This window comes from Agromyces sp. G08B096 (genome assembly GCF_040267705.1).
Classification (GTDB): Bacteria; Actinomycetota; Actinomycetes; order Actinomycetales; family Microbacteriaceae; genus Agromyces.
Window position 1 is genome coordinate 223,920 of sequence record NZ_CP158374.1, and the last position, 53,673, is coordinate 277,592.

General features: G+C 72.9%; 58 protein-coding genes (2 of these 58 running past the window's edge). 14 read left to right on the forward strand and 44 right to left on the reverse strand.

The features are described 5' to 3' along the window. From ABIQ69_RS01085 to ABIQ69_RS01155, 15 genes are all read right to left on the reverse strand, one after another. Positions 1-1,102 carry the 5' portion of a hypothetical protein gene (locus tag ABIQ69_RS01085; protein WP_350348551.1) on the reverse strand. Its footprint begins 350 nt before the window's first position, so the window shows 1,102 of its 1,452 coding nt (coding positions 1-1,102); it begins with the start codon at positions 1,100-1,102; the stop codon falls past the left edge of the window. Further along, the gene (locus tag ABIQ69_RS01090; protein ID WP_350348552.1) at positions 1,099-1,782 is read right to left on the reverse strand and encodes a C40 family peptidase; all 684 of its coding nucleotides are present in this window, start codon (positions 1,780-1,782) and stop codon (positions 1,099-1,101) included. The genes ABIQ69_RS01085 and ABIQ69_RS01090 overlap by 4 nt, the downstream gene beginning before the upstream one ends. A gap of 1 nt (position 1,783) precedes the next feature. After that, positions 1,784-2,209 (reverse strand): flagellar export protein FliJ, encoded by a 426-nt coding sequence (locus tag ABIQ69_RS01095; RefSeq protein ID WP_350348553.1) that lies wholly within the window; start codon positions 2,207-2,209, stop codon positions 1,784-1,786. Next, positions 2,206-3,585, reverse strand: a complete 1,380-nt coding sequence (locus ABIQ69_RS01100; RefSeq protein ID WP_350348554.1) for a FliI/YscN family ATPase — start codon at positions 3,583-3,585, stop codon at positions 2,206-2,208. Before ABIQ69_RS01100 ends, ABIQ69_RS01095 begins: the two co-directional genes overlap by 4 nt. Further along, complete coding sequence (locus tag ABIQ69_RS01105) at positions 3,582-4,235, reverse strand: FliH/SctL family protein (protein ID WP_350348555.1); 654 nt, start codon at positions 4,233-4,235, stop codon at positions 3,582-3,584. Before ABIQ69_RS01105 ends, ABIQ69_RS01100 begins: the two co-directional genes overlap by 4 nt. Next, complete coding sequence (gene fliG / locus ABIQ69_RS01110; RefSeq protein ID WP_350348556.1) at positions 4,219-5,232, reverse strand: flagellar motor switch protein FliG; 1,014 nt, start codon at positions 5,230-5,232, stop codon at positions 4,219-4,221. The genes ABIQ69_RS01105 and fliG overlap by 17 nt, the downstream gene beginning before the upstream one ends. Next, positions 5,229-6,788 carry a flagellar basal-body MS-ring/collar protein FliF gene (gene fliF / locus ABIQ69_RS01115; RefSeq protein ID WP_350348557.1) on the reverse strand — a complete coding sequence of 520 codons (1,560 nt, stop codon included), beginning with the start codon at positions 6,786-6,788 and terminating at the stop codon, positions 5,229-5,231. The genes fliG and fliF overlap by 4 nt, the downstream gene beginning before the upstream one ends. Further along, complete coding sequence (gene fliE / locus ABIQ69_RS01120; protein WP_350348558.1) at positions 6,788-7,138, reverse strand: flagellar hook-basal body complex protein FliE; 351 nt, start codon at positions 7,136-7,138, stop codon at positions 6,788-6,790. The genes fliF and fliE overlap by 1 nt, the downstream gene beginning before the upstream one ends. Then, a complete protein-coding gene (locus ABIQ69_RS01125) occupies positions 7,138-7,530 on the reverse strand; it encodes a flagellar basal body rod C-terminal domain-containing protein (protein ID WP_350348559.1) in 393 nt (130 codons plus the stop codon). Before ABIQ69_RS01125 ends, fliE begins: the two co-directional genes overlap by 1 nt. Before the next feature lie 13 nt (positions 7,531-7,543). After that, complete coding sequence (flgB, locus tag ABIQ69_RS01130) at positions 7,544-7,888, reverse strand: flagellar basal body rod protein FlgB (protein WP_350348560.1); 345 nt, start codon at positions 7,886-7,888, stop codon at positions 7,544-7,546. Between the two features lie 121 nt (positions 7,889-8,009). After that, entirely contained in the window at positions 8,010-8,336 is a 327-nt protein-coding gene (locus ABIQ69_RS01135; protein WP_350348561.1) for a hypothetical protein, read from the reverse strand. Beyond that, entirely contained in the window at positions 8,326-8,727 is a 402-nt protein-coding gene (fliS, locus tag ABIQ69_RS01140; protein WP_350348562.1) for a flagellar export chaperone FliS, read from the reverse strand. The genes ABIQ69_RS01135 and fliS overlap by 11 nt, the downstream gene beginning before the upstream one ends. A gap of 20 nt (positions 8,728-8,747) precedes the next feature. After that, positions 8,748-10,142: a flagellar filament capping protein FliD gene (gene fliD / locus ABIQ69_RS01145; protein WP_350348563.1), complete on the reverse strand. Its 1,395-nt coding sequence runs from the start codon at positions 10,140-10,142 to the stop codon at positions 8,748-8,750. Between the two features lie 168 nt (positions 10,143-10,310). Then, on the reverse strand, positions 10,311-11,156 hold the full coding sequence (locus ABIQ69_RS01150; RefSeq protein WP_350348564.1) for a flagellin: 846 nt from the start codon (positions 11,154-11,156) through the stop codon (positions 10,311-10,313). A gap of 146 nt (positions 11,157-11,302) precedes the next feature. Next, positions 11,303-12,091 (reverse strand): sigma-70 family RNA polymerase sigma factor, encoded by a 789-nt coding sequence (locus ABIQ69_RS01155; protein ID WP_350348565.1) that lies wholly within the window; start codon positions 12,089-12,091, stop codon positions 11,303-11,305. 466 nt (positions 12,092-12,557) lie between these two features. Between ABIQ69_RS01155 and ABIQ69_RS01160 the strand changes: the two genes are divergently transcribed. Together ABIQ69_RS01160 and ABIQ69_RS01165 are read left to right on the forward strand one after the other, a co-directional pair. Beyond that, on the forward strand, positions 12,558-13,622 hold the full coding sequence (locus tag ABIQ69_RS01160; protein WP_350348566.1) for a hypothetical protein: 1,065 nt from the start codon (positions 12,558-12,560) through the stop codon (positions 13,620-13,622). Between the two features lie 24 nt (positions 13,623-13,646). After that, positions 13,647-14,102, forward strand: a complete 456-nt coding sequence (locus ABIQ69_RS01165) for a hypothetical protein (RefSeq protein WP_350348567.1) — start codon at positions 13,647-13,649, stop codon at positions 14,100-14,102. On the opposite strand, the gene ABIQ69_RS01170 is transcribed toward ABIQ69_RS01165, so the two are convergent. The 3 genes from ABIQ69_RS01170 to ABIQ69_RS01180 form a co-directional block, all read right to left on the reverse strand. Then, on the reverse strand, positions 14,099-15,175 hold the full coding sequence (locus ABIQ69_RS01170) for a low specificity L-threonine aldolase (RefSeq protein WP_350348568.1): 1,077 nt from the start codon (positions 15,173-15,175) through the stop codon (positions 14,099-14,101). The two genes, ABIQ69_RS01165 and ABIQ69_RS01170, sit on opposite strands and share 4 nt — an antisense overlap. Before the next feature lie 72 nt (positions 15,176-15,247). Continuing rightward, the gene (locus ABIQ69_RS01175) at positions 15,248-16,348 is read right to left on the reverse strand and encodes an ABC transporter permease (RefSeq protein ID WP_350348569.1); all 1,101 of its coding nucleotides are present in this window, start codon (positions 16,346-16,348) and stop codon (positions 15,248-15,250) included. Further along, positions 16,345-17,229, reverse strand: a complete 885-nt coding sequence (locus ABIQ69_RS01180) for an ATP-binding cassette domain-containing protein (RefSeq protein WP_350348570.1) — start codon at positions 17,227-17,229, stop codon at positions 16,345-16,347. The genes ABIQ69_RS01175 and ABIQ69_RS01180 overlap by 4 nt, the downstream gene beginning before the upstream one ends. Positions 17,230-17,444: 215 nt before the next feature. On the opposite strand from ABIQ69_RS01180, the gene ABIQ69_RS01185 reads away from it, so the two are divergent. Next, complete coding sequence (locus ABIQ69_RS01185) at positions 17,445-18,854, forward strand: MFS transporter (protein WP_350350054.1); 1,410 nt, start codon at positions 17,445-17,447, stop codon at positions 18,852-18,854. A gap of 10 nt (positions 18,855-18,864) precedes the next feature. On the opposite strand, the gene ABIQ69_RS01190 is transcribed toward ABIQ69_RS01185, so the two are convergent. The 5 genes from ABIQ69_RS01190 to ABIQ69_RS01210 all read right to left on the reverse strand — a co-directional run bounded on the left by ABIQ69_RS01190 (position 18,865) and on the right by ABIQ69_RS01210 (position 22,400). Continuing rightward, positions 18,865-19,650: a response regulator transcription factor gene (locus ABIQ69_RS01190; protein ID WP_350348571.1), complete on the reverse strand. Its 786-nt coding sequence runs from the start codon at positions 19,648-19,650 to the stop codon at positions 18,865-18,867. After that, positions 19,647-20,975 (reverse strand): histidine kinase, encoded by a 1,329-nt coding sequence (locus ABIQ69_RS01195; protein ID WP_350348572.1) that lies wholly within the window; start codon positions 20,973-20,975, stop codon positions 19,647-19,649. The genes ABIQ69_RS01190 and ABIQ69_RS01195 overlap by 4 nt, the downstream gene beginning before the upstream one ends. A 62-nt stretch (positions 20,976-21,037) precedes the next feature. Next, on the reverse strand, positions 21,038-21,604 hold the full coding sequence (locus tag ABIQ69_RS01200) for a dihydrofolate reductase family protein (RefSeq protein ID WP_350348573.1): 567 nt from the start codon (positions 21,602-21,604) through the stop codon (positions 21,038-21,040). Beyond that, positions 21,604-22,065, reverse strand: coding sequence for an SRPBCC domain-containing protein (locus tag ABIQ69_RS01205; protein WP_012832221.1), 462 nt, complete (start codon positions 22,063-22,065; stop codon positions 21,604-21,606). Before ABIQ69_RS01205 ends, ABIQ69_RS01200 begins: the two co-directional genes overlap by 1 nt. Beyond that, positions 22,062-22,400 (reverse strand): metalloregulator ArsR/SmtB family transcription factor, encoded by a 339-nt coding sequence (locus ABIQ69_RS01210; protein WP_350348574.1) that lies wholly within the window; start codon positions 22,398-22,400, stop codon positions 22,062-22,064. The genes ABIQ69_RS01205 and ABIQ69_RS01210 overlap by 4 nt, the downstream gene beginning before the upstream one ends. Before the next feature lie 109 nt (positions 22,401-22,509). On the opposite strand from ABIQ69_RS01210, the gene ABIQ69_RS01215 reads away from it, so the two are divergent. Beyond that, positions 22,510-23,052 (forward strand): emopamil-binding family protein, encoded by a 543-nt coding sequence (locus tag ABIQ69_RS01215; protein WP_350348575.1) that lies wholly within the window; start codon positions 22,510-22,512, stop codon positions 23,050-23,052. A 123-nt stretch (positions 23,053-23,175) separates the two neighbouring features. On the opposite strand, the gene ABIQ69_RS01220 is transcribed toward ABIQ69_RS01215, so the two are convergent. From ABIQ69_RS01220 to ABIQ69_RS01235, 4 genes are all read right to left on the reverse strand, one after another. Further along, a complete protein-coding gene (locus ABIQ69_RS01220; RefSeq protein ID WP_350348576.1) occupies positions 23,176-24,801 on the reverse strand; it encodes a M20/M25/M40 family metallo-hydrolase in 1,626 nt (541 codons plus the stop codon). Positions 24,802-24,955: 154 nt separating this feature from the next. Further along, complete coding sequence (locus ABIQ69_RS01225; RefSeq protein ID WP_350348577.1) at positions 24,956-25,654, reverse strand: hypothetical protein; 699 nt, start codon at positions 25,652-25,654, stop codon at positions 24,956-24,958. Positions 25,655-25,730: 76 nt separating this feature from the next. Further along, positions 25,731-26,576: a PIG-L family deacetylase gene (locus ABIQ69_RS01230; protein WP_350348578.1), complete on the reverse strand. Its 846-nt coding sequence runs from the start codon at positions 26,574-26,576 to the stop codon at positions 25,731-25,733. Positions 26,577-26,628: 52 nt separating this feature from the next. Then, complete coding sequence (locus ABIQ69_RS01235) at positions 26,629-27,012, reverse strand: hypothetical protein (RefSeq protein ID WP_350348579.1); 384 nt, start codon at positions 27,010-27,012, stop codon at positions 26,629-26,631. A gap of 88 nt (positions 27,013-27,100) precedes the next feature. On the opposite strand from ABIQ69_RS01235, the gene ABIQ69_RS01240 reads away from it, so the two are divergent. From ABIQ69_RS01240 to ABIQ69_RS01255, 4 genes are all read left to right on the forward strand, one after another. After that, on the forward strand, positions 27,101-28,408 hold the full coding sequence (locus tag ABIQ69_RS01240) for an MFS transporter (RefSeq protein WP_350348580.1): 1,308 nt from the start codon (positions 27,101-27,103) through the stop codon (positions 28,406-28,408). A 71-nt stretch (positions 28,409-28,479) separates the two neighbouring features. After that, the gene (locus ABIQ69_RS01245; protein WP_350348581.1) at positions 28,480-29,508 is read left to right on the forward strand and encodes a hypothetical protein; all 1,029 of its coding nucleotides are present in this window, start codon (positions 28,480-28,482) and stop codon (positions 29,506-29,508) included. 63 nt (positions 29,509-29,571) lie between these two features. Continuing rightward, complete coding sequence (locus tag ABIQ69_RS01250) at positions 29,572-30,210, forward strand: hypothetical protein (RefSeq protein ID WP_350348582.1); 639 nt, start codon at positions 29,572-29,574, stop codon at positions 30,208-30,210. Between the two features lie 109 nt (positions 30,211-30,319). Then, a complete protein-coding gene (locus ABIQ69_RS01255) occupies positions 30,320-30,907 on the forward strand; it encodes a hypothetical protein (RefSeq protein ID WP_350348583.1) in 588 nt (195 codons plus the stop codon). A 30-nt stretch (positions 30,908-30,937) separates the two neighbouring features. Here ABIQ69_RS01255 and ABIQ69_RS01260 read toward each other — a convergent pair whose 3' ends face one another. Further along, positions 30,938-31,597, reverse strand: coding sequence for an SDR family NAD(P)-dependent oxidoreductase (locus tag ABIQ69_RS01260; RefSeq protein ID WP_350348584.1), 660 nt, complete (start codon positions 31,595-31,597; stop codon positions 30,938-30,940). Beyond that, positions 31,590-33,041 (reverse strand): DUF6421 family protein, encoded by a 1,452-nt coding sequence (locus ABIQ69_RS01265; RefSeq protein ID WP_350348585.1) that lies wholly within the window; start codon positions 33,039-33,041, stop codon positions 31,590-31,592. The genes ABIQ69_RS01260 and ABIQ69_RS01265 overlap by 8 nt, the downstream gene beginning before the upstream one ends. 261 nt (positions 33,042-33,302) lie before the next feature. Here ABIQ69_RS01265 and ABIQ69_RS01270 point away from each other — a divergent pair, with 261 nt between their 5' ends. Beyond that, positions 33,303-33,764, forward strand: coding sequence for a hypothetical protein (locus ABIQ69_RS01270; RefSeq protein WP_350348586.1), 462 nt, complete (start codon positions 33,303-33,305; stop codon positions 33,762-33,764). A 108-nt stretch (positions 33,765-33,872) separates the two neighbouring features. Here ABIQ69_RS01270 and ABIQ69_RS01275 read toward each other — a convergent pair whose 3' ends face one another. The 8 genes from ABIQ69_RS01275 to ABIQ69_RS01310 form a co-directional block, all read right to left on the reverse strand. After that, positions 33,873-34,637: an ABC transporter permease gene (locus ABIQ69_RS01275; RefSeq protein ID WP_350348587.1), complete on the reverse strand. Its 765-nt coding sequence runs from the start codon at positions 34,635-34,637 to the stop codon at positions 33,873-33,875. Then, the gene (locus ABIQ69_RS01280) at positions 34,637-35,461 is read right to left on the reverse strand and encodes an ATP-binding cassette domain-containing protein (protein WP_350348588.1); all 825 of its coding nucleotides are present in this window, start codon (positions 35,459-35,461) and stop codon (positions 34,637-34,639) included. Before ABIQ69_RS01280 ends, ABIQ69_RS01275 begins: the two co-directional genes overlap by 1 nt. Next, positions 35,458-35,832 (reverse strand): DUF1048 domain-containing protein, encoded by a 375-nt coding sequence (locus ABIQ69_RS01285; RefSeq protein ID WP_350348589.1) that lies wholly within the window; start codon positions 35,830-35,832, stop codon positions 35,458-35,460. The genes ABIQ69_RS01280 and ABIQ69_RS01285 overlap by 4 nt, the downstream gene beginning before the upstream one ends. A 2-nt stretch (positions 35,833-35,834) precedes the next feature. Then, positions 35,835-36,185 (reverse strand): PadR family transcriptional regulator, encoded by a 351-nt coding sequence (locus ABIQ69_RS01290; protein WP_350348590.1) that lies wholly within the window; start codon positions 36,183-36,185, stop codon positions 35,835-35,837. Positions 36,186-36,436: 251 nt separating this feature from the next. Further along, entirely contained in the window at positions 36,437-37,360 is a 924-nt protein-coding gene (locus tag ABIQ69_RS01295; protein ID WP_350348591.1) for an ABC transporter permease, read from the reverse strand. A gap of 5 nt (positions 37,361-37,365) precedes the next feature. Continuing rightward, positions 37,366-38,406 carry an aliphatic sulfonate ABC transporter substrate-binding protein gene (locus ABIQ69_RS01300; RefSeq protein WP_350348592.1) on the reverse strand — a complete coding sequence of 347 codons (1,041 nt, stop codon included), beginning with the start codon at positions 38,404-38,406 and terminating at the stop codon, positions 37,366-37,368. 40 nt (positions 38,407-38,446) lie between these two features. Continuing rightward, positions 38,447-39,346, reverse strand: a complete 900-nt coding sequence (locus ABIQ69_RS01305; protein ID WP_350348593.1) for an ABC transporter ATP-binding protein — start codon at positions 39,344-39,346, stop codon at positions 38,447-38,449. 104 nt (positions 39,347-39,450) lie between these two features. Continuing rightward, complete coding sequence (locus ABIQ69_RS01310) at positions 39,451-39,918, reverse strand: GNAT family N-acetyltransferase (protein WP_350348594.1); 468 nt, start codon at positions 39,916-39,918, stop codon at positions 39,451-39,453. A gap of 35 nt (positions 39,919-39,953) precedes the next feature. Between ABIQ69_RS01310 and ABIQ69_RS01315 the strand changes: the two genes are divergently transcribed. Next, positions 39,954-40,796, forward strand: a complete 843-nt coding sequence (locus ABIQ69_RS01315; RefSeq protein WP_350348595.1) for an SDR family NAD(P)-dependent oxidoreductase — start codon at positions 39,954-39,956, stop codon at positions 40,794-40,796. 9 nt (positions 40,797-40,805) lie between these two features. Here ABIQ69_RS01315 and ABIQ69_RS01320 read toward each other — a convergent pair whose 3' ends face one another. The 5 genes from ABIQ69_RS01320 to ABIQ69_RS01340 form a co-directional block, all read right to left on the reverse strand. Beyond that, positions 40,806-41,624 carry an alpha/beta fold hydrolase gene (locus ABIQ69_RS01320; RefSeq protein WP_350348596.1) on the reverse strand — a complete coding sequence of 273 codons (819 nt, stop codon included), beginning with the start codon at positions 41,622-41,624 and terminating at the stop codon, positions 40,806-40,808. Between the two features lie 30 nt (positions 41,625-41,654). Further along, entirely contained in the window at positions 41,655-42,128 is a 474-nt protein-coding gene (locus tag ABIQ69_RS01325; RefSeq protein ID WP_350348597.1) for a hypothetical protein, read from the reverse strand. Beyond that, positions 42,125-43,414 carry a protein kinase gene (locus ABIQ69_RS01330; protein WP_350348598.1) on the reverse strand — a complete coding sequence of 430 codons (1,290 nt, stop codon included), beginning with the start codon at positions 43,412-43,414 and terminating at the stop codon, positions 42,125-42,127. The genes ABIQ69_RS01325 and ABIQ69_RS01330 overlap by 4 nt, the downstream gene beginning before the upstream one ends. A gap of 112 nt (positions 43,415-43,526) precedes the next feature. Continuing rightward, positions 43,527-44,375 (reverse strand): exodeoxyribonuclease III, encoded by an 849-nt coding sequence (locus ABIQ69_RS01335; protein WP_350348599.1) that lies wholly within the window; start codon positions 44,373-44,375, stop codon positions 43,527-43,529. Between the two features lie 40 nt (positions 44,376-44,415). Continuing rightward, entirely contained in the window at positions 44,416-44,913 is a 498-nt protein-coding gene (locus ABIQ69_RS01340; RefSeq protein ID WP_350348600.1) for a DUF6328 family protein, read from the reverse strand. Between the two features lie 22 nt (positions 44,914-44,935). On the opposite strand from ABIQ69_RS01340, the gene cofE reads away from it, so the two are divergent. The 4 genes from cofE (at position 44,936) to fgd (ending at position 48,548) form a co-directional block, all read left to right on the forward strand. Beyond that, a complete protein-coding gene (gene cofE / locus ABIQ69_RS01345) occupies positions 44,936-45,739 on the forward strand; it encodes a coenzyme F420-0:L-glutamate ligase (protein WP_350348601.1) in 804 nt (267 codons plus the stop codon). Between the two features lie 61 nt (positions 45,740-45,800). Beyond that, on the forward strand, positions 45,801-46,799 hold the full coding sequence (locus ABIQ69_RS01350) for a TIGR03557 family F420-dependent LLM class oxidoreductase (protein WP_350348602.1): 999 nt from the start codon (positions 45,801-45,803) through the stop codon (positions 46,797-46,799). After that, positions 46,796-47,476, forward strand: coding sequence for a 2-phospho-L-lactate guanylyltransferase (cofC, locus tag ABIQ69_RS01355; protein ID WP_350348603.1), 681 nt, complete (start codon positions 46,796-46,798; stop codon positions 47,474-47,476). The genes ABIQ69_RS01350 and cofC overlap by 4 nt, the downstream gene beginning before the upstream one ends. Before the next feature lie 49 nt (positions 47,477-47,525). Then, entirely contained in the window at positions 47,526-48,548 is a 1,023-nt protein-coding gene (fgd, locus tag ABIQ69_RS01360; protein WP_350348604.1) for a glucose-6-phosphate dehydrogenase (coenzyme-F420), read from the forward strand. Between the two features lie 78 nt (positions 48,549-48,626). Here the strand turns inward: fgd and ABIQ69_RS01365 are convergent, their stop codons facing one another. Both ABIQ69_RS01365 and ggt read right to left on the reverse strand, forming a co-directional pair. Continuing rightward, complete coding sequence (locus ABIQ69_RS01365) at positions 48,627-52,088, reverse strand: SdrD B-like domain-containing protein (RefSeq protein ID WP_350348605.1); 3,462 nt, start codon at positions 52,086-52,088, stop codon at positions 48,627-48,629. 87 nt (positions 52,089-52,175) lie between these two features. Then, positions 52,176-53,673, reverse strand: the 3' portion of a protein-coding gene (gene ggt, locus ABIQ69_RS01370) for a gamma-glutamyltransferase (protein ID WP_350348606.1). 374 nt of this gene lie beyond the right edge of the window; only the last 1,498 of its 1,872 coding nucleotides appear in the window; the start codon falls outside the window, past its right edge — the gene reads right to left on this strand; the stop codon is at positions 52,176-52,178.

Below are 53,673 nucleotides of genomic sequence, written 5' to 3' on the forward strand. Positions count from 1 at the left end.
CGGCCCGGAGCGTGACAGGCCCCAGCTCCTCGGGGGCGATGCGCACGAGCACCGATCCGTCGGTGCCGCTGCGGGCGAGCGAGACGAGGGGGCCGCTGAGCTGCTGGGCGAGGCGTTCCGATCCGGGCGCCGCCGCGGACGTCGGCGCCGGTGCGGTCGGTGCGGCCGCCGGTGCGGGCGCCGTCTGCGGCGTGACCAGTGACGCGGCGGATGCCCCGGCCTGCGCCTGGGTGGCCTCGGCCGCCACCCGGACGGGCGCGTCGGGGGCGGGTGCCGGGCCGCTCGTGCGGCGGGCCTCTGCGGCGGCGCCCGGGATGGCCGCGCCGGCGGTCGTGCTCGGGGCGCCTGCCGCGCCCGCGGCGGGGTCTGCCGCCGTGCCCGCGGGGTGACCGGCGGCAGCGGCCGAAGCGGTCGCCGAGGCGCCGGGCGCGGCCGGGGCGGCCCACGTGCCGGCTGCTGCACGGTCTCCCAGTGCGGGCGGGAGACCCGACGCCGTAGCAGGGGAGGGGGAAGGTGCCCCGGCGGGCGGAGCCGCGAGGGAGTCGCCGGCGCCGCGGGGTGGTGCGGTGCCGGACGGCGGGGATCCCGCCGGGGCGGTCGATGGGGCCGGAACGGCCGGTGCGCCGACGGATGCCGCACGCGGGGCCGCGCTCGGCGCGGTCGGTGCCGCGCCGGCGGCGACGGTGGTGGCTGCCGACGGGCCGGTGCCGTCGGCCTCGCCGAGCGCCGGCGACGCCGGAACGTCGGTGTCGCCGGGTGCGCCGCCCGGGATGGCGGCGGGGGACGAGGCATCCGGATGCGCGTGCACCTGACCGGCCGGCGCGTTGACGGCGTCGGGCCGGCCGACCGGCGAGGCCTCGGATGCGGCGGACGTGTCAGACCCGGCCGCGGCGGGGCCCTCGCCCGCCGGGCCGGGCTCGTGCGCGAGAGCGTCATCGCGGTTCGGGCGCTGGGCGGCCGGCGCGTCGGGCCGCGCGGGGGAGTCGGCCGCGGCATCCGCGGCGTGCAGGGCGGCGGCGAAGCGCTCGCCGGAGTCCCGCGGGCCGCTCGGCACCGGCCGGGCCGCCGGCGGCGGCCCGGTGACGATCGCGCCCGCGTTCACGAGGCGCTCCGCAGCAGGGCCTGGAGCTGCGCGGCGAGAAGGAGGTCGGTGAGGGCCTGGCGGTCGATGCCGGCGCCCGCGAGCGAGGTGGCGGCCGGCATCGCAGACGCCGCGATCGGCGCCGCCGAGGCCGCGGCCGGAGCCGGCTCGGCCGGGGCGACCCGCCGGATCGTCTGGATGTCGGCATCGGTGAGGTAGTTCGGCTGGTACGACACCGTGCGGCCTTCGTACGGGGCGTGCACGATCATGCCGTCGCCCGCGTAGATGACGACGTGGTCGGCGTTGTGGGTCACGATCAGATCGCCCGGCTGCGCCTCGGCGAGCGAGCCCACCTCGGTGCCGATGTGCTGCTGCTGCGAGACGCGGCGCGGTGCCTCGATGCCGAGCGTGCCGAGCACCTGCTGCACGAGCCCGGAGCAGTCGATGCCCGAGCGGTCGTTGCCCCCGAGCACGTAGGGCACGCCGAGGTAGGTCTTCGCCTCGTCGACGATCGCCCGGCCGGTTGCGGCGCCCGCACCGGGGGCGGCGCCCACGGTCGAGGGCTGCTGCGCGGCGAGCACGGGGGCGAACGCCGCGGCCGAGTCCGACCGGCCGGTCGGCGCGGTGACCTCGCGTCCCTCGAGCGCCGCGACGGTGCGGGTGATCTCGTCGATGCGTCCGAGCGCCTCGATGATCGGCATGTCAGGCTCCTTCCCGTCGGGCCGCGCGCGCGGACCCCAGTTCGTCGAGGCGGAGCTGCTCCGCCCGCAGGTCTTCGGCGGCGGCCGCGGTCAGGTGCGCGGTCTCGAGCCGCTCCAGAGCCCGCACCCGGCGGTCCGCGGCCTCGTGCGCGGCGCGTGCCTCCTCGGCCTCGGCAGCCTGAGCGGCGCGGAGCATCCGCAGCTCGCCGAGCCGCGCCTCGATCGAGGCGCGGCCCGCCGCCACGGCCCGGAGCGTGTCGAGGTCGGTGCCGGGCTCGCCGAACGCGGCGAGCTCGTGCAGCGCCCGGGTTCGCAGCGCGTCGCTGTCGCGGAGCCGGGCGTTCCGGCCCGCGAGGACGCTGCGGGCCTGCTCCTCCTGCACGCGCCGCACGCGGAGCAGGGCGTCGAGCCGGAATCCGCGGGTCATGCCGCCGCCCCCAGCGCCTGCGCCAGCGCGCGAAGCCCGGCCGCGGTCTCCGCGAGCGGCGCGGCCTCGCCGATCGGCTGGCGGAGGAACCGCTCGATCGCGGCATCCTGGGCGATCGCGGCGTCGACGAGCGGGTTCGCGCCGGGCTGGTAGGCGCCCACGTCGATGAGGTCCTGCGCCTGCGCGCGCGCCGCGAGCGCACGCCGCAGGATCGTGGCCTCGGCCTGCTGATCGGCCGGCTGCACGGCGCGCGCGACCCGCGACACCGAGCCGAGCGCGTCGACCGAGGGGAACCGGCCGGCGACCGCGAGCTTCCGGTCGAGCACGACGTGGCCGTCGAGGATCGAGCGCGCCGCGTCGGCGATGGGCTCGTTGTGGTCGTCGCCGTCGACGAGCACGGTGTACACGCCCGTGATCGAGCCGCGCTCGGCGGTGCCGGCCCGCTCGAGGAGCCGGCCGAGCAGGGCGAACGTCGAGGGCGGGTAGCCGCGGGTCGCCGGCGGCTCGCCCGCCGAGAGGCCGACCTCGCGCTGGGCCATCGCGACCCGGGTGAGGGAGTCCATCATGAGCACGACGTCGAGCCCCTGCTCGCGCTCGTGCTCGGCGATGCGCGTGGCGAGCTGCGCGGCGCGGAGTCGCATGGGCGCGGGCTCGTCGGCGGTGGCCACGACCACGATCGACCTGGCGAGCCCTTCGGCGCCGAGGTCGTCCTCGAGGAACTCGCGCACCTCGCGGCCGCGCTCGCCGATGAGGGCGATGACCGATCGTTCGGCGTCCGTGCCGCGCGCGATCATCGACAGCAGCGACGACTTGCCGACACCCGACCCGGCGAAGAGGCCGAGTCGCTGCCCGCGGCCGAGCGGCACGAGGGCGTCGAGCACGCGGACCCCCGTGCCGAGCTGGCGGTCGATGCGGGCGCGGGACATGGGCGTCGGGGCGGCCGAGGCGAGGTCGACGGTGCGCACGCCCGTGAGCGGGCCGCCGCCGTCGATGGGTCGCCCGAGTCCGTCGATCACCCGCCCGAGCAGGCCGGCTCCGACCGGGGCGCCCGCGGTGCGCAGGCGCCGGCGCACCTCGAGGCCGGTCTCGACGCGGAGCGCCGGGGTGAGCGGCAGGCACGACGCGATGCCGGGGCGCACGGCCACGACCTCCGCGACCGCGGCGGGGTCGCCGCCGAGCTCGACGAGATCTCCTGCGGCGAGCGTGAGCCCTTCGACCTCGATCGCGAGGCCGACCGCGCTGCGCACGCGGCCGACGCGCTCGGGGGCGGCGGCGCGCAGGGCATCGGCGAGGCCGCGGGGCACGGCAGGGTTCGCCGCCCGCGTCGTCGCCGGCCGCGTCGTCGCCGGCCGGGTGATCGTCGTCGTGGGGGTCATCCGGCCGCCTCCTCGAACGCGCGCCGAGCGCGGTCGAGCGCGGAGGCGATGCGGGCGTCGAGCAGGCCGTCGGGCAGCGCCGCGACGGCGTCGCCCTGGGCGAGCGCCGCGTCCGCCTCGAAGGCGACGCCATCGCGATCGGGCAGGGCGCCGGCGGCCGTCAGCAGCTCGAGGTCGGCGGGATGCAGCCGGATGACGAGCGGGGCCTCGGTCTCCTCGTGCGCCAGCACGCGGGCGACGGCGGCGGCCGCGGCACGCGTCGGGTCGGCGGCCGCGTCCGCGCCGAGCACGGCAGCGGTGAGGCTCAGCACGCCGTCGGCGAGTGCTCGGTCGGCGTCGGCGAGCACGGGCGCCGCGGTCGCGCGCACCGCCGCGCACGCGGCATCCAACCGGGCGACGGCCTCGGCGACCCGGCGTTCCCGCTCAGCCTCGGCGGAGGCGTTCCGGTGTGCGAGCTCGGTCAGCAGGCGCGCCCGCTCCCGCTCGGTGCGGCGCCGCCCGCGGGCGAGCCCCATGGCGTAGCCGCGCTGCACGGCGGCGGGCACGCCGGCGGCGGGCGAACCGCCCGCGGTCACCCCGAGGTCGGGGAAGGGCAGCACCTCGAACGCGTCCGCCGGAGCGGCCGCGCCGGCCTCACGCGACGTACTCATCGGCATCCCCCCGGTGCACGGTGATCTCGCCCTCCTCGGCGAGCTCGCGGATGGCGCGGACCAGGTCGGCTCGCGCCTCCTCGACCTGCGACAGACGGACCTGGCCGAGCAGCGCGGCCTCGCTGTCCAGCAGCTCGCGGTTGCGCTCGGAGAGGTTCTGCCGGATCTTCTGGTCGACGGCGGCCGGTGCGCCGCGGAGCGCGACGGCGAGCGCGGCCATGTCGGTGCCGCGCACGACGCGCTGCACGTCGCGGTCGTCGAGGCGGACGACGTCGGTGAACGTGAGCAGGCGGCTGCGCACCTCCTCGGCGAGGTCGGGATTGCGGGCCTCGAGGGCGTCGAGCACGGCGCGCTCGGTGGCGACGGGGGCGCGGTTGATGATGTCGACGAGGGGCTGCACGCCGCCGACCACCTCGGTCGCGGCGCGGGGCGAGATCATGGATGCCGCGCGCGCCTTCAGCGTCGACGAGACGATGGCGATCGCCGCAGGCGTGGCGCTGGTCATCTGCGCGATGCACTCCGCGACGTCGGCGCGACGGTCGTCGGGCAGGCCGGCGAGGATGCTCGACGCCTGCGCCGGGCGCAGGTGCGTGAGCACCACGGCGACCGTCTGCGGCAGTTCGGCGTCGAGGAGGGAGACGACCTGCGCGGGCTCGGCGCTGTCGAGGAACTCGAACGACTTGCCGGCGAGCGAGGAGGCGACGCGGTTCATGACGCCCGCGGCCCGGTCGGCCCCGAACGAGGAGGCGAGCAGGTCCTCGGCGAGCTCACGGCCGCCCCGGGCGCCGATCCGCCCGGCGACCGCAAGGTCGTGGAACTCGGAGATCGCGAGGTCGGTGGTGGTGGCGTCGACGCGCTGCAGGCGGATGATCTCCGCGGTGATCTCCGCGGCCTCCGACTCGGTGAACCCCTTCAGCAGCGCGGCCGCCTGCTCGCGCTCGAGGTTCATCAGCACGACGGCGACCTTCTGCGCGCCGGTCAGCGCGGCGGTGCTCATGCGGGCGTCCGATCATCGAGCATGGCACGCAACAGCTGCGCGGTGCGATCGGGGTCCTGCTCGGCCATGCGGGCGATCTCGGCGCGCTTCGCATCGGCCGGGTCGGGCTCGCGGGGGCCGGACGGCAGGGCGACGGGGTCGGGCTCGGGCTCGAACACCTGCTCGTAGTGCGGCACGGCCTCCTCGAGCTCGAGCGGCTCGCGCTTGGCGCGGAACCGGCGGCCCATGACGATGGCGCCGATGATGCCGATGACGAGCACGACGGCGGCGAGGATGCCCCAGCGCACGAGCTCGGCGAGCCGCTCGGCCTCGGCGTCGGCCTCGGCGGCACGGAGCGCCTCGGTGGCCTGCTGGGCGTCCGTGGTGCTGAAGTCGACGAGCTGCACGCTGATCTCGTCGCCGCGTTCGGGGTCGATGCCGGCGGCGGCCGCGACGAGGTCCTGCACCTCGGCGACGCGGAGCCCCTCGGCCGCGGCGCGGTCGATCGCGACCGACACCGACTGTCGCGCGACGGCGCCGGCGGGGATGCTGCGGGTCTCGGTGACCTTGTCGACGGCGTTGTTCCGCACGGTCTCCTCGGAGGTGTACGTGCCGTCGCCGCCGTCGCCGCCCGGCACGGCGATGTTGTCGGGGCCGAGCACGCCCGCCTGCGCGCCGCCCGTGCCGGTGTACTCCTCGGTGTTGACCGATTCGTTCAGGGCGGGGGTGTCGGCGGCGGCCTCGAAGCGCTCGCTCGTCACCTCGGCGGACTCGTCGCTGATGGTCGCGGCGACGGCCACGGTGGCGTTGCCGCCGCCGACGATGCGGTCGAGCATCTGCTGCACCGATGCCGCGACGCGGGTCTCGTAGTCGCCGGCTCGGGTGTCGTTGCCGCCGCCCGGGCCGGTGCCGAGCGCGGAGAGGACGTTGCCGTCGGCGTCGACGATGGCGACGTCCTCGACCTTCATGCCCTCGACGGCGGCGCTCGTGAGGTGGGCGATGGCCTCGACCTGCGACGTGGTGAGCGTGGTGCCGGCGGCCGTCTCGATGAACACCGACGCCGTCGGGTCGCGCTGCTCCTCGACGAACACGGTCTCCTCCGGCAGGGCGAGCTGCACGGCCGCCGACTTGACGCCCGACATCGCGGAGATCGTGCGGGCGAGCTCGCCCTCGATGGCGCGCTTGTAGGTCACGGACTGCTGGAACGCCGAGGTCGTCACGCCCATCTCGTCGAGCAGCGCGTACCCGCCCGTCGATGACGACGGGAGCCCGGCGGCGGCGGCCTTGAGCCGCTCCTCGTAGACGACCTCCTGCGGCACGAGCACCGTCGAGCCGCCGTCGGCGAGCTCGTACGGCACGTTGGCCGACCGGAGCTGCTCGACGACCGCGTTGGCGTCGGCGCCCGCGAGCCCCGAGAACAGCGGCGTGTACGCGGGACGCGACAGCCAGGCGCCGAGGGCCACCACGCCCACGGCGAGGAGGGCGACGGCGAGGACCGCGAGCACGCGCTGCGCGACGCTGAACCCGCCGATGAACCCACCGATGCGGGCGAGACCGGCTTTGATCGGGGCGGGCATCAGGCCTGCATCCGCATGATCTCGTTGAACGCCTCGACTCCGCGGTTGCGGACGGCGGCGACGAGCTCGAGCGTCACCGCCGCGCGCGAGGAGGCGAGCGTCGCCTGGTGGATGTCGGTGAGGTCGCCCGTGATGGCCCGCATCGCGAGCTGCTTCGACTCGCCCTGCAGCGCCTGGGCGCCGTCGACGGCGCCGGCGAGGGCCTGGGCGAACCCGGTCGCCCCGGCGGGGTTCACGGCGTCGGCGCCCGATGCCCGGGCGCCGGTCGCGCCGGCCGGGTCGGCCAGGTACCCCGTCTGCGTCACGCCTGCGGCCCCGGATGCCGCGGCGGCCACGGCCTCGACCGGCATCAGCCGCGCCCGATCTGGAGGGCCGCGAGGTAGGTCTCGCGGGCACGGTCGACGACGGCGGCGTTGGCCTGGTAGCCGCGCTGCGCCATGATGAGCGCGCCCATCTGGCTCGACATGTCGATGTCGGGGTAGCGGACGTACCCGTCGGCGTCGGCGAGGGGGTGGTCGGGCTGATACGCCAGCCGACCCTCGGCGTCGCCGAAGGCGGCGCCCTGAACGTAGACGCCGGTCGTGCCCGCGCCCGCCTGGGCGATGACGTAGCGGGCCTGGAACGCGTCGCCCGCGGTGCTCGTCGCGGTGTTCGCGTTGGCGAGGTTGTCGGAGACGGCGTCGAGCCACTTGCGGTGCACGGTGAGGGCGGTGCCGGCGATGCCGATCGCGTCGAAGGTCATGGTCGGGCTCCGGTCATCCGTTCAGGCGCATCGCGGTGCGCAGGGAGGTGAACTGCCCGTTCGCGGCCTGGCTCGCGAACTGGAACCGCAGGACGGTGTCGATGTTCGATAGCGTCTCGGTGTCGAGGTTGACGTTGTTGCCGTTCAGCTGCGTCGGCTCGAGCGACCGCGCGGTGGTCGCCCGGGTGGCGCCGTCGCCGGCGGCGATGGAAGCGGCGAGCGCCTGCTCGAACTGGACGCGCTGGGCTCGGTAGCCGGGCGTGCTGACGTTCGCGATGTTGTTGGCGATGGCGCGCTGGCGCGCCGCCAGCCCGTCGAGCGCGCTCGAGAGCGCGAGCGCCGACACGGAATCGAACACGAGTGGTCCCCCAGATGGTGCAGCGGGCGGCCGGTCCCTGGCCTGGTCGTCGAGCGATCCGTGCTCGCGCGACACTGTCGGTCGTGTGCGCCGGTGCGTTAGCCGGATGCCTCGCGCCGGGCTACGCCGTGCGGTCGAGGTAGACCGGTCGCGAGGGGACGGCGGCCGGGCGCGACCGGCGCTGCGCGGCGAGCTGCTCGAGCTCACGGGCGAGGTCGAGCCGGGCCTGCTCGGTGGCGGCGATCCGTCGCCGCAGCGCCTCGAGCGCGTCCGCGGCCGCGTCGGCGAGCTCCGGGGGCAGCGGTGAGGGCGGCGGAGCCGGGAGGGCGATGGCACCCGGGTTCGAGCTGCCGGGGCCCGAGAAGTCGTCCCGGTCCGAGGCATCCGTCTCGCTCGTGAGCCGGCCGAGGTAGGCCGCCCACGCCGCCGCGACGTCGTCAGCCGACATGCGCCGCCCCGGTCGTGCTTCGGGCCGGGCTCGCCTCGGCAGCCTCGTGCCAGGCGCGCCGCAGCGGTTCGAGCCGCGCGATGCACTCGCGGGTGAGCTCGACGTCGCGGCCGATGTTCGCCCGCACGAGGGCCTGGAAGACGTAGTCGTAGATCGCCATGAGCCGGCTCGCGCCGTCCCACAGGTCGACGTCGAGCGAGCGCTGCAGCTCGATGACGATGTCCTGGGCGTGCGTCAGCTGCCCGCCGGCCTCCGGCCAGTCGCCCGCGAGCTGGGCGGCCTCTGCGCGGTGCAGGTCGAGCAGGAGCCGGTCGTACAGCATCGTCAGCAGCCTGCTGGGCGAGGCGCTCAGGATGGCGGTGCGCCGGTACTCCGCGCTGCGGTCGATCACGTCGGCTCCTCCGGTCGGGGCTACTTCTCGGTGCGGGGGGTCCAGCTCGGCAGGCCGGCGAGCTGGGAGGCGAGGTAGTCGGACTGCGCGTTCATGGTGCTGAGCGCGACCTCGAGCGCGGCGTACGTGCGCCGCAGCTCCGCCTCGCGCTGCTCCAGCCTTCGCCCCCAGTTCGTGATCTGGTCGTCCATGTCCTTGATGAGCGATTGACGGCTCTCGATCTGCTTGGTGAGCAGCCCGTCGTACTTGTCGGAGTACCGGTCGGCGACCTCGGCCACGCGTCCGGCGATCGTGCCGAACGCCGCCTGCACCTTCGCCGGCTCGGCGGCCATGGCGGCCTGGAACTTCTCGGCGTCGAACTCGAGCTCGCCCTCCTTCGAGAAGCTGATGCCGAACGGCGCGAGCGACGCGCCGTCGACGGGCGCCTGGATGGCGGCGACGAGCGCCTGGCGCAGGGTGCGCACGTTCGAGTCGCTCGTGAAGCTGCCGACGGCCGTGATGGCGTTGCCCTCGGCATCGGTGGTCTTCGTGGTCGCGGACTTCTGCGTGATGAAGGTGAGGATCTTCCGCACCTCGTCGAGGAACGCGGATGCCGCCTCCGACGAGGCCTTCACGTCGGCGCCGACGGTGATGGAGACGGGGTCGGCGGTCGGCTTCGACACGGTCACGTCGACGCCTGGAAGGAGATCGTCGAACGTGTTCGACGCGCTCGTGACCTCCTGGGCGGCCGGGGTGCCGGCCCAGAGCGTCACCGCGGCGTCCTGGCCCTGCCGCACGAGTGCGGCGCCGGCGACGCTCTGCAGATCGACGGCGGTGCCGGCGTCGAGGTCGGCCGCGCTGCCCTGGTAGACGCGGAAGGCGGCGTCGGCGCCGGTCTCGGTCGAGGCGAACTGGAGCCGGTAGAGCGGCTGGCCGGAGGCATCCGTGCCGGCCTGGATGCGGGTCGCGGTGATCCCGAGCTCGGCGTTGTTGACGGCCCGCGCGATCTCGGCGACCGAGTCGCCGGTGGCGACGACCTGGCTGCGGGTGCCGTCGGGGCGCACCACGGTGAGCACGGGCGGGGAGCCGGGCCAGGTCGGCATGGCCGCGGAGACCATCACGTGCGCGCTCGCGACGCGCGTCACGGTGAGGTCGATGCCGCCGGTGGCGGCGCCCTCGCCGGCCGTGACCGAGACGGAGGCGTCGGAGGAGGTCGTGGTGAAGCGGGCGATCGCCGACGGCTTCGTCGCCGTCGTGGCCTGCTCGAGAAGACGGGCGAGCGCGGTGTTCAGCCCCTGGAAGTCGGTGAGCGCGACGTTGGCCTTCTGCCGGTTGGCGTTCAGCAGGGTGCGCGGTGCCGCCTCGATGCTCATCAGCTTGGTGATGAGCTCGGTCGTGTCGAGGCCGCTGGCGAGGCCGTCGAGGGAGATGCCCATGGCGCGTCCGTTCGAGTCGGTGGGTCGGGTCGGGTCGGGTCGAGTCGGGTCTGCGGTGCGGTGCCTGAAGTCGTGCGTGCGGTGCGGTGGAAACGGGCGAGCCCGGCGGCGGTGCGGGCGGGGAGGTCCCCGTCCGTGCGCCGCCGGGCTCGCCCCGGCCGGGTCGGCCTAGCCGAGCAGCTTCAGCACGCCCTGGTTGGCCTGGTTGGCCTGGGCGAGCATCGACGTGCCGGCCTGCGAGAGGATGCTGGCGCGGGTGTAGTTCACCATCTCCGCCGCCATGTCGGTGTCGCGGATGCGCGACTCCGCGGCCGACAGGTTCTCGGCCGAGACGTTCAGCGTGCGGATGGTCGACTCGAACCGGTTCTGCTGCGCACCGAGGTCGGCGCGAGCGGTCGAGATCGCCGTGATGGCGGCGTCGATCGCGGTCACCGTGGTCTTCGAGGTGGCGTTGTCGGTGACCACGAAGCCCGCGCCGGCGGCGGTGCCGTCGGCCGAGGCCAGCGTGCCGACCGCGGTGCCCACGTTGGCCAGGTTGACGGTGATGGTGTCGTTCGCCGTGTCGCCCGCGCCGACCTGGAAGTTCAGCGAGCCGCCCTGCAGCAGGTCGATCCCGTTGAAGTTCACACCCTCGGTGATGCGGTACAGCTCGAGGCTGAGCGCGTCGGCCTCCTTCTGGATCGCCCCGCGCGACTCAGCGTTGTTCGAGTCGTTGCCGCCCTGGACGGCGAGGTCGCGCATGCGGTGCAGGATGTTGTGCACCTCGGTCAGGGCGCCTTCAGCGGTCTGGATGACCGAGATGCCGTCCTGGGCGTTGCGCGCCGCGACCTTGGTGCCGGAGATCTGCGAGCGCAGGCCCTCCGAGATCGCGAGGCCGGCGGCGTCGTCCGCCGCGCGGTTGATCCGCAGACCGCTCGAGAGCTTCTCGAGCGACTTCGACAGGTCGTTCTGGGTGTTGGTCAGGTTGCGGTGAGCGTTGAACGCCGCGACGTTCGTGTTGATCTGCATACCCATGAGAGATCTCTTCCTTGATCGTGGGACGCCGGCCCATCCGTGGACCGGCATCCACGACTGTCGGGTGCGGCGGGCAGGCCGTTAGCCGGGTGGTCGAACGGATGTCCCGCGCCCGACCCGCGCGCGGTGTTCCGCGCCGCGCGCCGTCAGTGCACGTGGTCGACGGCCGGCACCCCGAGCCGGCCCGCGAGCTCGTCGAGGTAGCGCCGCGCGCGGCCGGTCGCCGCGGCGGGCGTCTCCTGCGGCAGCTGTTCCTGATCGTGGTAGCCGGCGGTGCCGAGCCGAAGCAGCCGGAGCGCCTCGGTGCGCTGCTGCGAGACGGCGGAGTGGGTGACGCCGAGCTCTGCGGCGAGCTCCGTCACGGTGCGGTCCTCGAGGTAGATCGCCTCGACGACGTACCGCAACCGCTCGGGCAGCGCCTGCACCGCGTGCCGCACGAAGTCGACGCGCTCGCGCACCATGATCTCGGTGTCGGGCAGCGGGACGTCCGCCGATTCGGAGCCCGCGAACGTCTCGTCGAACGGGCCGATGCGCCGGTTCGCGAGCGAGGCCTGCTCGGCCGCGGTCGCCTGGTCGACGCCGAGGGCGCTGGCGAGCTCGGCGGTGCTCGGCTGCCGGCCGAGGGTGCCGTGCAGCTCCTCCTGCACGGCCAGCGTGCGCTTGATGGTCTGCCTGGTCGACCGCTTCGCCCAGTCGGCCGCCCGCATCTCGTCGCGGATCGCGCCGAGGATCCGCTCGCGCGCGTACGCGCCGAACGGCACGCCGCGCGCCTCGTCATACGCGTCGACGGCCTGGACGAGCGCGACCGCTCCGGCCTGCGCGAGGTCGTCCCGCGACAGGTGCGTGGCGCTCGCCATGACCCTCGATACGAGGAATCCGACGAGCGGCAGGTGCTCGACGATCATCCGATCCCGGCTCGTGGTGGTGCGATTCACCGGTGTCCCCCCAATGCTCGGTGCACGACTCCGCCGGCAGCGCCGAGCGGAGTCGATGTCCCGTTCATGCGCGGCACCGGCGAGCGGCATCCGGATGCCCCGTGACGGGCCCGTTCCGCCGAGCAGGACGGGCGCACGACGGGGCACGGCGGTGCCGCTGCGCGGGTCATGAGTTGGGGGCATGCCCGCGCAGCGGCCGTCCTCCACTGCAGGGAGGCGGTGCACAGCGCGCCGTGCAGGCAGAGCTATCGGCCGCGACACGGCGGCCGTCAGTTCCGCGCCGAGGAAGTCGCGGGATTCGTGCATCGATCGGTTCGCGCCGTGCAGCCCTCCGGGCTGCCGATGTGCCGTCGCTCCGGCGATCCGGGCCGAGCAGGCGGGCTCGTGCATCACGTGTCGACACCGCGCGGGAGGCGGCCGCCGGATGGCCCGGCTCGGGGCATGCGGCCTCGCTCACGCTGGGGGCATGAGCACTTCCGAAGCGCCCGTCACGGACGTCGACCGGATGCCGCCGCGCGTCCGCGACTGGACGATCGACCTCGCCGCCGCCGATGCCGGCGACCGGCGAGCCGCCGCCGCGGACCTCGTCGAGGAGGTGAGCCGTGCGGTGCGGGGCCTCCGCCGCCGGGTCGGCCTCGGCGACGCCGACGTGCAGGACGCCATCGGCGAGACGCTGCTCGAACTCGTGAAGCGCATCGAGCAGGGCCATCCGGTGCCGGGCGCGATCGTGCAGCGCATCGCCACGACCGTGTGCTCCCGATTCGTCAACGGACCCGTCCGGCACGAGACCGCGAAGGCGCTGCGCCTGCTCAAGGACCGCGTCGCGGAGACCGAGGCGAGACTCGGCCGGTCGCTGTCGCCGCGCGCCGTCGAACGCCTCGCGGAGGAGATCCGGCTCGGGGCCGACTTCCACCCGCGGCACCGGCCGGTCGAGCGCTTCCACCTCGTCGAGGGCTTCTCGAAGCCGGCGTCGATGGACCAGTTCGCGCCCGACGCGCTCGACGCGTTCCTGCACCGCGCCACGGCCGGCTCGGAATCGGGGTACCTCGGCGCCGGAGGCGCCTGCGACACGCTGCTCGACGAGCTCCAGCTCGGCCTCCGGTCGCGCGCCGAGGTGCGCCGGCTGCTGTGGGCGGCCGTCTCGGCCGACGAGCAGCTGCCGCCGGCCGGCGCCGGGCGGGTGCCCGCGACCGTCGCCGCCGACCTCGTCGCGTATGTCGCCGGCCTGCCGGAGGGCGTCGTGACCGCCTGCCGTCAGCACCTCGAGGGCCGCAGCACCAAGGCCACGGTCGCCCTGTTCGCGCCGTTCTCAGAGCCCGCTCCCGCCGACCGCGACCAGATCGCGCGCTACCTCGCCGGACGGCCCGCGCACGCCACCGCGATCTGGGAGAGCGCCCTCGCCGGGGCCACCGAAACGGGGGAACCGTCCATCGCTTCGAAACGAGGGCGAGTCAGGGACTGGCCCCGCACCGGGGGACGTGTTTCAGTTGAAGCATGCCCCCCGCACAGCGCGCTCCCTCTCCACGTCTGACCCACCTGCGAGCACCCGGCGGCGATGGCCGCTGAGCGCCGACCGACCTGGCTCGTGCTCGACCGGCTCGACCCGCCGCGACGACGCGCCGCGCTCGCGCACCTGCGGGGGCACCGTCCCGTCGGCATGGTCGGCCAGGGGGTCCGCAACGAACGCTTCTACCGCGATCTGACGGTGCGGTCGGTCGCGGCGTTCACCGACGACGACGTCGAACCCTGGGGCATCCTCGAGACCGTGGAGCACGGCGCGGTGGTGGTGCCCTACGAGATCGCGCTGGCGGCCGACCTGCCGCGCGCGCCGGTGGCGCTCCGGCGGCTCGCCGCGCGCGTCGGGCCGATGAACCAGCGACTCGCGCGCGCGCAGGCCGCGCGCGATGCGAGCCCAGCCGTGGTGCGGCTCCGGGAACGCTTCATCGCTGCGGCGATCGCGCACGCGACGCTGCACCGGCAGCTCGAGCTCTGGGGGCAGAGCGAGGGCTAGACCGCCGCGAGCTCCTCGCGGATGCCGGCGACGAAGGCGTCGATGTCGGCCTCGGTCGTGTCGAAGGAGCACATCCAGCGCACCTCGCCGCGCGCGGCGTCCCAGTCGTAGAAGCGGAATCCGCGTTCGCGGAGCCGGTCGGCCACGCCGGCGGGCAGGCTCGCGAAGACACCGTTCGACTGCGTCTCCTGGGTGAAGCCGAGGCCCGGCAGCTCGCCCGCGGCGATGCCCGCGTCGAGGGCGTCCCGGAGACGCCGGGCCATCGCGTTCGCGTGCGACGCGCTCCGCAGCCACAGGTCGCCCTCATACAGGGCGATGAGCTGGGCGGAGACGAAGCGCATCTTCGACGCGAGCTGCATGTTGAGCTTGCGGAGGTAGGTGAGCCCCTCGACCGCCTCGGGGTTCAGCACGACGATCGCCTCGGCGCCGAGGGCGCCGTTCTTCGTGCCGCCGACGCTCAGCACGTCGACGCCGGAGTCGCGGGTGAAGGCGCGCAGCGGCTGGCCGAGCGAGGCGCCCGCGTTCGACAGGCGCGCACCGTCCATGTGCAGGCGCATGCCCAGCGAGTGCGCGTGGTCGGCGATCGCCCGCACCTCGTCGGCCGTGTACGCCGTGCCGAGCTCGGTCGTCTGCGTGATCGACACGACGAGCGGCTGCGCGCGGTGCTCGTCGCCCCAACCCCACGCCTCCTCGTCGATGAGCTCGGGGGTGAGCTTGCCATCGGGGGCCTGCACGGTGAGCAGCTTCATGCCGCCCACGCGCTCCGGGGCGCCGCCCTCGTCGGAGTTGATGTGCGCCGTCTTGGCGGAGATGACCGCGCCCCAGCGCGGCAGCATCGACTGCAGGCCGGTGACGTTCGCGCCCGTGCCGTTGAACACCGGGAACGCCTCGACGCCCTCGCCGAAGTGCTGGGCGAAGACCTCCTGCAGCCGAGCGGTGTAGTGGTCCTCGCCGTAGGCGACCTGGTGGCCGCCGTTCGCCGCGGCGATGGCGTCGAGCACCTCGGGGTGCACGCCCGAGTAGTTGTCGGAGGCGAAGCCGCGGAACGTCGTGTCGTGGAGCTGGTCGGTCACCGCACCATCCTGCCATCCGCCCGCCCCGCGCCTGCCATCGGCCCGCTCCACCTTTGGACGCGATCCGGCGCCTCAGCGGCCGCGCAGCGCCTCCGCGAAGGGCACGCGGGCGCCCGTGCGCAGCAGCGAGTGCCGGTAGATGCGCTCGCCGGCGAGCACGGCGACCGCCGTCGTCGCCAGCAGGATCGCCAGCGAGAGCAGGGGCTCCCACCACGCCGCCTGCTCGAGGAAGATCCGCACCGGCATGCCGACGGGGGCCGAGAACGGGACGTAGCTCATCACCGCGAGCACGGTCGGGTTGTCGTTGAAGAAGATGACGAGGAAATAGGGGATCATCACGAGCATCGTCACGGGCGTCGTGACCGTGCCCACGTCCTCCAGCCGCGACACGGTCGCCGCCGTCGCCGCGAACAGCGCCGAGAGCATCACGAAGCCGAACGCGAAGAACACCACGAACCACACGACCGAGGCGCCGAGCCCGCCGAGGAGCACCCGCTGGCCGGTGAGCGCGAGTCCGAGGATCGCGAGCGCCGCGATCGCGACGACCTGCCCGAGCGCGAGCGCGGAGTTGCCGAGGATCTTGCCCGTGAGCAGCTGCCGCGGCGAGACCGTGGCGATGAGGATCTCGACGATACGCGTCTGCTTCTCCTCCACGACCGACTGCGCGATGGTCTGGCCGAAGGTCAGGGCGGCGAAGAAGAACACGATGCCGAAGCCGAAGGCCACGAAGTAGGCCAGCAGCGGGTCGGCGGCCGCCCGCTCGAGCAGCTCGACCGAGGGTCGCACCGAGAGCGCGCCGACCACCTGGTTCGGCGGCGAGTCGAGGCCGATCACCGTGATCCCGAGCGGGTCGGATGCCTCGTCCGCGACGATCGCCTCGACGTCGCCGGCCCGCAGCATCCGTTCGGCGGCCGCGAGGTCGTCTGCGACGACCGGCTCGAGACCTGGCGCCTCGGCCGCGGCGGCGGATGCCTCGCCCACGACGGCGACCCTCGCCGGGTCGTCGTTCGAGCCGAACACCGACCCGAGGACGACGGAGACGAGGACGGCGGCCATGAGCACGAGCGTGGAGATGACGAACGCCTTGCTGCGGAGCCGGGTCGAGATCTCGCGGCCGGCGATGAGGCCGACGGTCTCGGTGAACCGGGGCCGGTGGTGCGGGGCGTCGGTCACTGCACGACCTCCTTGAAGATCTGGGCGAGGGTGGTCTGCTCGCGGCTGAAGCTGACGACGTCGCCGCGCGACACCGCCTCGGCGAGCACGGCGCGGCGCGCGGCATCCGATTCGGCCTCGAACAGCGCCCACCCGCCGTCGAACCCGACGACCGTGACGCCCGGGATGCCGCGCACCCAGCCCGCGTCGCCCGTGGTGAGCAGCTCCCAGCGGTCGGAGCCGTGCTCCTCACGGAGCGCGTCGCGGGAGCCCGCGGCGCGGACCCGGCCCCCGGCGATGATGACGAGGTCGTCGCAGAGCCGCTCGACGACGTCGAGCTGGTGCGAGGAGAACAGCACGGGCGCGCCCTGCGCGGCGACATCCGCGAGCACCGTCTGCACCGTCTCGACGGCCATGGGGTCGAGCCCGGAGAACGGCTCGTCGAGTACGAGCAGCTCGGGTCGGTGCACGAGCGCGGTCGCGATCTGCGCGCGCTGCTGGTTGCCGAGCGAGAGCGACTCGACGGTGTCGTCCAGGCGCTCGCCGAGGCCGAGCCGGTCGAGCAGCTCGGTCGCGTTCCGGCGCGCGGCGGCCGCGCTCCAGCCGTGCAGCCGGGCGAAGTAGACCGTCTGCTCGAGCACCTTCATCTTGGGGTAGAGGCCCCGCTCCTCCGGCATGTAGCCGAAGCGGCGTCGGTCGGCGGCGTCGACGGCGCGCCCGTCGAGCGCGACCGTCCCGCCGTCGGCGGCGAGCACCCCGAGGATGATCCGCATCGTCGTGGTCTTCCCGGCGCCGTTGCCGCCCACGAAGCCGGTGAGCCGGCCGTCGCCGACGGTGAAGCCGACGTCGTCGAGCGCGAGGCGGTCGCCGTAGCGCTTGGTGATCCCCTGCAGTTCGAGCATGGCTCCACGGTAGGGATGCCTCGCCGGCGGGGCATCCGTCACCCGGCGGGTTTCGGCGGCCGGTCTTCCCCGCCGCTCCGCCGTGCGGGGGAGGATGGCCGCGCGGGGTTCCGGATGTCGGCGGCGGTGGCTAACCTACGCGGGTGAGCGAGACCTCCGACGAGCAGGCCGAGGCGGCAGCGCCGCACCCTGCGGTCGTGCCGCCGCCGAACGGCATGCGCACCTTCCTGCAGGTGCTGGTCAACACCGCGCTCGCCAACGTCACGACGAGCTTCCTCTGGTTCGCGCTGACGTTCTGGGTCTACCTCGAGACCCGTTCGGTGCTCGCCACCGGCATCATCGGCGGGGCCTACATGCTGCTCATCGCGTTCTTCGCGATGCTGTTCGGCACCATCGTCGACCGTCACCGCAAGCTGCAGGTGATGATCTTCTCGAGCCTCGTCACGCTGGGCTCGTTCGTCGTCGCGGGCGTGCTCTACCTGCTGCAGCCCGAGTCCGCCCTGGTCGACCTCGGCGGCCCCTGGTTCTGGGCGTTCTCGGGCATCATCCTCTTCGGCTCGGTCGTCGAGCACATGCGGAACATCGCGCTCTCGACCACCGTCACCCTGCTCGTGCCCGAAGAACGGCACGCGAACGCGAACGGCATGGTCGGCACCGTGCAGGGCATCGCCTTCATCGTGACGAGCGTGTTCTCCGGGCTCGCCATCGGATTGCTCGGCATGGGGTGGACCCTGGTCATCGCGATCGCGCTCACCCTCGTGGCGCTCGTGCACCTCTTCTTCCTGAAGGTGCCCGAGGAACAGCCCGTGCCCGCAGAGGGCGAGCGCGCCTCGACCATCGACTTCCGCGGCAGCGTGCGCGCCGTGCGCGCGGCCCCCGGCCTGTTCGCCCTCATCGTCTTCGCGACGTTCAACAACCTCATCGGCGGCGTGTACATGGCGCTGATGGACCCGTACGGCCTGACGCTGTTCCCGGTGGAGGCGTGGGGGGTCGTCCTCGGCGTCACCGCGACCGGCTTCATCATCGGCGGGCTCGTGGTCGCGAAGTTCGGGCTCGGTGCGAACCCCATCCGCACGATGCTGCTCGTGGTGATCGCGATGGGCGTGCTCGGCGCGCTGTTCACCATCCGCGACTGGTGGTGGCTGTACGCCGTCGGGATCTGGGCGTACATGTGCCTCATCCCGGTCGTGGAGGCGTCGGAGCAGACCGTCATCCAGAAGGTCGTGCCGTTCCGGCAGCAGGGTCGCGTGTTCGGATTCGCCGCGGCGATCGAGTCGGCGGCCGCGCCGATCACCGCGTTCCTCATCGCCCCGATCGCCGAGTTCTGGATCATCCCCTACATGGACTCCGACGCGGGGCGTTCGACGTGGGGCTGGGTCCTCGGCGACGGCGAGGGTCGCGGTATCGCGCTCGTCTTCCTGTTCTCGGGCCTCGCGATGGTGGTGCTCGCGGTGCTCGCCTTCGCCACCCGGTCGTACCGCATCCTCTCGGCCGAGTACACGGGCGCCTCCGCGGATGTCGCGGACTCGGCGGCCGGAGCCGGCGCGGGGAACCCCGCGGACGCCGCGCACGACGGAACCGAGCCCGCCGCGGCGGACGGCGCGGCGTCGCGACCCGGCGCCTGACCGGCGTCCGTCAGGAGCCCGCGCGGACGACCCCGTGCTCGTACGCGTAGACGACCGCGTGCACGCGGTCTCGCAGCCCGAGCTTCTGCAGCACCTTCGACACGTGCGTCTTGACCGTGGCCTCGCCCACCCAGAGCCGCTCGGCGATCTCCGCGTTCGAGATGCCGAGCGCGAGCAGCTGGAGCACCTCGCGCTCCCGCTCGGTGAGGGTCGCAAGCGCGGCCGGCGCCTCACGGCGGTGCCCGGCATCCGCGGCCGAGGGCGGCGCGCCCGCGTCACCGAGCGCGTCCGTTCGCGCAGACGGTGCCCGCTCGGGCGGAACCGTGGAGTCGGAACGGACACCTTCGCCGCCGCGGTCGGCATCCCGCCGCGCCGCCGCCGCGATCACCGCGCGGGTCACATCGGGGGAGAGCAGGGCATCGCCGCGGGCGAGCACCTGCACCGCCTCGATCAGCTGCTCGGGGGTGGAGTTCTTCAGCAGGAACCCGCTCGCACCCGCGTCGAGGGCCTGGAACAGGTAATCCTCGCGGTTGAACGTCGTGAGCACGAGCACCGAGGGGCGGCCCTCCCCGGCGTGCGCCGAGACGATGCGGCGGGTGGCCTCGAGTCCGTCCATGCCGGGCATCTGCACGTCCATGCACACGACGTCGGGTCGGAGGCTCTCGACGGCGGCGACCGCGGCGGCGCCATCGGCCGCCTCGCCGACGACCTCGATGCCGGGCTCGGAGTCGAGGATCGTGCGGAAGCCGGCGCGCACGAGCGCCTGGTCGTCGACGATGAGCACGCGCACGCTCACGAGGCCTCCCCCGTCCGTCGGAGTGGCAGGCCGGCCCGGACGAGGAAGCCGCCGCGGCGTCGCGGCCCCACCTCGAGGGCGCCGCCGACGGCCGAGACGCGTTCCCGCATGCCGATGAGGCCCAACCCGCCCGAGCCGGGGACGCCGTTCGCCTCGGCGCGCGCCGCGGCGACGCCCGTGTCGGTCACCTCGACCTCGAGCGCGCCCGGCTCCCACCGCAGCCGGACCTCGGCGCTCGCGCCCGGGCCCGCGTGCTTCCGCACATTCGTCAGCGCCTCCTGCACGAGCCGGTACGCCGTCACCTGCACCACGGGGCTCGCGTCGCGGGGCTCGCCGATCACGGTGAGCGAGGCCGGCACGCCGCTCGCGATCGAGTCCTCGACGAGGCCGGGCAGATCCTCGAGCCCGCGCGGCGCCGGATCGACGGCCTGCGCGCCCGCCGCGGCATCCTCGTCGCCCGTGCCGTGCCGGAGTGTGCCGAGGAGCCCGTGCAGCTCGGCGACCGCCTCGCGCGCGCTCTCCTCGATCGCCGAGAGCGACGTCGCCGCCTGCTCGGGGTCGCGCGCGAGCACCCGTCGCGCTGCGCCCGCCTGCACGCCGATGACGGAGACGTGGTGGGCGACGACGTCGTGCAGCTCACGTGCGATGCGGAGCCGCTCGAGCGCGACGGCCTGCTCGCGCGACCGCTCGCGCTCGGCTGCGAGCTCGTCCGTCCGCTGCCTGAGCGCCGCGGTCGACCGGGCCGACGCCGCGGCGGCATCGCCGAAGTACCACGCGCCGCCGAAGTACAGCAGGTTCGTGAGCACGTTGATCAGGGCGAACGCGACGTACGGCGACAGCGGCCCGTCGGTCTCGCGCGCCAGCGACGGCGGCAGATCGGGCGCGTTCGAGGCGATGACGAGCCCCCAGAACAGCCACACGAACATGGCCGCGACGATCACGGCGCGCACCGCGGTGGCGCGACGGCGGCTGCGCCCCCACGCGCCGACCGAGTAGATCGCGATGAAGAGGGTGATGTTGCTGAACAGCGCCTCCCCGATCTGGGCGATGCCCCCGGCGATGAACGCCGCGCTCAGCACCACCGCGACGACCTCGGGCCAGCGCCGCCGGAAGGCGAGCGGCGCGGTCATGGCGAGCGACCACAGCACCGTCAGCCAGAACGGCGCATCCTCCCCGTACCCGGTGGTGCGGTAGAGCGCCGAGCTCGCGAGGGTGCCGGCGAAGAGCACGACCGCGAGCACGGCGTCGTATCGGCGGTCGGCGGCCGTCGGCGCGGGGCGGACCCACTCGACGCCGTCGATCACGGGCGGGGCGGTGGCGGTCACCACTTCACGCTAACGGGATGCCCCGGGCGGGGGCATCCGTCGCGCGACGGAGCCCCCACCGCTCACCGCAGGCGGTAGTGCAGCCCGACGTGCCCGCTCGGGTGGGTCACCGCGTGGTCGAGCGCGAGCCGGCGCACGCCGAGGTCGGGCGGCGTGAACGTGCGCCCGGCGCCGATGAGGACGGGCACGATCCTGAGCCGGAGCTCGTCGACCGCGCCGGCGCGGAGCAGCCCGTCGGCGAGGGTCAGGCTGCCCCACACGATCACGCCGCCGTCGAGGGAGTCGGCGAGGGCGCGTGCGGCCGCAACGCCGTCGCCGCGGTGGATCCGGGCCGGTGCGTCGTCGCCCCACGGGGCATCCGTCAGGGTGTTGCTCACGACGTGCTTCGCGAGGCGGGCGATGGGCGTGGCGACGGGCTCGATCGCCGGATCGGCGGTCGGCCAGTAGGCGGCGAACATCTCGTACGTGACGCGGCCGAGGAGCATCGCCTCGACGCCCTCGAGCATCTCGAGCTGATCGGCGTCGGTGGCGTTGAAGTCCTCGATCGCCTCGAAGAACGAGATGCCGCCGTCGGCGTCGGTCGCGAAGCCGTCGACCGAGACGATCTGCTCGACGATGAGCCGGCCCATCAGCGTTCCGCCGCGTCGAGGTGCTCGCCGAGGAGGTCGAACGCCGAGTTCCAGCCGTCGTAGACGTCCTCGTCGCCGGGCGCCGCGTCGATGCCGACGAGGTGGAACAGCATCTCGGTGCGGTGGCCGTCGAGCTCGCGGAGGGTGACGGTGATGAGCGGTGCCTCGTCGTCGGCGTCGCCCGGCGATCCCCACGTGAAGACGAGCCGCTCGGGCGGCGTCACCTCCCGGTAGACGCCGGAGGTCGGGTACTCCCGGCCGTCGGGTCCGACCATCGTGTAGGCATAGCGTCCGCCGGCGCGAGCGTCGACGGAGACGGTGCCGGCCTTGATCCACACGTCGCGCGGATGCCACCACTCGGCGGCGTCGGCCGTCTCGGTCCACGCGCGCCAGACCAGCTCGCGGGGCGCGTCGAAGATGCGGGTGATGGTGAACTGCGCGGTCGCGGTGCGCTCGGTCATGAGGATTCCCCCTTCAGTCGGCGGAGGTGCTCGTCGAGCAGGTCGAACCGCTCGTTCCACTCGCCGCGGTGGCGCTCCACCCACTCGGATGCCTCGTCCAGCGGCTCGGTGCGCAGGGTGCAGGTGCGCCACTGCGCGTGGGCGGTGCGCTCGATCAGGCCGGCGCGTTCCAGCACGTTGAGGTGCTGCGAGATCGCGGGTCGGCTCATCGCGAACGGCTCGGCGAGCTCGCCGACGGTGGCCGGCCCGGCGGCGAGGCGCGAGAGCATCGCGCGCCGTGTCGGGTCGGCGAGGGCCTGGAAGACCAGGCTGAGCCCGTCGGTGGCACCACCCATGTAAGCAACTCCTTATGTAACAGTTCGCTTAACCTAAGCGGATGATGCGGCCGCGTCAAGACCCGCATGCCGATTCGCCGGACCGCCCGCGGCGCTACGCTCAGTGCTCATGACCGCCACCGCCGCTCCGGCGAGCACGCCGGGCCCCGACGCATCCGCCCCCAACCTGCGCCTGCGCGAGCGACCCTTCGACTGGTTCTTCATCGTCGTCTTCTCGCTGTTCACCGTGACCAGCATGATCAGCGACATGCTGCCGACGCTCGGCGTCGACTTCTCCGAGCCGTCGCCGAACTTCCTCGTCAACGCCAACTGGTGGTACGCGCACGACACCGACCCGCTGTTCATGCACCCGCCCGTCTGGATGCGGATCGTCACCGGGCTCTCGGCGTTCGTCTACCCGGTCTTCTACGTGCTGCTCGTCATCTCGCTCGTCCGGGGCTGGAACTGGATCCAGCTGCCGAGCGTCATCTACGCGACGATGATCGCCTCCATCACGGGCATCATCGTGTTCGGCGTCGAATTCTTCGGCGAGCCCGAATGGGTGACCCCGAACCCGGCGAAATTCCTCGCGTTCAACCTGCCCTACGTCCTCATCCCGATCCTGCTGCTCATCCGCATGCGCCGGCCGATGCCGTTCACACGGAGGTTCTGAACCCGGCCCGACGCCACGACCCGACGCGCCGACCTGACGCGTCGACGCGCCGAACGGCCTCCCGCTCCGTCGAGCGGGAGGCCGTTCGTGCGCGGGTCCGCAATGCTCGCGGGCCCGTCGCGCTCAGCGCCGGAAGTGCGAGCCCAACCGGTCGGCCGTGCGCTCGGCCGCCGTCGGCGAGGCCTTCGCCGTGCCGTTGACCGCGCTCGTGCTCATCGCGTAGGTGAGCACCGCGTGCGCGATGGCGTCCGACATCTCGTCGAGGGCGATGGTGTTGATGTTGCCCTCGAGCGCCCCGCCGTAGGCGGCGTCGAGCGCCGCGTACAGCTCGGCGTCGGCTCCGTCGCCCACCGGGTCGAGACTGTCGCACGCCTGGTGGTAGCACGGGTCGTACGACACCGGCTCGCCCTCGAAGGTCGCGAGACCGCCGTACCAGGCGACCTGCTCAGCCGTCTTCGCGTCCTCGGCCCCGGTGAAGAGCCCGCCCGCCGGAATGCCGGCCGTGATGAACGCGTCGTAGTCCGACCGGCCGTCGAAGGCCGTGGGCTCCGACACGAGCCCCTGCGAGGCGAAGTAGTCGGTGAAGAGCCGCTCGATGCCGCCGCTGCCGTTCGGGCCGGTGCTGCCGAACGCCGAGCCGTCGCCGTCGTAGACGAACCGCGCGAAGTTGGGCGAGGCCACCATGTCGAAGTTCAGGTACAGCGAGATGTCCTTCGTGGCCCGCTTGTCGAGCGAGTCGACGTAGGTCTGCGAACCGACGAGGCCCGCTTCCTCCGCGCCCCACCAGGCGAAGCGCACCGTGTTGCGCGGCTCGATGCCGAGCTCGGCCATCTGCAGCGCGATCTCGAGCAGGGCCGCCGATCCCGAGCCGTTGTCGTTGATGCCGGCGCCGTCGGGCACCGAGTCGAGGTGGGCGCCGGCCATCACCACGCGGTCGTCGCGGCCGGTCGGCGTCTCGGCGATCACGTTGGCGGTCGGCACATCGAGCTCGATGAGCGTGTCGGTGGCGAGGTGGATGGTGACCGGTCCCTCCTCGAGAAGCCCGGCGAGCTCGTCGCCGATCTCGAACGAGGTGCCGACGACCGGCAGGTCGGCGCTGAACTGGTCGCCCAGCGTCGGGTTCAGGGTGTCGGTGCGGCCCTCCTGGCCCTCGTTGAAGATGATGACGCCCACGGCTCCGGCGTCGAACGCGTTCTGCGCCTTCACCGAGAAATCGCACGTGCCGCGCTGCACGAGCGCGATGTTGCCCTCCACGAAGTCGGCGAAGTCCTCGGGCTCGCAGCCGCTCGTCGACGAGCCGGCCTCCGGTCCCGGCGGCAGCACGAGGTCGACCGCCTGGAGTTCGGCGGTGACGTCGCCGCTGCCCGAGTACTCGGCGGTGAAGAAGTCCTCACCGGCGACGTACGCCATCGGGTCGGGCGAGACGCGCTCGAACACCGGGTCCGAGAGCTCGCGGAACGAGTTGAACAGGAACTCCTGCACGGTCACCTCGTACCCGGCGTCTTCGAGCAGCCCGGCGACGTAGTCGACCGAGGCGTCGTAGCCCGGTGTGCCGCTCGCCCGCGTGCCGTCGTTCGCATCGGCGATGTCCTGCAGGGCGGCGAGGTGATCCATCACCCCGTCGACCGTCACCGCCTCTCGCAACTCCGCCGTGTCGGTCGGGACGGCCGCGTACGCGGGTGCACCGGCCGTGGCGACGAGCGCGGCGGCGCCGATGAACGCCACCGCCATCCGTTGGTTGGTCTTCATATCGATCTCTTCTCCCTGCGACTCTGCAGGACCGGGAGATGTGCCCGGACTCGTGGTTCGGGTACCACCGGTCGCGTTCAGGGTCGTCAGCGGATCCGATGCCGTCAAGGGGTGGATTCTCGGCCGGGAACGTGGCATGGGCCTCGTGCGGCACTCAGATCTTGACGGGGAACGTGGCGAGCACGACGATGCCGACCGCCGCGACGGCGACCCCGAGTCCGAGCAGGGTCCAGCGCACCCAGGGCTGCAGGTCGCGTTGCGAGATCGCGACGAGGAAGAGGACGAGCGCGAAGAGCACCGTGAGGATGGAGTAGTCGTCGCCGCGCTGGTTGTTCTGCAGCGCCGCCTCGAACCTCGCGTCGGCGCGGGCGTTCGCGGCGGCCGCGTCCTCCGCGCCGGGCGGCACGTACTCCGGCATCGCGAACGGCCCCTGCGCCTCGCGGTCGCCGGCGTTCCACGCGTCGAACGCGACCCGGAACTCCGGGGAGAAGCGCTGCTCGATGTAGCTGGCGAGCGCCGCGTCGCCCCGGTCGGTGGCGAGCACCCACTGCACCCAGATCGCCTGATCGGCGGCGCGGGCGTCTCGGGCTCCGCTCGCGTGATCGGCGGCCTGCACCCGCGCGCTCGATGCCTGGCTGAAGGCGATCGACATCTCGCCGCCCCACTTCGACGACTGGAAGCCGCACCATGCGGTGAGCACGGCCACCGCTGACAGCAGGAACACCGCGATCGCATCGACCGTCTGCCGACGCCGGCGAGTCCGGCGCTCGGCGTCGTCGTCGCGGGCGGGCGCGCCCGGATCGGCGTCCCGGCCGGTGGTGCCGGTCGGTGCGGACTGCGGCGTCTCGGTCACGCCTCGAGTCTGCCCGAGGCGGCGGGCCGACGGCGGTTGCGTCGCGCATGTCGTCGTGCGCGTCCCGGCGTCGAGGTCAGCCGAGCGGTTCCGTGCGGAGATCGCGCACGTGGTAGAACTCCTGATCCCAGAGCAGGTACACCAGCCAAGTCGGCAGCAGGTACGACTCCTGCAGGTAGTTCGCCTGGGAGGCATGGATGCTCCACCCCTCGTGCTTCTTGCCCACCTCGGCACTCATCGCGAGCTCAGGGTCGGGCTGGTGGTCGACGACGAACGCGCCGGTCTCGCCGCCGAACATGGCGAGCGCGGTCGACGGGCTGATCGTGTAGACGAGGTGGTCGGGACCCCGGTAGGCGCCGTCGGAGGCGGCGACCTCGGCGATCGCGAGCTCGGTGATCTCGCCCATCCGCATGTGGTCGCCGTGACCGGTGGCGCCGGATGCCGGCCAGAAGGCGACGACGACATCGGGCCGCACCCGGCGGAGCTCGGCGACGACCCGATCGACGAGCTCGTCCTCGTCGACGTCGGGGACGCCGCCGTCGGGGTAGTCCCACACGACGTGGCGGTCGACGCCGAGGTTGAAGCTGTTCTTCAGCGCCTCGGCCTTGCGGATGTCGCCGAGGTCGGACTGGCGTCCGACCGTGGGCGACTGTTCCCCGGCCTCGCCTCGCGTGGCCGTGATCATCGCGGTGTAGGCGCCGTCGCGCTGCTTCGCCCGCCAGAACAGCCCGTTCACGGTCTGCTCGTCGTCGGGATGCGCGAACACGCCGAGCACGCGCGTGCCGCCGAGCTCGCCGATCACCGAGTCGACGCCGCGGGCGGTGGGGTCGTGGAAGAGGTGGCGCCCGGCCCAGTACACGCCGCCCGGGAGGGTGACGACGACGGCGGCGGTGACGATGAGCGCGACGGTGCGCTTGCGCATGGCTGACTCCGGTGGGGTGCGACGGACCCGGGGGCGGGCCGTGCTGAGCATGCTAGCGACGGTTGCGCTCCGTCCGCGCCAGCAGGAACTTCGTGGCGAGCCATCCGACGATCGCGGTGACGAGCCAGACGACGACGGCCGCGAGGATCCACGCTCCGACGCCGTCGAAGCTGAGCCCGTCGGAGAGCAGGGTCGCGAGCCACAGGGCGAGGAAGGTCGAGAGCAGCCCCGCGACGCCCGCGACCGCGGGCGCGGAGCGGTGGAAGAGACGCTCGACGAGCCATTCGATGACCGACTGGGCGAGCGCGAACACGATGATCGCGAAGAGGAAGCCGGCCGCGTGGACGTGGAAGCCTCCGATGAGGAGGGACGCCAGGAAGAGCCCGAGCGCGGCGGAACCGAGGAAGATCGCGATCCGGATCAGGAAGCGCACCATGCCCCGGAGGCTAGCGCCCGGGCGGGGCATCCGTTGCCGCGGCGTGCCGCAGGGAGCAGGATGGGCGCTGATCCGAGAGGGGATGCCGATGACCACGGGCACCGACGCGAATCCGGCCGCCCGCCGGGTGCAGGGAGTCTATTTCACGCTCCTCATCGGCAATACGCTCGCGGCCTCGTTCATCTGGGGCGTGAACACGCTCTTCCTCCTCGACGCGGGGCTCAGCAACCTCGAGGCGTTCGCGGCGAACGCGTTCTTCTCGATCGGCATGGTGATCTTCGAGGTGCCCACCGGGGTCGTCGCCGACACGCTCGGTCGCCGGGTGTCGTACCTGCTCGGCACGATCACGCTCGCCACCACGACGGTGCTGTACTACCTGCTCTGGGTCGTCGAGGGTCCGTTCTGGGCGTGGGCGGTCGTGTCGGTGCTGCTCGGGCTCGGGTTCACGTTCTTCTCCGGCGCCGTCGAGGCGTGGCTCGTCGATGCGCTCGCCGCGACGGGCTACCGCGGCGACCTCGAGCGCGTGTTCGGGCGCGGCATGGCGCTCTCGGGTGCGGCCATGTTCGTCGGTTCGCTCGCGGGCGGCGCGCTCGCGCAGGCGACCAACCTGGGCGTGCCGTTCGTGGTGCGCGCGGCGATCCTCGTGGTGATGTTCGTGGTCGCCGCCGTGCTCATGCGCGATCTCGGCTTCACCCCCCAGGGGCGGGCGCACCCGCTGCGGGCCACCCGAGAGGTGCTGCGCGCGTCGCTGAAGTACGGGCTCGGAAGACCCTCGGTGCGGTACGTCATGCTCGCGTCGTTCTTCACGTCGGGCGTCGGCTTCTACGTCTTCTACGCGCTCCAGCCGTATCTCGTCGAGCTGTGGGGCGATTCGGGCGCGTACACGATCGCGGGTCTCGCGGCGGCCATCCTGTCGGGGTCGCAGGTCATCGGCGGCTGGATGGCGCCGTGGGTGCGCGCCCGGTTCCGGCGGCGGACGACGACGATCCTGCTGAGCCTCGGCGTGAGCACGGCGGTGCTCGTGGCGCTCGGGCTCACGAGGAGTTTCTGGGTCGCGCTCGTGCTGCTCGTCGTGTGGGGCCTCGTCGACGCGGCCGCGGGGCCGGTGCAGCAGGCGTATCTCAACGACATGATCCCGTCGAAGCAGCGGGCGACGGTGCTCTCCTTCGACTCGCTCCTCGGCTCCACGGGCGGCGCGGTGATCCAGCCGGTGCTCGGCCGTTCGGCCGACCTCTGGGGGTATCCGGGCTCGCTCGTGCTGAGCGGGGCGATCCAGGTGCTCGCGATGCCGTTGCTGTGGCTGAGCCGGCGGCAGCAGTCGCCGGCGGATGTCTCGGCGGGCGGCTCCCTCGACGCCGAGACGGATGCCGCGGTCGCCGACGGTCCGACGCCCTGACGGGCTCGGGACGGGCTCGGGGCGGGCTACCCCCCTTGCGGGGGACAAGCGCCCCGCCTATGGTGGCCGGGATGTCCGTGTCCACGCACCGCCGGCGGCGTCTCCTCCCGTCCCGGCGGGGGGCGGCCCGGGCATCGCGCGAGCGCGCCGTCGTCACCGGCGGCGTGCTGGCGGTCGTCGCCCTCTGCGCCGTCGGCGCCGGGTTCGGGGCGTACGCCGCGATCGGTGACGGCGCCGGCCCTGCGGCGCTCGGGGGGCAGATCGGTCTCGCGGCACCCACGGATCCGGCGCCCGGCGGCGTCGTCGCCGACGGACGCAGCGAGGTCGGCGACACCGACGGCACGCCCGTTGCGGGCTCACCCGAGCCCGGCACGGCTCCGCCGTCCGCTGCCCCGCATCCGTCTCCCTCACCGACCCCGGCGCCGACGCCCGAGGCACCCGAGCAGTCGACGCATCCCGACCCCGCGGACCCTCTGTCACCCGCGTACAACCCCTACACGACCCCCGGTGACCCCGCCTTCGTGACGGAGACGGCGCGATCGCAGTGGCTCGGACAGCAGGAGGTCGTGCGACAGTGCATGCGCGACGCCGGCTTCGAGTACCTGCCCTGGCAGTGGTGGGAGGGCGGAAGCCCGATGCCGCCGGGTCTGTCCGACGGAGCGCAGGCGGCGTGGATGACGGCGCTCCGCGGCGCGCCCGAGCCCGCTCCCGATGGATCGTCGGACCCCGGCTGCGAGGCCGTGGCCCAAGGCGTCGCCGACGAGGCGAAGGCGGCCGGCACGCCGCTCTCGGCGCCGCTGCCGGAACGCGATCCCGCGGCGCCGACCCCTCGGGAGCGCTGGCTCGAGTTCCAGGACGCGGTCCGCGCCTGCATGGCCGAGGCCGGTCAGGAGTACCGCTACTGGGAGTTCTGGAACCCCGAGTTCTCTGCCGTGGACGGCTCGCCGGCGATGCCGCCGGGGCTCACCGACGCCGAGCGCGCCGCGTGGAACACGGCCGCCTTCGGGTCGCCGGATGCCGCCGGCCAGGCCGCTCCGCTCGATCACGGCGGCTGCTGGACCGAGGGCGCGCGAGCCGTCGACTACCGCGAGTTCGACTGAACGCGACCTCGCACCCGCTTCCGAGACCTGGCGCCGGCTCGGCGAGCCCAGCGCGTCTTCGGCATGGTCGCGCTCGTCGGCGTCGGTCTCTTCCTGATCGCGATGGTCGTCGCGGGCGTGCTCGACGCCCTCGGCGCGGCCACAGACGCTCCTGACCCGATCGTGGTGCTCGCGATGCTCGGCGGGGTGCTCCTCGCCGGGGGCTTCTGGGCGGTCTGGGGCGTCTGGTCGGTGACCCTCGACCGGTCGGAGCCCGCGCCCGGCGGGGCCCTGCGGGCGCGGACGAGGCTGGAGCTCGGCGCGACCGTGAGCACCGCGCTGGGCGCCATGCTGGTGGTCGGCTCGGCGCTGCCGTTCCTGGTCCTGGAGGACGGGCCCGATGAGCTCGCGATGGTGCTGCTCGTCACGACGCTCATCGGAGCAGGGCTCCTCGCGCTGACGCTCGCCGTCGGTGCGGTCGCCGGCGCCGTGCTGCTCGCCGGGGCCGGCTGGTGGTGGGTCGGCGTCGTGTTCCTCGCGGGCTTCGCGCTGCTCACCTGGCAACTCGTGACCGGGCGGACGTGGCTCTCGGGCGCGCTGCTGCTCGCGGCGGGTGGCGGACTGTACGTCCTCGCGCTCGCGATCGGGCGCGCCAAGCGCCGTGGGGCGGCGCTCGAGGCCGACCGCCTGCTGCAGCACGGCGATCCGGCTGCACGGCCCTAGCCCACGGGAACTCCCGTACCCCTCAGGGCCAGCACTCTTCCGCCGGCCCTCGCGTCGTCGCTAGCATGAGCGCACCGCGCCGATGGGCGGCCCGGCGGAAGGGGCACGGATGCCACGCTCGAGCGGTCTCGTCATCGGCCTCGCCGCCGTCGTTCTGCTGAGCGGCTGCGCCGGCGCCTCGGCACCCGCGGCAGGCCCGACGGAACCCGCCGTCGCGGTCGACGCGGCCGCGCGCCGTGCAGTGCCGCCGATCTCCGTGGCCGACCGTGCCGAGCCGGTGGCGACCGCAGCGGCCACAGTGGTGGCTCCGGGGCCCGCCCCGGCTTCGGCGGCCGCGGTTGCCGAAGCCCCAGGCGACCAGCCGCTCGCCGAGGACGTCGCAGCGGAGGTGCCGACCGACGACGGGACCGACCCGGGTGACGACTGGTACCCCACGCCCGACGAACAGGAGCGCTGGCTCGCGCACCAGCAGATCGTCCGGGACTGCATGGCCGCGGCCGGCCAGGTCTACCTCTACTGGGAGTGGTGGTCGAATTCGGGCGGCGCGTTCGCCGCCATGCCCGTCGAGCTCACAGGTGACGAGCGCGCCGCCTGGGAGTTGGCGCTGCACGGAACGAGCCCGGGCGGGGCGGACTACCGCTGGGAGGACGCCGGATGCTGGGGGTACGCGGCCGAGGTCACCGGCTCGACGAACTGAGCGTCCGTCGGCCTCGGAGCCGACGCAGCCTCACGCGGTGAGCGTCGTCACCGACCCGTTGAGGTCCGCGGCATCCGTCTCCCACAGGGCGACCACCGCGGCAGCCAGATCGCCTTCGAGCCCCGCGAGCGAGCGCACGCGGTAGGTCACGGCCGCGGCCGGGGCATCCGCTCTCGCGAAGCCGTCGGCGACCGATCGCATCCACGACTCGCTCGCCGCCTTCACGGCCGTGTAGTTGGCGCTGCCGGCCGTCGGCCGTTCGACCGTCGTCGAGGAGACGATGGCGATGCGGCCCGCCGGCGAACGCACGAGGTCGTCGAAGAACGCGCGGCTGAGGTACCGCAGCGCGGTGAACGAGCGCGCGAGGACGTCGTAGTCCTCGTTCGTCTGCCCGGCGATGCCGCCCCCGCCCCGCCATCCGCCGACGAGGTGCACGACACCGTCGACGGCGCCGACGCCCGCGTGCACGCGCATGGCGAGCTCCAGCACGTCGTCGCCGTCGGTGAGGTCGGCCACCTCGCCCAGCACGCCGGGCAGTTCCTGCTCGAGCGTCTCGATGCGGCCCTGGTCGCTGCCCACGGCGACCACGCGCGCGCCCGCCTCGAGGAGGGCGCGCGCGACGGTGCGGCCGGACGTGCTCGTCGCTCCCGCGATGAGCACCGTCCGGCCGGCGACCGAGCGCTCAGGCATCCGTCTTCGCCGTGATGCCGACCGTGGACTCGATGACGGGCTTCATCTTCTTGTCGAGGGCCTCGTAGAACATCGACAGCGGGAACTCGTCGTCCATGACGAGGTCGGTGTACCCCTTCGGCGGGCCGGCGAGGACCTCGCGGGGCAGCCCCTCGGCCCACACCGAGGCGGGGTTCGGCGTGACGACCGACGAGACGAGCTCGTACGCCTTCAGCCAGTGCACCGTCTTCGGGCGGTCGATCGACTCCCAGTAGAGCTGGTCGATCGCGTCGCCGAGCTCCACGACGGCATCGGCGACGGCGTCCCAGTCGAAGCTGAGCTCGACGTCGCGCCACTCGAGCACGTGCTTGCGGTGCAGCCACGCGAACAGCAGCTGCCCGCCGAGCCCGTCGTAGTTGCGGACGCGCGAGCCGGTGATCGCGAAGCGGAAGATGCGGTCGAAGATCACGGCGTACTGCACGAGCTTGCCGGTCGTGCGCATCTGGTCCTCGACCTCGGTCAGCTCCTCGCCGGCGGCGAGGCGCGCGTCGAGGCTGCGCTGGATCTTCACCGACTCGCGGAACGCGGTGAGGTCGCACCGCAGTTCCTCGAGGGAGTAGAGGAAGAACGGCATGCGCTGCTTGATCATGAACGGGTCGAACGGCAGGTCGCCGCGCATGTGGGTGCGGTCGTGGATGATGTCCCACATCACGAAGGTGCGCTCGGCGAGCTCCTGGTCGTCGAGCAGGCGCGCCGCGTCCTCCGGCAGCTCGAGCTTCGTGATCTCGGATGCCGCGCGCACGACCCGGCGGTACCGTGCGGCCTCGCGGTCCTGGAAGATGGCGCCCCACGTGAACGGCGGGATCTCGCGCATCGCGACGGTCTCGGGGAAGAGCACCGCCGAGTTCGTGTCGTAGCCCGGGGTGAAGTCGACGAGGCGGAGGCTCACGAAGAGCTTGTTGCCGTAGTCGCCGGCCTCGAGGTGGGCGATGAACTCCGGCCAGATCGTCTCGACGACGAGCGCCTCGACGTGCCGGTCGGGCGAGCCGTTCTGGGTGACCATCGGGAAGACGACGAGGTGGCGGATGCCGTCGATGCGGTGCTGCTGCGGCTGGAACTCAATGAGCGAGTCGAGGAAGTCGGGCACGCCGAAGCCCTCGGCCTGCCACTTCCGGAAGTCGGCCTGCAGCGCGGTGAGATAGGCCGCCTCATGCGGGAAGCGGGGCGCGAGCGCCGCCACCGAGTCGACGATCGCGTCGACGAGCGAGGATGCCTCGTCGTGGTCGGATGCCTCGGGCACCGAGCCGTCTTTCACCTGCAGCGCCTGGAACCGGGTCGCCGACTCCTTCAGCCGCAGCCAGGCCGGGTCGGACTCGACGCCGTGGGCGAGGGCGATGGTCTCCGCCGTGACGTCCTCGAGGACCTCGGGTTCGCCAACGATCGTCTCCATGGTGGTCTGTGACATCGGAACCTCCGTTCCTCGGGGTCGGGCCGGCATCGGCGCGCGGGTGTGGCGGAATCGCCGCCTCTCCAAGGCTAGGAGCGAATCGGCTGCGATTGGTTGTGCCCCGGCGCGGGAATCTTGCGCGAACGCACGAATCCACGACGAGGCCGGGCCGCCGGACGCATCCATCCGGCGCACGCCCCGCTCGGGGCATAGCCGGTGCATAGGCGGAGGCCCTAACGTGGGCGAGGATCCCGCACGCCATCGAATCGAGGCCTCTTCATGTCCGCATCCCGTCCGTCCCCCGCCGTCAGCCTGATCGTGCCCGCCGTGACCCTCGTGGCGTCGGCCGCCGTCACCGTCGTCGGCGCCCTGTGGACCGCCTCGGCGAACGCCACGCTGAATGCCGCCCTCGTGAGCGGCACCGGCACGGCCGCCGACGTGTACGGCAGCCAGTCGGCGATCGTGGTCTCGAGCGGGCTGCTCACGGCCGGCATCGTCGGGCTCGTCGTCTCACTCGCCCTGATCGGCGCCCTCATCGGCTTCGGCGCCCTGTCGAAGCCCGCCCGCGAGGCCGCGGCCGATCCGTTCGACGACGACTTCGACGACGAGGTGGACCTCGTCGAGGCCGAGCCGGTTGCGCGCGTCGTGCCCGAGGCCGGCGCGCCCGTGGCATCCGCACCCGGAGCGGCGGACGCACCCGAAGCGCCGGACGCCCCCGAGCCGACCGCACCGCGCGCCTGACCCAGCGCGGCGCGTGAGCCGCGCGCAGACGCGAACGGGCCCCCTGCCGCCGATCCGGCGAGCAGGGGGCCCGTTCTGCTGGGTGGTGCGCGGCGCGGGCCGCGAGGCTCAACTGAGCTTCTTGCGGTAGGCCGCGATCGCGAAGCCGTACGCCACCACGAGGATGCCGACGAGCCAGGCGAGCGCGATCCAGATGTCGCTGCCCACGGGCTGCTGCGCGAACAGGTCGCGGAGCGTGTTCACGATCGAGGTCACCGGCTGGTTCTCGGCGAACCACGCCACCGGGCCGGGCATCGAGTCGGTCGGAACGAACGCCGAGCTGATGAACGGCAGGAAGATCAGCGGGTAGCTGAACGCGCTCGCGCCGTCGACGGTCTTCGCCGACAGCCCCGCGATGACCGCGAGCCAGGTGAGGGCGAGGGTGAACAAGATCAGGATGCCCGCGACCGCGAGCCAGGCCCCGAACGAGGCGCCGGTGCGGAACCCCATCAGCAGCGCGACGCCGATGACGATCGCGACCGAGATGAGGTTCGACACGAGCGACGTGAGCACGTGCGCCCAGAGCACGCTCGACCTCGCGATCGGCATGGACTGGAACCGCTCGAAGATGCCGCCCTGCATGTCGAGGAACAGCCGGTACGCCGTGTAGGCGATGCCCGACGCGATCGTGATCAGCAGGATGCCCGGGAGCATGTAGTTGATGTACGACTCGTCGGTGCCGGTGTTGATGGCGCCGCCGAGGACGTACACGAACAGCAGCATCAGCGCGATCGGGGTGACCGCGGTGGTGATGATGGTGTCGGGGCTGCGGAGGATGTGGGTCAGCGAGCGGCCCGTCAGGACGCGGGTGTCGCTCAGGACGTGCGTGGTCATCAGGAGTCCTTTCGTGCGGGCTCGGCGGCGCCGGCTGCGGTGTCGGTCTCGCCGGTGTCGCCGACGAGGGTGAGGAAGACCTCTTCGAGGGTGGGCTGCTTCTCGACGTATTCGACCTGGGCGGCCGGGAGCAGTCGCTTGAGCTCGGCGAGGGTGCCGTTCTGGATGATGGTGCCCTTGTGCAGGATTGCGATGCGGTCGGCGAGCTGCTCGGCCTCGTCGAGGTACTGCGTGGTGAGCAGCACGGTCGTGCCGCTCTGGGCGAGTTCCTTCACCGTGTCCCACACCTCGATACGGGCCTGCGGGTCGAGGCCGGTCGTCGGCTCGTCGAGGAAGATGATCGGCGGGTTGCCGATCAGGCTCATCGCGATGTCGAGCCGGCGGCGCATCCCGCCGGAGTACGTGCCGGCCCGGCGTCCGCCGGCCTCGGTGAGCGAGAATCGGGCGAGCAGGTCGTCGGCCACGGCACCCGGGTTCTTCAGGTGGCGGAGCTTGGCGACCAGCACGAGGTTCTCACGGCCGGTGAGCACCTCGTCGACCGCGGCGAACTGCCCGGTGAGGCTGATCGACTGGCGGACGTCGTTGGCCTTGGCCGCGACGTCGAACCCGTGCACCGTGGCGGTGCCGGCGTCGGCCTTCAGCAGCGTCGTGAGGATGCGGACCAGGGTCGTCTTGCCGGCGCCGTTCGAGCCGAGCAGGGCGAAGATGCTGCCCCGGGCGACGTCGAAGTCGACGCCACGGAGGACCTGCAGGTCTTTGAACGACTTCTTGATGCCCTGCACCCGGATGGCGGGCTGCGGGGACGTGGTGGATGCGGTGCTCATTGTTCGTCCTTCCGGTCGAGGTTCTGGATGGTGTCGGTGAGGCGGGCGCGCTCCTTGTCGATCCAGCGCTTGCCGGCGTAGGCCGCGGCGAATGCCTCGGCGAACTCGACCGGGTCGTCACCGACGATGTCGGCGACGGGGGTCTGGTCGACGGCGGCGCGCTCCCAGAGATCGGCGAAGTCGTTCAGCATCGTGATCATCACGCCGGGGTCGCCGTCGGTGATGCCGCCGTTGTACATGAGGTAGCGCTCGAAGGCCTTCGCGGCGGTGCCGTAGGGCTCGGGCAGGGCCGCGATGCGGGCCTTGTACCGGCGGTACGCCTTCTTGTCGTCGAGCGATCCGGTGATCAGCTCGTACCATTTGCCGGCCATGGTCATTCCCCTGCTTCCTGTGCGTCGTCGATTCGGTGGTGGAGCTGTTCGATGCGTTCGGCGAGGAAGCTCCACGTCCCCCAGAACTCGTCGAGGACTTCCGCGCCTCGAGCGTTGAGCGTGTAGACCTTGCGGGGCGGGCCCTTCTCGGACGGGACCTTCTCGACGTCGACGAGACCCCGCTGCTCGATGCGGACGAGCAGGGCGTACACGGTGCCCTCGGCGATCTCGGAGAAGCCCTGCTCGCGCAGCCGCGCCGTGATCTCGTAGCCGTACGCCGGTTGCCCGGCGATGAGCGCGAGGACGATGCCCTCGAGCGTGCCCTTCAGCATCTCGGTCATCTGCTTGCCCATGGAGCTCTCCTTCCTTCTCTCGGTGATGAGCCGGTACTCGGTGCTGGTGAGACCCAGTACTCGGTGTTGCTGACTACCGGTACATAGTAAGCACGAGTACCGGTAGATAGCAACACTGAATACCGACTTTTCTGCCAGCCGTCGTGCGCGCGGATGCGGCGGCCCTGGCGAGAGCGGGCGCGCCGGCCCCGGAACGACCGATCGCCGCGCACCAGCGGTGCACGGCGATCGGAGGAGGGAGCGCGGGCGGGCTAGGCCCAGCGCTTCACCGCCCAGCGCTCGAAGAGTCCGATGAGCGCGTCGGTGAGCTTGCCGAGCACGGCGAGCAGGATGATCGCGAGGAAGATGCGGTCTATACGGCCGTTGTTACCCGAGTCGTTCAGCAGGAAGCCGAGCCCCATCGAGCTGGCGATGAGTTCGGCCGCCACCAGGAACAGCCACGCCTGCGCGAGCGCGAGGCGGAGGGCCGACGCCACGGAGGGGACGACCGCGGGCAACTGCACGGCCGTCAGCAGCCGGACCCCGCGCAGGCCGAACGCCCGGCCGGCCTCGAGCAGCTGACGGTCGACGTGCCGCAGCGCCGCCGAGACGATCGTGTAGACGGGGAAGAACGCGCCGATGGCGATGAGGATGACCTTCGACTCCTCGCCGATCTTGAACCAGAGGATGAGCAGCGGCACCCACGCGAGCGACGGCACCGCGCGGATGGCGCCGAGGGTCGGGGCGAGCAGGATGTCGCCGAGCTTCGACAGCCCCACGAGGGCGCCGACGGCCAGGCCGATGGCCGCTCCGAACGCGAAGCCGATGAACACCCGCTGCGTGGAGATCGCGACGTAGAGGCCGAGCAGTCCGCGCTCGGCGAGGTCGACGGCCGCGAGCCACACCATCTCGGGGCTCGGCAGCATCGACAGCGGCACCAGGCCGCTCGTCGACACGAGCTGCCAGGCCGTGAGGACCGCGACCGGGATGAGCGCGCCCCCGAGGATGCGGAACCAGCGCCGGTTGACGAGCCGGCGGCCGGCGCCGGCGCCGGCCGAGGGAGTGACGGATGCCTCGCGCCCCGCGGCGCGCCCGGCCGCGACCGCCGTGGACGTGCCGTTCACGGCGACCCGGACCTCGTCGCCGTCGTGGATCGCCGGGCCGGTGGAGAGCATCGGGTGCGAGGCATCCGTCATGGTGGTCAGTCCTCGAAGCGGGCCGGGTCGGCCTGCGTGACGAACTCGTCGTCGATCAGGGTGTCGAGGGCCTGGTCGACCTGCTCCTGCGTCGCGACGTCGCCGAGCTCGACGAAGATCGGCCCGATCTCCTCGAGCACGGCGACCTGCGCGTCGCCCGGCACGGGGTCGACGTCGAGGTTCGACCGCTCGGTGATGACGGTCGTGGCGACCGCGAGGTCGAGGCCGGCGACGTCGGCGAGGATCTGCGCGGTCTCCTCGGGGTTCGCCGCGGCCCACGCGCGCGCGTGCTCGTAGGCGTCGACGACGGCCTGGGCGACCTCGGGCTTCTGTTCGATGAAGTCCTCGCGGGCGTTCAGGAACCCGTAGCTGTTGAAGTCGACGTTCCGGAAGAAGAGCGTGGCGCCCGCCTGCTCCGCGCCGGCCATGATCGGGTCGAGCCCGGCCCACGCGTCGACGGAGCCGTTCTGCAGCGCCGCCCAGCCGTCGGCGTGCTGGAGGTTCTGCACCGTGATGTCCTCCGGCTCGAGCCCTTCGGCGGCGAGCGTCTGCAGCAGGAAGAAGTAGGGGTCGGTGCCCTTGGTGGCCGCGACCTGCTTGCCGCGGAGGTCGTCGACCGAGTCGATCGACGAGCCGGGCGCGGCGACGAGGGCCGCCCATTCGGGCTGGGAGTAGATGTCGATCACCTTGATGGGCGAGCCGTTCGAACGGGCGAGGAGGGCGGCGGACCCGGCGGTCGAGCCGACCTCGACGGCGCCCGCGCGCAGCGCCTCGTTGGCCTTGTTCGACCCGGCCGACTGCACCCAGGTGACTTCGAGGCCGGTCTCCTCGAGCCAGCCCTGGTCTTTGATGATGAGGCTCAGCGGGTTGTAGGTGGCGAAGTCGATCGCGAGCGTCTGGCCCTCGAGCGAGACGGGGTCGCCGGATGCCTCGGCCGCGGCCGGCTGCGCGGCCTGGCCTTCGCCGGCGACGCAGCCGGTCAGCAGGAGGGCGCTCGCGGCAGCACCGGCGACGAGCGCGGTGCGGAGCAGATGGGTGCGGGACATGGGGGCTCCAGTCGGGGTCGGGGTGGGGTCGGGGACGCGGTCAGTAAGGGAAGGCCGGGATGGTGGTGGTCGCGGGGATGCCGCGGGCGCTGCCGTGCCGGTCGATGCCGAGGCCGTCGAGGAGCCGCCCGCGGAGCTCGGCGAGCTCGGCCGACCCGCGATCGCGCGGACGCGAGCCCGGCACGACGACCGTCTGCCGGACGACCGCGCCCGGGCGGGCGGGGCCGGCCTCCTCGCCATCGGGCTCGACGCCGAGCAGGATGATGCGATCGGCCAGCTGCAGGGCCTCGTCGACGTCGTGGGTGACGAGCAGGACGGTGGTGGGCTCGGCCGCGTGCACGTCGAGCAGGAGGTCTTGCATCTTGAGCCGGGTGAGCGCGTCGAGCGCGCCGAAGGGCTCGTCGAGCAGCAGCACCGCGGGATTGCGTGCGAGCGCACGGGCGAGCGAGGCGCGCTGCGCCATGCCGCCCGAGATCTCCCGCGGCCGATGGCCGGCGAAGTCGGCGAGACCGACGAGCTCGAGCAGTCGCGTCACCTGCTCGCGACCGGCCTGCCGGGCGGTGCCGCGCGGGAGGCCGAGCGCCACGTTCTGGGCGACCGACCGCCACGGCAGGAGGCGAGGCTCCTGGAAGCCCACCGCGCAGCGGACGTCGTAGGACGCCACCGTCGTACGGCCGATGCGCACCTCGCCCGACGTGGGCCGGTCGAGCCCTCCGGCGATGCGCAGGAGCGTCGATTTGCCGCAGCCCGACGGCCCGAGGATGGCGAGGATCTCACCGGCCGCGATGTCGAGGTCGACGTCGCGGAGGACCTGCCGGCGGCCGTCTGCGGTCGGGAACGATCGCCCGAGCCCCGCGAACGAGACGGGCAGCGCAGCAGCACCGGGCCCTGCCGCAGATTCTGCGACAGTGGGGCTCTCCGGAGCGGTCTTCGCCGACATGCTGGCTCCCGGACGGGTCGAAACGGGGGAATGCTTCGACGCTAGCCACGCGCTCGGGAGGTGTCAGCCCGCGACGACCCGCGGCGTAATACGGACGCCGTCGCTCAGAGCGTCTTCTGCAGGTGCAGGGCGCCCGGCGTGAACCCGAGGCTCTCGTAGAGCGCGATGGCGCCCGTGTTGTACGCGAACACGTTCAGCCGGAGCGCGGTCGCTCCGTGCTCGCGCGCGATGCGCTCGGCCTCCTGCATGGTCCACCGGCCGAGGCCGCGCCGCTGGAAGCGCTCGTCGATCGCGACATCCCACACGTACCAGTTCGCGGGGTTCTCCATCGGCCCGATCCAGAGCCAGCCCGCCTCCTCGCCGTCGGCCTCGACGGTGAACAGGAGGTGGCCGTCGGCGACGACGCCGTCGTCGAAGAACTGCGTCTCGGATGCCTCGCGGGCGCGCGCGGCCATCTCGGGCGTGTCACCTGCGGCGATACGCGCGCGTTCGTAGGCGGCCATGGCGACGGGGAGCCAGCGGGCGGTGTCTTCAGCGGTCTTGGCGACGAGGCGGGCGTTCGGAGTCGGCATCCGTTCATGCTCGCACGTCGCGGCAGAATTGAGCCATGGCGAGGACGGTGCGCGGCGCGAAGGTGCTCATCACGGGTGCGGCGAGCGGCATGGGCCGCAGCTACGCGGAGCGGGCGGTCGCCGAGGGCGCGGCGGCCGTCACCCTCTGGGATCGCGACGCATCCGCGCTGGCGCGCACGGCCGAGGCGCTCGGGCAGGCGGCGCGCGGACGGACCCTCGTGCGGAGCGAGGTCGTCGACCTCGGTGAGATGGGCGCCATCGCCAAGCATGCGCAGAAGGTGCGGAACGACCTCGGCGCGCCCGACATTCTCATCAACAACGCCGGCATCGTGCGGGGCAACCGCTACTTTTGGGAGACCGACAACGGCGACGACACTCGGGCCACGATGCGGGTCAACGCGCTCGCGCCGATGTACGTCGCCCGCGAGTTCCTCCCCGGCATGATCGCCGACGCCTACCGGGCCAAGCGCATCGTGAACATCGCGAGCGCCGCCGGCACCCTCGGCAACCCGCGGATGGCGGCGTACGCCGCGTCGAAGGCGGCCCTCATCGGCTGGAGCGACTCGCTCCGCGTCGAGCTCGCCCAGGCGGGGCACACGAACGTGAAGGTCACGACCGTCACGCCGAGCTACATCGCGACCGGGATGTTCGCGGGCGCGACGGGGCCGCTGCTCGCGCCGATCCTCGAGCCCGACGTCGTGGTCGACCGGGTCTGGCGGGCGATGCTCCGCGGCGAGCCGCTCGTGGAGCTGCCGCGCACGGTCCGGCTCTCGCGCGCGCTCCGTGCGCTGCTGCCGACCCGGGTCTTCGACGTGGTGGTCGGCGGGGGCTTCGGCGTGTACCGCTCGATGCAGGGGTTCACCGGGCGCGCGCGGTAGGCGGCCGCCTCAGAGACCGTGCTCGTCGAGCCAGGTCAGCAGGATGCGGCGGAACTCGGCCGGTCGCTCGACGGTCGGCAGGTGCGCGGCGTCGGGGAACGAGGCGGTCTCGGCACCCGGGATCTCCGCGACGAGGTGTGCGGCGCGGGCGCGCATCACGCTGACGTCGAGGTCGCCGACCAGGACGAGCGCGGGCACGGCGATCTCCGCCAGCCTCCCGGTCGCGGGCGGGTCGAGCGGGAGGATCGTGCCGTCGTCGGCCGCGTGGGCGATGTTCGGAGCGTTCAGCTCGTGCGCCCGCCGGAGGAAGGCGGGGTCGACCTCCTCGTCCGTGCGGTCAGGCCCGGTGGCCCAGAACCGGGTCTCCAGTTCGACGAGCCGCGCCGGCTCGGCCTCGGGATCGATCGCGTCGAGTTCGTCGAAGCGGCGCTGCTCCGCGCCGGTGGGCGTGACGTCGGGGAACCCACTCGCGCCGCTGCCGACGACGACGAGCCCGGCGACGCGCTCCGGAGCTGCGAGGGCGACGTCGATCGCGATCCCGCCGCCGCGGCTCGCGCCGATGAGCGTGGCGCGGGCCACTCCGAGATGATCGAGGACCGCCAGCGCGTCGTCATGGTTCGCGAACGGCACCGCCGCATCGTGGGTCGTCGCGCCGAAGCCACGGGGGTCGTAGGTGATCACGTAGTGCGTCCGCGCGAGCTCCGCGAGGTGCTCGTCCCACATGCGCATCGTGGCCACTCCCGCGGGGATGCACAGCAGGGCGGGATCGGAGGCGCGACCGTGCGCCTCGTAGGCGAGCTCGGCGCCGGGAACGATGAGGTGGGGCATCCTGCGAGCCTGCGGCGCGAGCCGGATGCGTCAGTCCTTGCCCTTGCCTTTGCCCTTGTCGCCGCCCTTGCCCTGGTTGCCTTCGTCGCCGTTGCCGCCGCCGTCATCGCCGTTGCCGCCGTCGTCGTTCGCGTCCTCGCCGTCGTCGCCCGCGTCCTCGGCTGGTGCGGGCGCCGACTGCTCGGCGATGAGCGTCTCGAGGTCGGTGCGGACGAGCGCGATGGCCTCGGTGATGTCGGCCTCCTGTTCGTCGGGCAGGCTGCCGGCAGCGGATGCCTCGGCGACATCGGCCTCGAGCAGCGCGAGCTCGGCCATGGCGCCGGCGTAGTCGCCGCCCGTGGAACGCTCGGCGACGTCGAGCACGCGCTCGTGGAGCGCGACCGTCTCGTCCGCGGAGAGGCGCGGATCGGAGGCGCAGCCTGCGAGTGCGGCGACGAGCACCGCGGGGAGGGCGATGCGGGCGAGAAGGCCCTGCCCACGTCGAGTGCCGGGACGGCGGATCATGGGGTCACCGCCTCGTCGAGCTGCTCGAGATGGACGCCGAGCTCGCCGGGGATGACGGGCAGCGGCGTGAGCGCGGGTTCCTGTGCCGATCCACCGGCGCCGAGGAGTCCGGGCAGGAACGCGAACGCCGCGGTCGCGAGCAGGGCGATGAGCACGACCGGCACGAGCCACCGTGCGAGGCCGCTCGGGCCGCGGCCGTCGCGGGACCCGGAGTCGGCGTGCGCGGCCGGCCGGGTGCGTCCCGCGCCGCTCGGTACCCGCGCCGACTCGGGCGACGTCGACACCGGCGTGGTGAGCAGCTTCGTGGCGGCGGTCGGTTCGTCCGCCTCGGGGGCCGCTTCGCTCGAATGCGGTTCGGGTCCCGGCTCCTGCGCTGGGTGCGAGGTGAGGTCCCGCTGGGTCAGCTCGTCGAATCCCGACGCCCCGGCGGGCTCCGCGCCGATCAGGGTGCTCGCCTGCACCGCGACCTCGAGCGCCGTCGGCCGATCCGCGGGATCACGGGCGGTCATCGCGACGATGAGCGCCCGCCAGTCGGGGCCGAGTGTCGCGGGCACGTGGGGGTCGTGGACGAGCCGGGCGCTCGCCGCCTCGATGCCGGGCCCCGGGAAGGCCTGCTCGCCCGTCCGCGCCTCGAGGGCGAGCAAGCCGAGCGCGTACACGTCGGAGGCGGCGCGGGCGCCTTCTCCCCGCACCTGCTCGGGGCTGAGGTAGCCCGGGGTGCCGATGAGGCGTCCGGTGGCGGTGAGGCGGTTGTCGTCGACGAGCCGGGCGATGCCGAAGTCGGCGAGTTTCGCCCGCCAGGGCCGGTTCGGCAGCGCCGACGGGGCGAGGAGCACATTCGCCGGCTTCACGTCGCGGTGCACGACGCCCCGCGCGTGGATCACGTGCAGCGCCTCCGCCAGTTCGACGAGCATCCCCGCGGCGTCGTCGGCGCCGAGCGGGCCGGCCGCGAGGTGCTCACGGAGGTTCGGCCCGTCGACGAGTTCCATTACGAGGAAGTCGCGACCGGTGAGGGCGTCGCGGGATGCGTCGTGCAGCATCACGAGCGCCGGGTGGGTGAGGCTCGCGAGCAGCGCCGTCTCCGACCGCCGCCGCTCGGGGTCGTCGAGCTCGCCCGCGGCGCGGAACACCTTCACGGCGACCTCGCGACCGAGCACGGTGTCGCGGGCCCGGTACACGTTCGCCATCCCGCCGCGCCCGATCAGCGCGGCGAGCTCGTAGCGGTCGTCGAGGCGCGCGCCGGCGAGCGTGTCGTCGACGGCCGGACGGTCGGGTGCCGTGGTCATCGCCTCGATGCTAGGCGCGCGGACTGCGAGCCCGCTGCGGGTTGCGCGCCTCCGACGGAGCGGCTAGGGCGAGGCATCCCATCGCTTCGAGGCGGGCGTCGCGGACCCGACGTCACCCGAAGATCATCGGCAGGTCGCCCTCGTCGTCGGCGTCGCCGAGCGTCAGGTCGACGAGCACGGGCACGTGGTCGCTCGGGGCCTCGCCCTTGCGTTCGTTGCGGTGGATCGAGGCATCCGTCACCGCCTCGCTGAACGCGGCGGAGCCGAGGATGAAGTCGATGCGCATGCCCTCGTTGCGGGGGAAGCGCAGCTGCTGGTAATCCCAGTACGTGTAGAGCCCCTCGGGCACGCGCGGGCGGACCGGGTCGGTGAGGCCCGCGTCGAGGAGCGTGAAGAACGCCTCGCGTTCGGCGGGGGAGACGTGCGTCGAGACGCCCTCGACGACCATCGGGTCGCCGTTGTCGAGGTCGGTGGGCGCGATGTTGAAGTCGCCCATGAGCGCGAACGGGCGTTCGGGATGCGCCTGCGTCTCGGTGCGCGTGTACGCGGTGAGCGCGGCGAGCCAGTCGAGCTTGTACGTGTAGTGCGGGTCGCCGAGCGAGCGGCCGTTCGGCACGTAGAGGCTCCACAGCCGCACGCCCTCGACCGTGGCCCCGAGGGCGCGTGCCTCGATGGGCAGGTCGGGGCCCTCATGGCCCTTCAGGAAGCCCGGCTGGCCGGGGAAGTGCGTCTCGACGTCGGCGATGGGATGCCGCGACGCGATCGCAACCCCGTTCCACTGGTTGAGCCCGTGGGCGACGACCTCGTACCCCGCTGCCTCGAAGGCGGCGTGCGGGAACTGCTCGGGCTTGCACTTGATCTCCTGCATCGCGAGCACGTCGACGTCCTCGCGCACCAGCCAGTCGACGACGCGGGCGTGGCGGGTGCGGATGGAGTTGACGTTCCAGGTCGCGATGCGCATGGGTTCCAGCGTAGGCAACTCCGCCGACGCACGGAGCGCGTCAGCGGCGCCTGCCCACCCGCGGCACAACGGTCCAGAACACGAGCAGCACGACGAGCGCGACGCCGAGGGCGATGAACCCGGCGGTGCGGCTCACGGTGACGTCGAAGATGAGACTCGTCACGCCCGCCGCGAGGAGGGAGACCACCACGAGCAGGGCGATGAGGAGCCGGTTCGCCTGCACCACGAGGTTCGGCTTCCGGCGCAGCCCGAAGAGCTGGCGGTGCATGATCACGGGCGCGAGGCCCAGCACCGTCGCGAAGCCCGCGAGCACGACCAGCACCAGGTAGAGGCTCACCTCGTAGGGCTCGAGGTCGGCGAACTTCGGCTGGAACGCGACGGCGAGCAGGAACCCGGTGATGATCTGCGTGCCGGTCTGGACGGCGCGGAGCTCCTGCAGGATCTCACCCCAGTTGCGATCGGCCTTCTCGACGGGCGTCTCGTCGCGTCCGTCGTCGGTCGTCGTGTCGCGGCGGGCACGCCCGGCATCCGTCGTCATGCACGGGATGCTACCTGCTGCCATGATGGTGATCGACCGTTCGGGGGTGCAGATGGGGTTCAGCGTCGAAGGCGTCGAGGGCATCGGCGAGATCGGGCCCGGCGCCGATCTGGCGGCGGTCATCGCCGCGGCGACCGAGCTCGAGGACGGCGACATCCTGGTCGTCACCTCGAAGATCGTGTCGAAGGCCGAGGGCCGCATCGTGCAGGCCGCCGACCGCGAGCAGGCCATCACCGACGAGACGGTGCGCGTCGTCGCGACGCGCGAGCACGACGGCGGCGTCACCCGCATCGTCGAGAACCGGCAGGGCATCATCGGTGCGGCCGCCGGGGTGGATGCCTCGAACGCGCCCGACGGCACGGTGCTGCTGCTCCCGGTCGATCCGGATGCCTCCGCGCGGGCGCTCGCCACGGGCCTCCGTGCGCTCACCGGACGCACGGTCGGCGTCATCCTCTCCGACACCCTCGGCCGCCCGTGGCGCGAGGGGCAGACGGACCTCGCGATCGGCGCGGCCGGGGTGCACGTCTTCGACGACCTGCGTGGCACCGCGGATGCCTCGGGCAAGCCCCTGGCGGTGACCATGCCGTGCGTGGCCGACGAGATCGCCGGCGCGGCCGAGCTGGTGAAGGGCAAGTCGGCGGGCGTGCCCGTGGCGGTGGTGCGCGGCCTCGGGCGGTTCGTGGGCGAGCTCGATCTGCCCGGTGCGCGGTCGATCCAGCGGCCGGCCGAGCGCGACCTGTTCCGGCAGGGTGCCGACGAGGCGTACGACGAGGGCTACCGCGCCGGGTTCGACGAGGCGCAGGCCGAGGGGCCGCTGCGCGGCTGAGCCCGGCTCGCACGGCCCGGCTCGCGCCCCCGCCGCGTCGCGGGCAGGGCAGGATTGACCCATGCCTGCGCACATCGGCTACGCCGCGATGCTCGAGCGGTTCCCGCCGGCCGAGGCGGTCGAACTCGCCGCGCTCGCCGAACGTCACGGGTTCACGGGCGTCATGGCGAGCGACCACTTCCAGCCATGGCTGCCCGCGCACGGGGAGAGCTCGTTCGTGTGGAGCGTCCTCGCGGCGATCGCGCCGCGGACCACCGGCGACCTCGGGCCCGGGGTCACGACACCCGGGTTCCGGATGCATCCCGCCGTGGTCGCCCAGGCGAGCGCGACGATCGCGGCGATGCATCCCGGCCGCACCTGGCTCGGCATCGGCTCGGGCGAGGCGATCAACGAGCACGTCGTCGGTCAGTACTGGCCTGAGCCGCCCGAGCGCATCGAGCGCATGTTCGAAGCGGTCGAGCTCATCAAGCGCCTGTTCGCGGCCTCGATCGCCGGCCGCGACGTCCGCTTCTCGGGACAGCACTTCAAACTCGAGTCGACGAGGCTCTGGACCATGCCGCAGACGCCGCCCGAGATCCTCGTCGCGGCCGGCGGCCCGGTGACGGCGAAGCGCGCCGGCCGCGTCGCCGACGGACTCATCACGATGGGCGCGCCCACCGACCGGCTCGCGGTGCTGCTGCAGCGCTTCGCCGAGGGCGCGCGCGAGTCGGGTCGCGACGCCGAGCGGATGCCTCGGGTCCTGCAACTGCACCTGTCCTGGGCGCCGACCGACGAAGAGGCGATGCGCAACGCCCTCCGCGAGTGGCCGATCGCCGGGCTCCGCGCCCCCCGCGGCGACCTCCGATCGCCGTACGACGTCGAGCACTTCGCCCGAACCGTGCGGCCGGAGGACTTCGCCGGCCGCATGCTCGTCGGCGCCGACCCCGACCGGCACCGCGCAGGCATCCAGCGCTACCTCGACCTCGGCTTCGACCGCATCTACCTGCACAACGTCGGTCGCGAGCAGGCCGGCTTCCTCGAGGTGTTCGGTCGCGAGGTCCTGCCGGGGCTCAGCCGATGACGGCTGCGACGGACCGCGCGGCCTGGACCGTGGTCGTGCCCGTCAAGGCTCCCGGCCGCGCGAAGACCCGCCTCGCGCCGCACGTGCCGCCCGCGGCCCGGGAGGCGCTCGCCGAGGCGTTCGCGGCGGACGCCATCGACGCGGCGCTCGCGGCGGACCGGGTCGAACGCGTCGTCGTGGTCGGAAGCGGCGACGCAGGCGACGCAGGCCGCGCCGGCCCGGAACTCGACGGCCCGGATCGCCGGGCGCGCCTCGAATTCGTGCGGGAGGGCGAGCCCCGCGGGCTGACCGCCGCGATCGCGCTCGGCATCGAGCACGCCCGGGCGACGGGGGCGGGCGACCTCGCGGTGCTCCTCGGCGACGTGCCGAGCCTCCGGCCGGGCGACCTCGACGACGCGCTCGATCGGGCGGCGAGGCATCCGCTCGCCTTCGTGCCCGACGCCGACGGCACGGGTACGACGCTCGCCACCGCGCTCGCGGGAACCGCGTTCGCGCCCCGGTTCGGGCCGGACTCCGCCGCGGAGCACGAACGCGCCGGGTTCGTGCGGCTCGAGGCATCCGCCCGGCTCCGCCGCGATGTCGACACGCTCGCCGCGCTCGAGGAGGCGATCGGCCTCGGGACCGGCACGCACACCGCGCACGTCGTCGCCGCGCTCGCCGACGGCACGATCGGTTGATCCGTCCGAAGCGAGATGCTCGCCGCGGACCCTGTGGAAGGATCGCAGCATGAGCCTCACCCTCGGATACAAGGCCTCCGCCGAGCAGTTCGACCCCCGCGAGCTCGTCGAGCTCGCCGTCGCCGCCGAGTCGCACGGCTTCGAATCGGTCTGGACGAGCGACCACTTCCAACCCTGGCGGCACGCGGGCGGGCATGCGCCGTTCTCCCTGACCTGGATGGCGGCGGTCGGCGAGCGCACGTCGTCGGTCCGCATCGGCACGAGCGTGATGACGCCGACGTTCCGCTACAACCCCGCGGTGCTCGCCCAGGCATTCGCCTCCTTGGGCGTGCTCTACCCGGGGCGGATCATCGCCGGGTTCGGCACGGGCGAGGCGCTCAACGAGATCGCGACCGGCTTCCGCGGCGCGGGCGAGCAGGACTGGCCCGAGTTCCGCGAGCGGTTCGCGCGGCTCCGCGAGGCGGTGCGCCTCATGCGCGCCCTCTGGACCGAAGACGACCAGGTCGACTTCAAGGGCGAGTACTACTCGACGCACGGGGCATCCATCTACGACCGGCCGGATGTCCCGGTGCCGGTCTACATCGCCGCCGGCGGCCCGACCGTCGCGAAGTACGCCGGCCGCGCCGGCGACGGCTTCATCTGCACCTCGGGCAAGGGTGCCGAGCTCTACGTCGACCAGCTCATCCCCGCGGTCAAGGAGGGCGTCGAGGCGGGCGGCCGCTCGTACGACGTGCTCGACCGGATGATCGAGATCAAGGTGTCGTACGAGGAGACCGAGGAGGCCGCGCTCGAGAACACCCGGTTCTGGTCGCCGCTCTCGCTCTCGAAGGAGCAGAAGCACGACATCACCGACCCCGTCGAGATGGAGCGCGCCGCCGACGCCCTGCCGATCGAGCAGATCGCGAAGCGCTGGATCGTCGGCACCGACCCCGACGAGGTCGTCGCGCAGATCGGCCAGTACATCGACTGGGGCTTCGACCACCTCGTGTTCCATGCGCCCGGCCACGACCAGCGCCGGTTCATGCAGCTCTTCGAGCGCGACCTCGCGCCGCGGCTGCGGGCGCGCGGCTAGCGCCGCAGGCGCTCGGCTCGCGTCGGCGCCGGCGCCCGCGCCCGCGCCCGCGCGACGGTCACCGGCGCCGGCGGCGCGCTACGGTCGCGCCGCGGACCGCCGGCGACTGCGAGCCAGCGCGAGCCCCAGCAGCACGAGGAGGCCGGCGGGACCGGCCCACGCGAGCGCATCGACACCGGTCGACGGCAGGGACGCGGGCGCCGGGCCGGGGGCGGGCACGAGGCCGTACCCGGCGTCGATGCCCGTCACCAGGGGTGCGGCCGCGGTGACGTCGTACGGGCCGGCGACGCCGTCGGCCGCCGGATCCGAGCCGAGGGCCTCGGCCGAACGCTGCACCGTGAGCGGCAGCCCGTCCGTGGCGGTCGGGAAGCGCACGAGGTAGCGGCCCATCGGCGCCTCGAACGCCCACGCGCCCGAGTCATCCGTCAGCGTCACCACCGCCCCGGCCGGGCCCACGACCGGTTCCCCCGTCTCATCGAGCAGCTCCACCGGCACGCCCGCGATCGGCGGCTCCCCGTCCTCGCGGAGACCGTCGCGGTCGACGTCGTGCCACACGACCCCCGAGAGCCCGCCCGCGATGAGCGACACGCGAGCGATCGCAGACTCGGCGCGGAGGAGGTCGACGACCTCGCCGGCGCTGTTGACACGGCTGCCCTGCCAGGCGACGTTCGCGTCGGCCGGCGATTCGCCGGGCGCCGGCGCGGGGACGGCGAGCAGCGCCACATCCGCCGGCACCGGCACCTCCATGCCGTAGTCGATGGTGAGCGGCGGGTTGTCGACGTCGGGCTCCTCGTAGGGTTCGGTCACCGTCGCGCGGAGCGCGCGGACGCTGGCGAGGTCGGCCGGCGGCGTGGTCGTCCAGTCATCCACGCAGGTGCCCTGATCGCCGTCGAACAGCTCGGGCGTGCAGGGCGTCGTCGAGGTGGAGTAGGCGAGCTCGACGAAGTCTGGCACCGAGGTGACTCCGGTGAAGACCGGCTCCCATTCCGTGCCGCGCGGATCGCCGGACAGTTCGGCGCTCAGGCCGTGATCGCCGATGAACGGGAACACGTCGTAGAGCACGAAGTCGTTCACGCGGTAGTTCTCCCGGTTGGCGACCTGGATGCGGTACTCGATGGGTGCCGCATCGGTGCGCCAGGTGTCATCGATGGCCGCCGCCTTCGTCCACTCCGTCGCGCCGCCCGCCCGCACGAAGAGTTCGGCGATGACTCCGGCGGTGCCGACCGCGGTCCAGTCGACCGAGGCGCGCGCCACGCGCTCGGCGGTGATTCCGTCCTCGTCGAGGTCGAACTCGTCGACCGGTGCGCCGTCGAGCACGGGCAGGTTCACGACGCCGTCGAAGAGGTAGGCGAGGTTCGCCTCGTTGCCCGTGCGGGTGCCGTCGGCGATGGCCTGCGGCAGCTGCGTCCGCAGCTCCAGCGTCGGGAGACGCCCCTCGACGTAGTACTGATGATCGGGCGACGTCTCGTCGTTGGGGTTGTCCATCACGTGCTCGGGCGCCCAGCTGAAGGTCAGCGCCGTGCGTTCGACACCGTCGATGACGACCGTCGAGCTGGTGAAGTCGAGCTGCACCCCGTCGAGCATCTCGAGGTTCGTCCAGGTCAGCGACTCAGGGACAAGGGTGTGCCCCGGCGGCAGCACCTCCACGAGGTACGGGTTCAGGGGCGTGCCGTTGAAGCCGTTCGCGAGCCGGACCCGCCACTGCGGGGTATCTCCCGGTGCCAGCGCCGAGACCGGGTCCACGGCGGTCTTCGTCACCACCGGGTCGGGGGCGGGCTCGATGAACGGGCGGACGTACTGGAAGAAGTCGGTGCCGCCGAACCAGTTCGCGACCGGCGGCGGCGTGGTGCCCCAGGCGAACCCGCCGTTGTAGGTGATGGCGGTGATCTTGTTGAACATCTGCGTCGCGCCGGATGTCGCGAACGCGGGCGTCGACCGGCCCTGCATCGTGGCCATCACCTGGTTGTAGTAGTCCACCTGGTCGTACACGATGCGCACGTCGGTGACGATCTCGCCGGCCGGGACGCCGAGGCTGTCGACCGTCCCCGTGACGAGGCGGCCGTCACCCGAGCCCAGCGCTGGTGCGGAAGCGGCCTCGCCGGTCTCCGACTCGCCGCCGAGGTCAGGGGCATCGCCGCCGACGAGGGTCGGGCCGCGGACATCGGGCACGGCGTGCACGGCGAGGTCGAGCGCGCCGCCGATCGGACCGGACGGGTTCCACTTGTAGACCGTGCCGGCCGAGCCGTTCCAGGTGACCACCTCCACCTGCGTCACCTTGGACGCCGAATACTCGTCGAGGTTCAGCCACAGCACCTCGAACCCGGGCGTCTGGCACTGGTTCGCCGGCACGCTCCAGTCGCCCGGCACGTTGCCCACAAGCGGATCGGTGCCGGTCGGGTTCGGAGAGATCGCGGTGCTCCCGACCACGCAGGGGATCCGGCTCTGGTGCACCATCACGTTGTAGCGGTCGGGCCAGGGCTGCGGGCCGATCGCGCTGAGGGTCCAGTACCCGTAGAGCCGCCAGTCGTAGATCTCCGTGGTGTTGGTCCGCGAGATCGCGCGCGGCGCCGCCCAGTCGGATCCGGAGGTGCCGCGCCAGACCGTCGTCGAGCCGTAGTTGTCGTTCGCGCTCCGGCCCACGAACGTGTGCGTGACGGTGTCGTCGGCCGTCAGGACGGTGGCGTCGAGCGCGGTGGCCTCGACGTGCAGGGCGGGCGTGCGGGTGAAGACGGCCGGCGGATTCGCGGGCGGCGGCTGGAACACCGCCGACGGGTAGGTGACGGTGACGTCGTAGGCCCGCTCGGGCAGGTCGCAGCCGTTCGCAATCGGATCGGTCGCCGTCCAGGTGACGGTGTCCCCGGAGACGACCCCGCCTCCCGTCACCGAGGCCGGGTCGACGACAGCGCCGGTCGGGAGGGTGAGCGTCAGGGTGACCGTCGACGAACCGAGCGCGCCGAGTCCGGTCGCCCCCGGGTTGCAGTCGTAGACGCGGTAGGTCACGGGCCGGTCGACGACGACGGCGGTCTCGTCGGTGGGGTCGAGCATGGCGAGTTGCGCCGCGAGCTGCGGGGTCGCGGTGACGGCGAGCGGCGCGGACGTCACGGTCGCCGTGTCCTGTCCGTCGGCGGCGAGCGTGATGGACTGGGAGACCTCGGTACCCGGCAGGGTCACCGGGTTCGGCACCACCCAGCTGACCTGCACCTCCCCCGAGGTGCCGCCCGCCAGCGGCGAGAACACGAGGGCCACGGCGTCGCCGCCGGTCGCCGACGCGACGTCGACGTTCGGCACCGCCTCACCGGTTCCCGGCTGGACACCGGGCGGCGGATCGGCGGTGACGACGACTCCGGTGCAGAAGCCGACGAGCGTCGAGCACGCGTACGAAATCCGAAAGACGGCCCGCGCGCCCGACTCGATCTCCTCGTCGACCGGTGCGACGGTGACGGTCACGACCGGCGAGTCCGCCTGTGCCGGTTCCGTCACGAGCGCGCCGCTCAGGACGAGTGCGAGCGCGGCGAGGGCCGAGACCCAGCCCCGCGTCATCCGATTCCTGTCCATGCCGATCCCCCAACCGCCAGACGAGCCACGCTGTACGGTGCGGAAGGGGCCGACGTCGAGGGGGGACGCGGATCAGCGCGCCGGCCGCACCACCAGGCCGGCGCCACCGCCGCGCCGGACGGGTTCCGCGGCGGCGGTCATGACTCCGTCGTCGCCGACCTCGATCGTCGCCGCGGCGCCGATCTGCGCGGCGGAGGTGAGCAGGTCGCCCGAGGGCACCAACACCTGCCCGAACGGCGCGAGGTCGTCGGCGTACTCCGCGATGAAACCGGGTTCGGCGGGCGTCGATGCCGCGTTGCGTTGCGACGCTCGCGGCGCGGCCACGGCCTCGGGGAGGGTCATCCCGAGATCGATCCGGTTCATGAGGATCTGCAGCACGGTGGTGATGATCGTCGCGCCGCCGGGGGAGCCGAGCACGAACCGCACCTCGCCGTCGTCGAGCACGATGGTAGGCGACATCGACGATCGTGGGCGCTTGCCGGGCTCGATGCGGTTCGGATCGGTCTCGGAGTACACGGTGCTGAAGTCGGTGAGCTCGTTGTTCAGCAGGAACCCGCGCCCCGGCACGGTCATGCCCGAGCCGCCGGTCTGCTCGATGGTGAGCGTGTAGGCGACGGCGTTGCCCCATCGGTCGACGACCGAGAGGTGGGTGGTCGAGACGTTCTCGGTGTCGGCGCGCTCCTCGGACGCGACGGCCGCGCAGCCCTCGGCGTCGAGCGCACCGGCCGGCACCGGCCGGGTCGACGCCGCGTCGGGGTCGATGGTGCAGTCGCGGGCGTCCGCGAACTCCTGGCTGAGCAGCGTCTCGGTGGGCACGTCGACGAATGCGGGGTCGCCCACGTAGGCGTTGCGGTCGGCGAAGGCGCGAGCGGATGCCTCGAGGAAGAGGTGCAGCGCCTGCCCGGTGCTCGCCGACGTGAGATCGTGGTTCTCGAGGATGTTCAGCGCCTCGCCGACGGTGGTGCCGCCCGACGAGGAGGGCGCCATGCCGTACACGTCGAGGCCGCGGTACTCGACGTGCGTGGGCGCCTGGTCGATCACCTCGTACGCGGCGAGGTCGTCGGCCGTGAGGGTGCCGGGCGGGGCCGGCAGCGGCGAGGCGGGATCCTTCCGCGGATGCTGCACGACGTCGGCGATCTCGTCGGCGATCGGCCCCTCGTAGAACACGTGCGTGCCCTGCTTGGCGATGAGCGAGAGCGTGTCGGCCAGATCGGGGTTGCGGAACGTGGTGCCGACCTGCGGGGCGTCGCCGCCCGGCAGGAACAGCTCGGCCGTGTCGGGGAAGGCGGCGAACCTCGCCTTGTTGTCGAGGGTCTGGCTGCGGAACGTCTCGTCGACCGGGAAGCCGTGCTTCGCGAGCTGGATCGCGGGGTGCAGCACCTGCTTGAGGTCCTTCGTGCCGAACCGGTCGAGCGCCGCCTCCCAGGTCGCGAGGGTGCCCGGCACGCCGACCGCCACGCCGGATGACACGAGCTCGGGTGAGAACCGGTACGGCGCGCCGGTCGCCGGGTCGATGAAGGCGTCGGTCGGCATGCCGGCCGGAGCGGTCTCGCGGCCGTCGATCGTGGTG

Coding starts and splice junctions, on each gene's coding strand:
- ABIQ69_RS01090 (WP_350348552.1), bottom strand. CDS start 1,782: ATGCCGATCATCGAGGCGCTCGGACGCATCGACGAGATCACCCGCACC.
- ABIQ69_RS01095 (WP_350348553.1), bottom strand. CDS start 2,209: ATGACCCGCGGATTCCGGCTCGACGCCCTGCTCCGCGTGCGGCGCGTG.
- ABIQ69_RS01100 (WP_350348554.1), bottom strand. CDS start 3,585: ATGACCCCCACGACGACGATCACCCGGCCGGCGACGACGCGGCCGGCG.
- ABIQ69_RS01105 (WP_350348555.1), bottom strand. CDS start 4,235: ATGAGTACGTCGCGTGAGGCCGGCGCGGCCGCTCCGGCGGACGCGTTC.
- fliG (WP_350348556.1), bottom strand. CDS start 5,232: ATGAGCACCGCCGCGCTGACCGGCGCGCAGAAGGTCGCCGTCGTGCTG.
- fliF (WP_350348557.1), bottom strand. CDS start 6,788: ATGCCCGCCCCGATCAAAGCCGGTCTCGCCCGCATCGGTGGGTTCATC.
- fliE (WP_350348558.1), bottom strand. CDS start 7,138: ATGCCGGTCGAGGCCGTGGCCGCCGCGGCATCCGGGGCCGCAGGCGTG.
- ABIQ69_RS01125 (WP_350348559.1), bottom strand. CDS start 7,530: ATGACCTTCGACGCGATCGGCATCGCCGGCACCGCCCTCACCGTGCAC.
- ABIQ69_RS01135 (WP_350348561.1), bottom strand. CDS start 8,336: ATGTCGGCTGACGACGTCGCGGCGGCGTGGGCGGCCTACCTCGGCCGG.
- fliD (WP_350348563.1), bottom strand. CDS start 10,142: ATGGGCATCTCCCTCGACGGCCTCGCCAGCGGCCTCGACACGACCGAG.
- ABIQ69_RS01150 (WP_350348564.1), bottom strand. CDS start 11,156: ATGGGTATGCAGATCAACACGAACGTCGCGGCGTTCAACGCTCACCGC.
- ABIQ69_RS01160 (WP_350348566.1), top strand. CDS start 12,558: ATGAGCACTTCCGAAGCGCCCGTCACGGACGTCGACCGGATGCCGCCG.
- ABIQ69_RS01165 (WP_350348567.1), top strand. CDS start 13,647: ATGGCCGCTGAGCGCCGACCGACCTGGCTCGTGCTCGACCGGCTCGAC.
- ABIQ69_RS01180 (WP_350348570.1), bottom strand. CDS start 17,229: ATGCTCGAACTGCAGGGGATCACCAAGCGCTACGGCGACCGCCTCGCG.
- ABIQ69_RS01185 (WP_350350054.1), top strand. CDS start 17,445: ATGCGCACCTTCCTGCAGGTGCTGGTCAACACCGCGCTCGCCAACGTC.
- ABIQ69_RS01200 (WP_350348573.1), bottom strand. CDS start 21,604: ATGGGCCGGCTCATCGTCGAGCAGATCGTCTCGGTCGACGGCTTCGCG.
- ABIQ69_RS01205 (WP_012832221.1), bottom strand. CDS start 22,065: ATGACCGAGCGCACCGCGACCGCGCAGTTCACCATCACCCGCATCTTC.
- ABIQ69_RS01210 (WP_350348574.1), bottom strand. CDS start 22,400: ATGGGTGGTGCCACCGACGGGCTCAGCCTGGTCTTCCAGGCCCTCGCC.
- ABIQ69_RS01215 (WP_350348575.1), top strand. CDS start 22,510: ATGACCGCCACCGCCGCTCCGGCGAGCACGCCGGGCCCCGACGCATCC.
- ABIQ69_RS01220 (WP_350348576.1), bottom strand. CDS start 24,801: ATGAAGACCAACCAACGGATGGCGGTGGCGTTCATCGGCGCCGCCGCG.
- ABIQ69_RS01230 (WP_350348578.1), bottom strand. CDS start 26,576: ATGCGCAAGCGCACCGTCGCGCTCATCGTCACCGCCGCCGTCGTCGTC.
- ABIQ69_RS01235 (WP_350348579.1), bottom strand. CDS start 27,012: ATGGTGCGCTTCCTGATCCGGATCGCGATCTTCCTCGGTTCCGCCGCG.
- ABIQ69_RS01240 (WP_350348580.1), top strand. CDS start 27,101: ATGACCACGGGCACCGACGCGAATCCGGCCGCCCGCCGGGTGCAGGGA.
- ABIQ69_RS01245 (WP_350348581.1), top strand. CDS start 28,480: ATGTCCGTGTCCACGCACCGCCGGCGGCGTCTCCTCCCGTCCCGGCGG.
- ABIQ69_RS01250 (WP_350348582.1), top strand. CDS start 29,572: ATGGTCGCGCTCGTCGGCGTCGGTCTCTTCCTGATCGCGATGGTCGTC.
- ABIQ69_RS01255 (WP_350348583.1), top strand. CDS start 30,320: ATGCCACGCTCGAGCGGTCTCGTCATCGGCCTCGCCGCCGTCGTTCTG.
- ABIQ69_RS01260 (WP_350348584.1), bottom strand. CDS start 31,597: ATGCCTGAGCGCTCGGTCGCCGGCCGGACGGTGCTCATCGCGGGAGCG.
- ABIQ69_RS01265 (WP_350348585.1), bottom strand. CDS start 33,041: ATGTCACAGACCACCATGGAGACGATCGTTGGCGAACCCGAGGTCCTC.
- ABIQ69_RS01270 (WP_350348586.1), top strand. CDS start 33,303: ATGTCCGCATCCCGTCCGTCCCCCGCCGTCAGCCTGATCGTGCCCGCC.
- ABIQ69_RS01275 (WP_350348587.1), bottom strand. CDS start 34,637: ATGACCACGCACGTCCTGAGCGACACCCGCGTCCTGACGGGCCGCTCG.
- ABIQ69_RS01280 (WP_350348588.1), bottom strand. CDS start 35,461: ATGAGCACCGCATCCACCACGTCCCCGCAGCCCGCCATCCGGGTGCAG.
- ABIQ69_RS01285 (WP_350348589.1), bottom strand. CDS start 35,832: ATGGCCGGCAAATGGTACGAGCTGATCACCGGATCGCTCGACGACAAG.
- ABIQ69_RS01290 (WP_350348590.1), bottom strand. CDS start 36,185: ATGGGCAAGCAGATGACCGAGATGCTGAAGGGCACGCTCGAGGGCATC.
- ABIQ69_RS01295 (WP_350348591.1), bottom strand. CDS start 37,360: ATGACGGATGCCTCGCACCCGATGCTCTCCACCGGCCCGGCGATCCAC.
- ABIQ69_RS01300 (WP_350348592.1), bottom strand. CDS start 38,406: ATGTCCCGCACCCATCTGCTCCGCACCGCGCTCGTCGCCGGTGCTGCC.
- ABIQ69_RS01305 (WP_350348593.1), bottom strand. CDS start 39,346: ATGTCGGCGAAGACCGCTCCGGAGAGCCCCACTGTCGCAGAATCTGCG.
- ABIQ69_RS01310 (WP_350348594.1), bottom strand. CDS start 39,918: ATGCCGACTCCGAACGCCCGCCTCGTCGCCAAGACCGCTGAAGACACC.
- ABIQ69_RS01315 (WP_350348595.1), top strand. CDS start 39,954: ATGGCGAGGACGGTGCGCGGCGCGAAGGTGCTCATCACGGGTGCGGCG.
- ABIQ69_RS01320 (WP_350348596.1), bottom strand. CDS start 41,624: ATGCCCCACCTCATCGTTCCCGGCGCCGAGCTCGCCTACGAGGCGCAC.
- ABIQ69_RS01325 (WP_350348597.1), bottom strand. CDS start 42,128: ATGATCCGCCGTCCCGGCACTCGACGTGGGCAGGGCCTTCTCGCCCGC.
- ABIQ69_RS01330 (WP_350348598.1), bottom strand. CDS start 43,414: ATGACCACGGCACCCGACCGTCCGGCCGTCGACGACACGCTCGCCGGC.
- ABIQ69_RS01335 (WP_350348599.1), bottom strand. CDS start 44,375: ATGCGCATCGCGACCTGGAACGTCAACTCCATCCGCACCCGCCACGCC.
- ABIQ69_RS01340 (WP_350348600.1), bottom strand. CDS start 44,913: ATGACGACGGATGCCGGGCGTGCCCGCCGCGACACGACGACCGACGAC.
- cofE (WP_350348601.1), top strand. CDS start 44,936: ATGATGGTGATCGACCGTTCGGGGGTGCAGATGGGGTTCAGCGTCGAA.
- ABIQ69_RS01350 (WP_350348602.1), top strand. CDS start 45,801: ATGCCTGCGCACATCGGCTACGCCGCGATGCTCGAGCGGTTCCCGCCG.
- cofC (WP_350348603.1), top strand. CDS start 46,796: ATGACGGCTGCGACGGACCGCGCGGCCTGGACCGTGGTCGTGCCCGTC.
- fgd (WP_350348604.1), top strand. CDS start 47,526: ATGAGCCTCACCCTCGGATACAAGGCCTCCGCCGAGCAGTTCGACCCC.
- ABIQ69_RS01365 (WP_350348605.1), bottom strand. CDS start 52,088: ATGACGCGGGGCTGGGTCTCGGCCCTCGCCGCGCTCGCACTCGTCCTG.